39 protein-coding genes and 1 pseudogene (2 of these 40 only partly in view) are annotated in these 57671 nt (G+C 43.8%); 18 read left to right on the forward strand and 22 right to left on the reverse strand.

Annotation, left to right across the window (positions count from 1 at the left end):
• The 13 genes from KKZ03_RS08215 to KKZ03_RS08275 all read right to left on the reverse strand — a co-directional run.
• Positions 1-576, reverse strand: the 5' portion of a protein-coding gene (locus KKZ03_RS08215) for a glycosyltransferase (RefSeq protein ID WP_243221020.1). It extends 396 nt beyond the left edge of the window; only the first 576 of its 972 coding nucleotides appear in the window; the start codon lies at positions 574-576; its stop codon lies off the left edge, out of view.
• A gap of 360 nt (positions 577-936) precedes the next feature.
• Positions 937-1869 (reverse strand): glycosyltransferase, encoded by a 933-nt coding sequence (locus KKZ03_RS08220; RefSeq protein WP_243221021.1) that lies wholly within the window; start codon positions 1867-1869, stop codon positions 937-939.
• Positions 1870-2161: 292 nt separating this feature from the next.
• The gene (locus KKZ03_RS08225) at positions 2162-3217 is read right to left on the reverse strand and encodes a DUF354 domain-containing protein (protein WP_243221022.1); all 1056 of its coding nucleotides are present in this window, start codon (positions 3215-3217) and stop codon (positions 2162-2164) included.
• Between the two features lie 53 nt (positions 3218-3270).
• Positions 3271-4032, reverse strand: coding sequence for a CpsD/CapB family tyrosine-protein kinase (locus tag KKZ03_RS08230; protein ID WP_243221023.1), 762 nt, complete (start codon positions 4030-4032; stop codon positions 3271-3273).
• Positions 4032-5789, reverse strand: coding sequence for a lipopolysaccharide biosynthesis protein (locus KKZ03_RS08235; RefSeq protein ID WP_243221024.1), 1758 nt, complete (start codon positions 5787-5789; stop codon positions 4032-4034). Before KKZ03_RS08235 ends, KKZ03_RS08230 begins: the two co-directional genes overlap by 1 nt.
• A gap of 208 nt (positions 5790-5997) precedes the next feature.
• Positions 5998-7611, reverse strand: coding sequence for an oligosaccharide flippase family protein (locus KKZ03_RS08240; protein ID WP_243221025.1), 1614 nt, complete (start codon positions 7609-7611; stop codon positions 5998-6000).
• A gap of 66 nt (positions 7612-7677) precedes the next feature.
• Complete coding sequence (locus KKZ03_RS08245; protein WP_243221026.1) at positions 7678-7938, reverse strand: hypothetical protein; 261 nt, start codon at positions 7936-7938, stop codon at positions 7678-7680.
• A gap of 83 nt (positions 7939-8021) precedes the next feature.
• Positions 8022-8831, reverse strand: a complete 810-nt coding sequence (locus KKZ03_RS08250) for a glycosyltransferase family 32 protein (protein WP_243221027.1) — start codon at positions 8829-8831, stop codon at positions 8022-8024.
• 170 nt (positions 8832-9001) lie between these two features.
• Positions 9002-13228 carry a DUF2341 domain-containing protein gene (locus KKZ03_RS08255; protein ID WP_243221028.1) on the reverse strand — a complete coding sequence of 1409 codons (4227 nt, stop codon included), beginning with the start codon at positions 13226-13228 and terminating at the stop codon, positions 9002-9004.
• 293 nt (positions 13229-13521) lie between these two features.
• Entirely contained in the window at positions 13522-14634 is a 1113-nt protein-coding gene (locus tag KKZ03_RS08260; RefSeq protein WP_243221029.1) for a DegT/DnrJ/EryC1/StrS aminotransferase family protein, read from the reverse strand.
• A complete protein-coding gene (locus tag KKZ03_RS08265; protein ID WP_243221030.1) occupies positions 14631-15674 on the reverse strand; it encodes a Gfo/Idh/MocA family protein in 1044 nt (347 codons plus the stop codon). The genes KKZ03_RS08260 and KKZ03_RS08265 overlap by 4 nt, the downstream gene beginning before the upstream one ends.
• Positions 15675-15792: 118 nt before the next feature.
• On the reverse strand, positions 15793-16269 hold the full coding sequence (locus KKZ03_RS08270) for an acyltransferase (protein ID WP_243221031.1): 477 nt from the start codon (positions 16267-16269) through the stop codon (positions 15793-15795).
• 431 nt (positions 16270-16700) lie between these two features.
• A complete protein-coding gene (locus tag KKZ03_RS08275; RefSeq protein ID WP_243221032.1) occupies positions 16701-17858 on the reverse strand; it encodes a sugar transferase in 1158 nt (385 codons plus the stop codon).
• A gap of 1463 nt (positions 17859-19321) precedes the next feature.
• Between KKZ03_RS08275 and KKZ03_RS08280 the strand changes: the two genes are divergently transcribed.
• On the forward strand, positions 19322-22612 hold the full coding sequence (locus KKZ03_RS08280) for a hypothetical protein (RefSeq protein WP_243221033.1): 3291 nt from the start codon (positions 19322-19324) through the stop codon (positions 22610-22612).
• A gap of 421 nt (positions 22613-23033) precedes the next feature.
• On the forward strand, positions 23034-26771 hold the full coding sequence (locus tag KKZ03_RS08285; RefSeq protein WP_243221034.1) for a DUF2341 domain-containing protein: 3738 nt from the start codon (positions 23034-23036) through the stop codon (positions 26769-26771).
• A gap of 264 nt (positions 26772-27035) precedes the next feature.
• Here KKZ03_RS08285 and KKZ03_RS08290 read toward each other — a convergent pair whose 3' ends face one another.
• The 7 genes from KKZ03_RS08290 to KKZ03_RS08325 form a co-directional block, all read right to left on the reverse strand.
• Positions 27036-28982, reverse strand: coding sequence for a bifunctional UDP-sugar hydrolase/5'-nucleotidase (locus KKZ03_RS08290; protein WP_243221035.1), 1947 nt, complete (start codon positions 28980-28982; stop codon positions 27036-27038).
• Positions 28983-29417: 435 nt separating this feature from the next.
• The gene (locus KKZ03_RS08295; RefSeq protein ID WP_243221036.1) at positions 29418-30089 is read right to left on the reverse strand and encodes a thiopurine S-methyltransferase; all 672 of its coding nucleotides are present in this window, start codon (positions 30087-30089) and stop codon (positions 29418-29420) included.
• 115 nt (positions 30090-30204) lie between these two features.
• Positions 30205-31608 carry a cytochrome c peroxidase gene (locus KKZ03_RS08300; protein WP_243221037.1) on the reverse strand — a complete coding sequence of 468 codons (1404 nt, stop codon included), beginning with the start codon at positions 31606-31608 and terminating at the stop codon, positions 30205-30207.
• Between the two features lie 141 nt (positions 31609-31749).
• Entirely contained in the window at positions 31750-32061 is a 312-nt protein-coding gene (locus tag KKZ03_RS08305) for a phosphate-starvation-inducible protein PsiE (RefSeq protein WP_243221038.1), read from the reverse strand.
• A 174-nt stretch (positions 32062-32235) separates the two neighbouring features.
• Positions 32236-32817, reverse strand: a complete 582-nt coding sequence (cydX, locus tag KKZ03_RS08310; protein ID WP_371744872.1) for a cytochrome bd-I oxidase subunit CydX — start codon at positions 32815-32817, stop codon at positions 32236-32238.
• A 9-nt stretch (positions 32818-32826) separates the two neighbouring features.
• Complete coding sequence (gene cydB / locus KKZ03_RS08320) at positions 32827-33966, reverse strand: cytochrome d ubiquinol oxidase subunit II (protein ID WP_305852371.1); 1140 nt, start codon at positions 33964-33966, stop codon at positions 32827-32829.
• Entirely contained in the window at positions 33963-35525 is a 1563-nt protein-coding gene (locus tag KKZ03_RS08325; RefSeq protein WP_243221039.1) for a cytochrome ubiquinol oxidase subunit I, read from the reverse strand. Before KKZ03_RS08325 ends, cydB begins: the two co-directional genes overlap by 4 nt.
• Positions 35526-35891: 366 nt before the next feature.
• Between KKZ03_RS08325 and KKZ03_RS08330 the strand changes: the two genes are divergently transcribed.
• From KKZ03_RS08330 to KKZ03_RS08350, 5 genes are all read left to right on the forward strand, one after another.
• Positions 35892-37172, forward strand: a complete 1281-nt coding sequence (locus tag KKZ03_RS08330; RefSeq protein WP_243221040.1) for an NAD(P)/FAD-dependent oxidoreductase — start codon at positions 35892-35894, stop codon at positions 37170-37172.
• 1 nt (position 37173) lies between these two features.
• Positions 37174-37374: a DUF2892 domain-containing protein gene (locus KKZ03_RS08335; protein ID WP_243217455.1), complete on the forward strand. Its 201-nt coding sequence runs from the start codon at positions 37174-37176 to the stop codon at positions 37372-37374.
• Between the two features lie 179 nt (positions 37375-37553).
• Complete coding sequence (locus KKZ03_RS08340) at positions 37554-38954, forward strand: TolC family protein (RefSeq protein ID WP_243221041.1); 1401 nt, start codon at positions 37554-37556, stop codon at positions 38952-38954.
• Positions 38955-39003: 49 nt separating this feature from the next.
• Entirely contained in the window at positions 39004-40089 is a 1086-nt protein-coding gene (locus tag KKZ03_RS08345) for an efflux RND transporter periplasmic adaptor subunit (RefSeq protein ID WP_243221042.1), read from the forward strand.
• On the forward strand, positions 40089-43337 hold the full coding sequence (locus KKZ03_RS08350) for an efflux RND transporter permease subunit (RefSeq protein WP_243221043.1): 3249 nt from the start codon (positions 40089-40091) through the stop codon (positions 43335-43337). The genes KKZ03_RS08345 and KKZ03_RS08350 overlap by 1 nt, the downstream gene beginning before the upstream one ends.
• 110 nt (positions 43338-43447) lie before the next feature.
• Here KKZ03_RS08350 and KKZ03_RS08355 read toward each other — a convergent pair whose 3' ends face one another.
• Positions 43448-44023, reverse strand: coding sequence for a hypothetical protein (locus tag KKZ03_RS08355; RefSeq protein WP_243221044.1), 576 nt, complete (start codon positions 44021-44023; stop codon positions 43448-43450).
• A 683-nt stretch (positions 44024-44706) separates the two neighbouring features.
• Here KKZ03_RS08355 and KKZ03_RS08360 point away from each other — a divergent pair.
• The 4 genes from KKZ03_RS08360 (at position 44707) to KKZ03_RS08375 (ending at position 48366) form a co-directional block, all read left to right on the forward strand.
• Positions 44707-45492: a DUF4405 domain-containing protein gene (locus KKZ03_RS08360; protein WP_243221045.1), complete on the forward strand. Its 786-nt coding sequence runs from the start codon at positions 44707-44709 to the stop codon at positions 45490-45492.
• Positions 45493-45667: 175 nt separating this feature from the next.
• Positions 45668-47074, forward strand: a complete 1407-nt coding sequence (locus KKZ03_RS08365; protein WP_243221046.1) for a hypothetical protein — start codon at positions 45668-45670, stop codon at positions 47072-47074.
• 359 nt (positions 47075-47433) lie between these two features.
• Complete coding sequence (locus KKZ03_RS08370; protein ID WP_243221047.1) at positions 47434-48090, forward strand: methyltransferase; 657 nt, start codon at positions 47434-47436, stop codon at positions 48088-48090.
• 69 nt (positions 48091-48159) lie between these two features.
• Positions 48160-48366, forward strand: coding sequence for a DUF1289 domain-containing protein (locus KKZ03_RS08375; protein WP_243221048.1), 207 nt, complete (start codon positions 48160-48162; stop codon positions 48364-48366).
• A gap of 220 nt (positions 48367-48586) precedes the next feature.
• On the opposite strand, the gene KKZ03_RS08380 is transcribed toward KKZ03_RS08375, so the two are convergent.
• Complete coding sequence (locus KKZ03_RS08380) at positions 48587-49516, reverse strand: hypothetical protein (RefSeq protein ID WP_243221049.1); 930 nt, start codon at positions 49514-49516, stop codon at positions 48587-48589.
• A gap of 324 nt (positions 49517-49840) precedes the next feature.
• Here KKZ03_RS08380 and KKZ03_RS08385 point away from each other — a divergent pair, with 324 nt between their 5' ends.
• From KKZ03_RS08385 to KKZ03_RS08420, 7 genes and pseudogenes are all read left to right on the forward strand, one after another.
• Positions 49841-51883: a PAS domain S-box protein gene (locus KKZ03_RS08385; RefSeq protein ID WP_243221050.1), complete on the forward strand. Its 2043-nt coding sequence runs from the start codon at positions 49841-49843 to the stop codon at positions 51881-51883.
• 25 nt (positions 51884-51908) lie between these two features.
• Positions 51909-53434: pseudogene (locus tag KKZ03_RS08390) on the forward strand (IS3 family transposase).
• Between the two features lie 78 nt (positions 53435-53512).
• On the forward strand, positions 53513-54742 hold the full coding sequence (locus tag KKZ03_RS21890) for a diguanylate cyclase domain-containing protein (protein ID WP_305852372.1): 1230 nt from the start codon (positions 53513-53515) through the stop codon (positions 54740-54742).
• Positions 54743-54992: 250 nt separating this feature from the next.
• Entirely contained in the window at positions 54993-55688 is a 696-nt protein-coding gene (locus tag KKZ03_RS08405) for an SDR family oxidoreductase (RefSeq protein WP_243221051.1), read from the forward strand.
• A gap of 281 nt (positions 55689-55969) precedes the next feature.
• Positions 55970-57178 carry a zinc metallochaperone GTPase ZigA gene (gene zigA / locus KKZ03_RS08410; RefSeq protein WP_243221052.1) on the forward strand — a complete coding sequence of 403 codons (1209 nt, stop codon included), beginning with the start codon at positions 55970-55972 and terminating at the stop codon, positions 57176-57178.
• Positions 57165-57404 carry a hypothetical protein gene (locus KKZ03_RS08415; RefSeq protein WP_243221053.1) on the forward strand — a complete coding sequence of 80 codons (240 nt, stop codon included), beginning with the start codon at positions 57165-57167 and terminating at the stop codon, positions 57402-57404. The genes zigA and KKZ03_RS08415 overlap by 14 nt, the downstream gene beginning before the upstream one ends.
• A 1-nt stretch (position 57405) precedes the next feature.
• Positions 57406-57671: the 5' portion of a ZIP family metal transporter gene (locus KKZ03_RS08420; RefSeq protein WP_243221054.1), read on the forward strand. It continues 520 nt past the right edge of the window; the window shows 266 of its 786 coding nt (coding positions 1-266); its start codon is at positions 57406-57408; its stop codon lies beyond the right edge, outside the window.

Genomic DNA, 57671 nt, shown 5'->3' on the forward strand with positions numbered 1-57671 from the left:
ATCGAAGTCTTCATTAAGATTAAGGCTTGTATCAAATAACCCTGCCTTCGTTATGGCATCACGCCGAAATATCGTTGCCCCAACTTGCCATGGTCCATGCGTGACGACAAAATGAAATGGATCGGTAAGTAACAAATAATCCTTTCCTTTAAACTCGACTTTTACCTGATTCATTTCAAAGTAAGTGCGCTCGTTGTCATGCCATACAGATTTATGACAGTCCGTTGTTTGCATACATATTTCGGGAAACTGACCAACTTGTTCCATTTGGGTAGAAAGATACGCAGGCATCCATTTGTCATCAGAATCCAAAAAGGCCAACCAAGAGCCAGTTGAATTTTTTATACCCGTATTTCTGGCTGCGCTAACGCCGGAATTGTCTTGATATATATATCTGATTTTATCCCCATATCTTTCAAGGATTTTTTTTGAATTATCTGTAGATCCATCATCCACGACAATGATTTCATAATCAGTAAATTTTTGATTTAAAACACTATCAATAGCTTCTGTTACAAAGCATTCCCGATTGTAGGTTGGAATGATAACTGATATTAAAGGTGATTTTTCGGGCACTAATCTTCTCCATCTTAATCTCGAAAGCTTTGTGTACTGGAAAGTTAGGTTTTTTCAGTCATCGCCGAATACGGCTCTTTTAGAATCTACCAGCGTTTAGGGTAAAATTAAAAAATGCAGTAAAGCGTTATTTATTAAAAAATAAATCATTACCGGTACAAATTATGTTGATGTTTTGTTTAAAAAATTAATCTACAATTTTTAATTAGATAACTTAAATCACTGTTTTTTAATTGCCATCCGGTATGGATTAGCGCTCATGAATGGTATCGCATAATCTGGATACCACACTTTATTAACTACATCGCAATACCCATTGATTTGTACATTTTGTAACGCTAAAAGAACCTGGTAAAAAATCTATTTTACAAACGCGATTTGTAATTTAAAAAGGTGCTTCCATCGGGCTATTAAATAGTACTTTTTTGATTCCGCCTGCCACTTTGCAAGCTTCTTTTCATAGCTATTTGAATTTGATTTATTTGTATTTATTTCCTGCATAATCGATGTTCCATAATCAAGTAGTGACCGCGCTACCCTTAGTAATTGCCAACATATACCGCGTTGAGGCTCTATCAAATCCTTAGTCTTTCCCTGACCGACTGCAAGTTTTAAGAAGTAATCCCATTCCAGTCTCTCTGCTCCGATGATATGTCCGACTATTGCTTTTGGTTCATAAAAAATCAGTTTCTTTTGAATAGCAAGCCTTTCAATTACGACTGACTCTTCTGCGCAAATTAGTTGTGTACCGACGCGTCCCAACTTTGCATCAAATCCGCCAGCATCACTCAGGGCCGATCGACGAAAAGATAAGTTCAGCCCCCACAGACCAATGCCTGTATCAAGTAGTTGACGATTATCACCAAAATCAACTTCTGATAAAAGAATCTTAAAATATGGCCCTAGCCATTCCGGAGGATCATTTTCCATTATTAAATATGCCCTGCCTCCCACTACATCGGCATTAGTCTCCTGATAGCATTCATTCAGGCTCTTGAGCCAATATTTATCAACAATTACATCATCATCCAAAAAGGCTACAATTTCTCCCGTAGTATCAAAAACTCCTCGGTTACGCGCTAAACTTAAGCCTTGTTTAGACTCAAAAACATATCGACATTCACGTTTCTGCAAATATTCTTCGACGATTGATTTTGTTTCATCTTGAGAGTTGTTATCGACAATCAGAATCTCATAATCGATATAATCCAAATATTCTTGCTTGAAAAAGCTTTCCAGCATTCTCTGTAAAACAGGCGCTCTATTATATGTGCATACAATTACCGATATCACAAATGCTCTCCATTAACTATATTCCTATAAGCAGTACGTTAGTCTTTTTCGCGTCCCTTAGAGCCAGTCGGCTAGCTACATCCAAGCTTAATAGTATAGACATTAAACGATTTATAAATACCTGTTGTGATAAATTAATGTTCACTAAATACAATATTTTTATCGATTTTCCTCTATAGGGGAAAAGAAGATTTTATCTATTTAAAGTGAGGCATTTGTAACTGGATATTTCTAACTCTATTAGCTTATTGTGCCATTAAGTTGGACGGTTAACTCTTGAAAGACTTGTATATTAATAACTGGAACAACGCTCTTTCATTATTATCCCGTCAATATGCGAAATTATGCTGTTGAGGGTTTTTCCAAGCTTTAAATCCGTAGGGTTAAATTCTTTACTTCGATGCTGAAGCAGAATTTTGTTGTTAACCTCATTAATGTTTTCGATCAGCACTAATCTCCCTTCCTTTTGTAGTTGGCGATCGACCGCGCCACTTTTACCGCGAAAGATGCTGTAAACCGGAACGCCCAGCGCTGCTGCCTCACGATTCATGGTTCCTCCACCGCTTACGACAAGATCGGAATGCCAAAGCAGATTAAGACCGTTAACGGCCTGCTTGGGTATAATCACTTTGTCGTCTTTAAACCACTGAGGCCAGTTTTTTCGTATTTGCGTTTCCTGAAGCTTGTTTCTTGGCAGAAGTATTACTGTAATTGCTGATATAGCACATACCCGTTGCATGAATGCAGTGAAAAGTTCATCACTTTCCGGATTATGATAGTGTGCCTCGTTTGCCGGGGGGCGAACGGTCACGATAATGTTATCGGCGTTAAGATTTAGCAGGGCGGCGATACTTGAGTCAGGCTTGAACTCGGGCGCATAAACATCTTCCTTGATGCCCTCGTAGCTTAAAATCCTGTCTTTTGTTTTACATTGCAAGCTTTCATCAGCGAGCGCTTCCGGAATAATTTCCCAACGTGGCTGTAATAATAATGGAGTTTGTGCATGTTCATAATCCATAATCATCACGGTCGGAATTCGTAGCAAGTTGCATAACAGAATTTGCGATCGAGAACCGTGAGACAGACCTATCGCGGGTTTTTCACGAATGATAAATGGTAATAGTTGTAAGCTGCGCCAGCAAAGCCCCAGCACTTTAAAAATTGGGTTTTTACCGTAATGCTTGCCTACCTTTTTATGGGATAAGCCGTAAAGAGTCGCTAATTCGCAAACCTGAAAAGCATCACGAGCAGTAGTTACCACACTATACCCCTTGATTTCCAATTCCCGTATTATAGGTTTGAAAAAAGGGACATGCGGCGTATTATCGAGATCAATCCAAATTTTCATCGTGGTATTAGTCATATTTTAAAAAATAAAAGTATAGCTATCAAAATCAGCACTCAAGTAAGAACAGGCTCGTTTGCATATCCATACTGATAAGTTGGAATTGGCTGTCTTGACTTGTTGACAACCAAACCAAGCAGGTTTGTTTGCTCCAGAATGTACATGGAATGTTGCAGTTCATTGGTAGTGTTTTTACCATCCTCGACAACAAGTAAAGCAGCATCAATATGTGGCATAAATAACAAAGCGTCATCCGCTGCAAAAAGTGGAGGAATATCGAAAATAATTATCCGTGATTCATAACGTGATTTAATCTCCTTAATGAGATTGACCATTTTTCGTGATGAAATAAATTCTGAAGCATTATTGTTGGAGCTAGTCCCAGGTAAAATAACGAGGCGCTCAATGCCTGGATTGATTAAGATGTCTTCTAAAGATATCTCTCCTTTCAGATAATCGGCAAGCCCCAATTCCTCTTGGAGACCCAGATATTTGTGTAGACTTGGGCGTCTGAGATCAGCATCAACAAGCAGAACACTTTGATTTCCCTCCATTGCTATGGCAATCGCAAGATTTACTGAGACAAATGTTTTTCCTGCACCTAACGTTGCGCTTGTTATGGCAAAGCTGTTCCAGTTATTCTCCCGAAGCTGTCTGAGGATATTGGTTCGAAGCACACGAAATATATCTGCTCTTGGATCGTTGTAGAGGCCCATAATAACGCGATTATTTCGCAGCATTTCCGGATCAAGAATAGTCGTTTTGGTTGTTGTATAGCGGATCGATTCGAGCGGGTGTTCATCAGTAAGATTCATCATTAATTGCTCCTCAGAAAGGTTTCCGCTAACGGAATGGAGTAGATGCATATGACAACTGTAGTCAGCAGAATTAAGGTTACGCCCGTCCAGACCATGATTTTTTTCATTTTAGCTTGCTTAACGAGTCGCTCTGCCAGCTCGAATGGGGCTTCTATGTAAGGAATTACGACTAACGGCATTAGACCGGTGATTTCGCTTATTGCCCTATAGCCTCTTATACCAGGCGTTATAAACTCGACAAGAAAAGCAACGCCAAAACCTGCGATGAGACCGATAAAAATACCGCCGATGGCCACTTTTCTTCTGATCGCTTTTTCCGGGTGCGTAGGAAGGGTAGGTTGCTCGATGATGGTAAGCGTTTGTCCCTGTTGTTGCTGTTCCAGTGTTTGAACCAGTTTGGCATCCAGCCATTTTTCTTTTAGCTGGGTATATTTTTTTATGGCATTATCCCGATCCCTGATTAAATCGGTATAGCCCATCTCAACTTGAGGAGCCTCTAAGAGCATGGCTTGCATTTTTTCAACTTTCGCTTTTAAATAATCCTGCTTTTCCTTTAGTAGGTTAAGTTCTAATTGACTGCTTTTATATTGTTGCTCCACACCATAATAAGCCGGATTTGTAGTATGTATTAGCATCGACTCCAGCTCCTGTTTTGAGGGCTGCGATGTATTTTTTAATTGTTGTTGCAATTTATCGATTTGCTTTCTGCGCAGGTTTATATCCGGATGATTGTCGGCATACGTTTTTTCCAGTACTTTAAGTTCGCGTTTCGCCTCTGTTAATTGATTCACCAGATCTTCTGTGGTTGATTGACCTTCAAAGGCAGGATCTAATGCTTTTATTTCACGTTTAAGACGAAGTACAGACGGGTGTGACGGTGAATAAATACTCGAAAATTTAAGGTATTGCGCTCGCATAATTCTTAGTGCGTCATCCCTGCTTTGTGGCGCTTTGCTATCGAGACTGCCGGGTAAATTTTGTTGCGCTCTTGCCAACTCCGCTGATAAAAAAGCAATTCTTTCCTTGGTACTGCGGATTTGGTTGTCAGTGTCTCTCAGTTCGTTTTCGGCTCGGTCTATCGCTGCCAGATTCCCTTGTACTTGCTCCGGTAAACTGAAGTTGTTTTGTTGCTTGTATTGGGCAATTTTTCTGTCAATTTCCTGAAGCTCTCGGCTTAGCTTTTCTGATTCCTCCATGAGGAAATCAGTCGCTTTAACAGCACGCTGAGTTCGAGCCTTGTCATTTTGTTCAATAAATAAAGTGGTCAGCTTGCTTGCTATTTCTTGTGCCTTGATGGCTTCTATATCACTAAATGAAATATCAAAAGCAATTTCAGCCATTCCCGAATGAGTTTGAGGTGCCAAGGACGAAGTGGTTAACTTAACTTCCGTATTTTTCCTGAACAGTTCCGCCAGCTCATATTGGGCAGAATCATTTTTGATATTCGTAAAGTCCTTGTCGGTATTCTTATAAAGGCCATTCGAGTCGATAATCGACAGCACATTATCAGTGGTCATGACCCTTTGATAAATTGATTGAATCTGTTCGTCTGCAAACTGCGATACCGTCGATTCGAACAGTTTTGTTGGAATGGGCGCTTCGATTAGTATCGTTGCCGTTGAGCGATAAACCTTGGGCAAGTTATAGGCAATCATTAATGACGTTAAACTGACAACCAGCCAGGTAACTACAAGATAATATTTGCGTCGATATACAAGGTCAAGGCAATCGGCTAATGATTTAGTGTTTTGTTCCATAAGTGACGTGTTTACAACTCATTCTATTGTATATAAGTATAGTCAATTATTTCGATACTATCAGGATCTAATAAAACAATGACAAAATAGATGCTTTCCTGCTTTCCGGTCATACTAAGACAGCCAAAGGCTATGAAGGCAATTTCCTGCGAAGGATATACCCAAGTCGCCGGGCAGACTACCTGGTACGTGAAAAGAAAATTGAGTTTTAAACCATTTTCACAGAATGTTCCGTTGAGTACTTTTGCATCATAAAGACCTTTTTTACAACGCCAAATATTGGTACTGAGCTACCCATTATAATAACGCCGTTCAGAAAGTATAAGAATCCAGTTGTATTGCCAAGAGTACTTAAGAAACTCATAGAATAGCTTATAGATCCTAGTGTTATAGTTGTCCCTTTGAGGAAGTCCAGCGGAGAATCTATTCTGTTTAAGATGCATATTGAGCCCAGTGTAACAAAAGATAAAATAATCAGTTTTAAGCGTCCTGAATCAATTGATGGAGTAAGCATTTTTTCTACATAAATCATCTGACAGATTGAGTGCACAAAATAAGCCGTAAAATAGGCTAAAGCAAGACCCATGCTGCCATATTCCGGAACGAGAAGCCGGGTCACTGCAATTAATATCGAGGCCCATAACAGGTTGAACAGAATACCAACCCATTGGCGTCCTGAACCGGCCATTGCCGTTCCTATAACCGTATTAACAATGTTCAAAAATGCTGCGATCATCAGTACATCAATAATAGGCAATGCCGCATTATATTGAGTCCCAAATAGAGATACCAAAGGACCGCGAAAAGCAATGACAAAAACGGTAACCGGCAGTGCCAAAACCCAAGTTAATTCAAGGTTAATCCAAACGACTTTACGAAACTCATTAGGATCTTTTTGTCCATGTGCTTCCGCGAAGATAGGGAGCATGACCGACCCCAAGACTTGTGGAATAAAGATAATAAACTGTCGCCATTGGTTTGCTGCGTTAAATATCCCCAGTTCTGCGTATCCGTTGGGCTGGTTTATAAGCATAGAGTTTGTTAACCAGGTAACAGGAATAACAAGGAGTGCTGATAGCACCGTAGGTAGAGCATAAGTCCAGATAATACTGATTTCCGATAAGGACGACAGGTTAAAATAATCGCGTTGAATACCGTATCTGGCGCATTCCGTGCGGACTGCAAGGGAGGCAGCTATAAACCCTATTGTTGATACAACAACTGAGGCTATTATTGCTCCCATCACTCCATAAAAATAGACCAATGGTATTGCCATTACTGGGATAGCAATTCCCTGCACAAGGCTGATACGAGCGACTTTTCTGAATGCTTCAAAGCCGGCTAAAGTTCCCGTTTGAATACCTGTGATCGTCGAAACAAAAAGGAGTAATGAACCAACGCGCAACAAAGGTGCAATTTCTGGACGGTTTAATGTTTCTTGAGCAAGCCAGGGAGCATATATAGCTACACCAGCTGCTACCAAAGCTGCTGTAAGGAAAGATAGACTGGTAGTAAGACTAAGAATCCTTCCTGCCTTCGCGGGATCCTTGCTCCTGTATTCAGCCAGATACTTGGTCATGGTGCTACCCATAGCGAAACCGGCAAAAAGTCCGAACATGCTGATAGTGCTGTCTACCATTCCATAAACACCATACTGATCGCGACCCAGAAAGCGCGCGATGAAGATAGTCGATATCATGGAGAATATCCGTATTGCGATCATTCCCGCTAAAGACCAAACGGCCCCAGAGAAAAGCCGCGCATACATAGGAGAGGTTACCTTCAGAGACATTGCTTTCTTTTTTAATGTCAATATATTCATCTTGGGCCAAAGCCTAACTTAAAATAATGATGAAGTACTCTAACTTCTTTGTCGGCAGACATACCATCACCATGCGGATTGTGAGCGCCGTGCAATATCAGATAGATAATCTGGTTTGTCAGCTTCTGTTGGCGCAAAGTGAAGTATCGTGAGGAGTGAGGATGCCAAGCGTTTGTCTTTCAAAGGCCACGAAGACTGAACTTGCAATACACGTAATCCGTCCTCAACGAGGTCGACCGATATTTTTTGAAAAACATGGCCCCAAGATTGCTTGGATTTTTTTAGATTTAAATCCATATCTGGATCAATCCCAAAAATACTTGACATTTGGTTGACGATATCCTGAATCTGACTAGTAAGGCGTATATGACAACTCATAGTTGACTCTTTTCTATGCATTAACTCATTTTTCATCGGTTTAAAATTCCGTTTCGAATTTTAAATTTCAACATTTTGCATATATCGATAAATGAAAGCTGTTTGGTTATTTCATACATATCTTGGTATGAAATTTTTCCTTGGCTTTGAAACTCTGAACGGTAATAGCTGGCATGTATGCTTTTTTTGTAAGGTCTATTTTCATCTTGCAACCAAGATCCGGCAAAATGATGAGAGGTATAATTTTTTGGCAAGTCAAGGCAGAAACAGGTGGACGGGAAAACAGCAAGCTCATAGCCTTGATCATCAATGCCAATCTGCATTGAATCCAGATTCTTGTCTATTCCGTATTTTTCAATAATTAATTCGGAAACCCAATCAGTATTTGGCGGCTCGTTAATACCCCCAAATGGCCGACTTTCATAACGATTCAGAACGGCACCAGCAAGCCCATGTCCGGCAGTGCTTCCCCAAACAGCAGTAAAAGGTTTTTCTAAAATTTCGAAGCCGGTAAATGCACCGTATTTTAGAAAACTATCCAGTGGGTCTTTAACTTCCACATCGGTATCAAGATAAACACCTCCATGATTATAAAGAGCCCATGCACGGACGTAGTCTGATACAAATGCGTACTTCTTTTCTTGGTATGCCTGTTTTACAAAATTATTCATACCAATATCAAAGTTATCTTCATTCCAAACTATTATCTTCCAGTTTTTTAAATGGACTCGCCAAGAATCCATACAGCTTTTGGCAAGCGTTGGCATCTCTTTACCACCAAACCAGCAACAGTGAATTACTTGAGGAATATTGTTTTCCTCATTAGAAATAATTAATGTCATTTCACTTGCTCATCAGAATTTATCATTGTCGTTTTACTCCTTTAGTCGATCAGTTCTCAAGTAACGCTACCTTGAATAATAGAATTGGAAACATTAAAACAAGGTTTCCTTTGCCTTTAAGTTAACAGGCTTTTCGACACTATTTTTCATTTAAGATATCAATCTTAGGTTTAAGGCGTGACAGTCGTAGTAGGTTCCACACTGGCATACTTGCGCACCAGCACGTTGTTGAACTGAGCCACCGTATTTTGTTCCCCGTATAGCGCTATTGCACCCGCAATGTAACGGGAAGACGAGGTCTGAAGCATCAAAACATCATCCTTGTAAACATCAATGGCACTGCCATGTACTCTCACGCCGAGTTTGTACCAGGCGTTGATATTAACTACTCCAACCGCTGCATTGTTGAGTGTCGAGGCATTCCCGCTAACCCAGTCATAGGCATACAGGTTGTTGGTTCCATCAAGATCCTCATAAAGATTTATGGAATACAGGTTATTTTGATCAGTGCTACGTACACCAAGACCCATTACCCGTCCGCTGACTTGTTTACCATAGGCTTCCAAGACATAATCGCTACCTGTGTAGGTGGAACGTAGTGCCTGCCTGAGACTATTGCCAATAGTGCCCTGTAGCACACCACCGGTTGTGCCGTTCTGTTGGGTAGTTGTATTGGCGATAGCCCATGTGCCGGCAGTCGCAGCCCATTTACCTGTATCGAAGTTTGTAGATCCGGAATCAAAGTCGTCAAAGAACTCGAAGGTCGCCGTTCCGTTTGAAGCACTGGTAGTGACAAAATTGCCATAGTACATATATAAAGTAGTTCCTGCTGTTGGAACCGTTGGTGCCTTCACCCACACACTTGCCTTGTGATTGACAGCATCCCAAGTCTCCACCCAGAATGGAACCAGAGTAAAGCCATCACTAGTTGTGAAGCGGACATCACTGCCATCATTATTTGCTTTGGTGAAGTCAAAAGTATTATCAAGTATCACATGAACCTGAAAATTACTCAGATCAGTGCCGCTTGGGTTGACAACCGTAACTGCACTGCGGCTATTCCACGCCGGATCAAGCCAGCCTTCAACAGGCTGGGCATTGATCGTTATGGTAGCTGTTTGGGAGCTTCCACCGTAACCGCTGGAAATTGTCACCAAAGCAGGGCTTGATACCACGGATGTATTCATTGTGAAGCTGGCACTGGATGCACCGCTTGGCACTGCCACGGTTGCCGGGACATTCACCGCCAATGGGTTGCTGCTGTTTAGCGCTATCACTACTCCGCCGCTTGGAGCAACTCCGCTCAAAACCACTGTTCCTTGGGATACTCCTCCACCTACCAGATTAGCAGGGTTCAGCTGGAGTGAATTTACTGTCAATGGTGAGCCCATTACCGTTACCGTAGGTTCCACACTGGCATATTTGCGCACCAGTACATTGTTAAACTGAGCCACTGTATTCTGTTCACCGTAAAGCGCTACGGCACCCGCAGCGAAATCAGGTGATGAGGTCTGGAGCGTTAAAACACCATCTTTGTATACCTCTATGGCATTGCCATGAGCTTTTACTGCAAGCTTGTACCAGGCATTAGGATTAATAACGCCAACTGCTGATTTATTAAGTACCGAGGCACTTCCGTTTACCCAGTCATAGGCATACAAATTGTTTGCTCCATCGATATCTTCATACAGATTAATGGAGTACAGATTATTCTGATCAGCGCTTTGTACTCCAAGACCCCATAATCGTCCGCTCAGTTGCTTGCCGTAGGCCTCCAGGACATAATCAGTTCCTGTGTACGTGGAACGAAGTGCTTGCCTGACACTGCTGCCAATGCTGCCCTGCATTACAGCGCCAATCGTGCCATCCTGTTGGACAGCTGCAGCGGCAACAGTCCATGTGCCACCAGTCGCAGTCCATTTGCCGGGATCGAAGTTCGTAGATCCGGAATCAAAATTGTCAAAAAATTCAAAGGTGGCTGTTCCGTTTGAAGCACTGGCCACGACGGAATTACCGTAGTACATATATAAAGTGGTACCTGCTGTTGGGATCGTTGAGGCCTTCACCCACATACTTGCTTTGTGATTGGCAGGATCCCAAGTTTCCAGCCAGAATGGAATCAACGTAAAACCATCACCAGTCGTGAAACGCACATCACTGCCATCGGCCTTTGCCTTGGCAAAGTCAAAAGTACCATCGAGTGTTACATGAACCTGAAAATTACTCAGAGCAGTTTCGCTTGAGTTGACAATCGCGATCTCACTACGGTTAGTCCATGCAACGTCCAGCCAGTTTACGCCAAGTGGCGGTGTAACCGTCAGTACCGATGTTTGAGAGCTAGCCCCATAAGTTGCTGTAATGTTTAAAAGATTCGTGCTCAACGTCGGATTGGTATTTATCGTGAACGTTGCGCTCGTCTCACCACCCAGTACCAACACGGTTGCAGGTACGCTCGCCATTAAAGGGTCGCTGCTGCTTAGAGATACTAACGTCCCACCGACAGGAGCCGGGCTGCTCAAAATTACTATTCCTTGAGATACTCCACCGCCGACCAGACTGCCCGGGCTAAATTGGGGTGCACTTACTGTTAACGGAGTGCCTATATTTACAATGGCAATGGGTTCCACATCGGTATACTTTCGGACCAGTAAATTGTTAAACTGGGCCACCGTGTTCTGTTCTCCGTAAAGTGCTATGGCGCCTGTAGCGTATTCGGATGATGAAGTCTGGAGCGTTAAAATATCATTCTTGTAAACATTGATGGCATTGCCATGTGTTTTCACCGTAAGCTTGTGCCAAGCTTTTGGGGTTATTACTCCAACAGCTGTTTTATTAAGCACCGAGGCACTTCCATTTACCCAGTCATACAGATACAAGTTGTTTGTTCCATTGAGATCATCGTACAGATTGACGGAGTACAGGTTGTTCTGATCCTTAGCCCTGATTCCAACCCCCCACAACCGTCCGCTAACTTGTTTGCCATAAACTTCCATTACATAATCATTGCCATTATAAATGGAGTGTAGTGTCTCTCGGGCTGACAAGCCAATTGTGCCCTGCATCACGCCACCGACCGTACCATTCTGTTGGGTCGTACCGGTAGAGATAGTCCAAGAGCCTCCAGTGGGCAACCATTTAATTGGGTCAAAGCTGTTTTGTCCCGGGACTATTGTCTGTCCGGCAGTCATGTCCGCAACGCGGTGATCCAGCGTCCAGATACCAGTTGTCGTGTTTTGTTTGCAGAAGTACTCATGGAGTTCAGTGCCAAAGATGTGCTGAAACATGCAGGCACTTCCATCCACTAAAGTTGGACTACCCGGCAAAATAAAAAAACCGCTGGTGGGTGCTGTACTTCCATAAACCAGTGTTGTCCAATTCCCGTTGCTATCCTGGCTTTCCGTAGACAGGAAGTATGTTCCATCGTGGAACATCATATTGGGAGCCGCCAAAATATTAGTCGGTGCCATAATAAGGCTATTTTGTAGAACAATGGTCTCTGAAGTTGGATCGTCCAGGTTTTCTATTGTAGTTGCGCTACGTGCACGGATGTAATTACTTGATGCTACGCCATTAAACCAGTAAATATAATAATTGCCGTCGTTTGTATTGTAGAAAAGATTGGGGTTTTGATTAGTCGTATCAACCTCAGATTCTACAATAGTCTTCACATCAATAAAGTTGATGCCATCGCTGCTCTCCGCAAGAACAATATAACTTGTGGCGCAGAAGTCCTTGGTATAGAGCATGTAGAATATATCGCCGACTTTTAAGACAGAAGGCCATCTGCCGTTCAGGAATAAAGGGGAAGTTTGTTTAGTCCAGGTTTTCAGGTCATTACTTAAGGCCAGACCAACACCGCCGCAGTCAGCCTGAAGACCATAGTAACCGGAGTAGGCATAACCGCCACTATTGTTCTGCACCACGCTCATAGTATGTGGTGCTGCTGTCTCCCAAGGTTGATCCTGGACCATTACCGTGTCGGGAGCACCAAGGTTGTAATAGCCAAATGCCGGTGTGTCTACTTCAAAATCATCAAAAAACTCGAAAGTAGTTTCACCGCTTGAGGTACTTGCAGCGTTAGCATTACCATAGTACATGTAAAGATTAATACCACCGACTGGAACCATTGGTGCTTTTAACCACAAACTTGCAGTATGATTGACGGCGTCCCAAGTTTCTATCCAGAATGAAATCTCGGTAACGCCATCGTCAGTAGTGAAACGTATATCGCTGCCATCACTGTTTGTCTTGGTAAAGTCGAAGGTACTGCCCAACGTAACATGAACCTGAAAATTACTGAGTTGTGTATTTCCTGAGTTGATAACTGTAACGATATTGCGATCGCTCCATTGCGTATCAAGCCAGCCCTGATTGGACTGTACTGGCATGGATGACATTAGCAGCATTGTCAGAGCCACTTTGAAAACAAATGGTAATTTGCAAAAGTACGAAATTAGCATGATACGAAACACCTATAGTTTTTCAGAAAGTACACTTCCAGATTCGCTAGGGGGGTCCGAGAATAGAAAAACTACTGCGGAAAAGCTATTTCTGCCATACTCCGCTCATTTTTGTTAAATAGCATAACTATTCGCCTCGAATGACCAAAAAATCTGACTAAAAAAAGCTTCTCCCGGCTACGTTTCCCATTCTCGGATAACCCTCGTGAGTTTTAAATTCTGAATTAAATTTAAACAGATTCTGTTTTTCTTGAAAGTATTGAAATGGCATCACTCACTTCTTCACATTGCGCTCTGCTTAAATTGGCGTGCATAGGCAACGAAAGAACTTCATTTGCTGCCTGTTCGGAATGGGGGAAATCGCCTTTGGTATAGCCCAAGTCCGCATAGGCAGGCAAAAGATGCACGGGAATTGGATAATGGATGCCGGTCTGAATACCTTTGGCTTCTAATGTTTGCTGCCATTTGCTTCTTTGTCGAGTGCGGATCGCATAGATATGATACACGTGCCGGGCATATGACATTGCCTCTGGTGTCTGTACGTCGCTATCGGCCAAGAGTTCGTTGTAATGCGCTGCTGTTGCTCGCCGTGCTTCGGTCCATTTTTCCAGGTGACGTAGTTTGACTCTTAGCACCGCACCCTGAATACCTTCCATGCGATAGTTATAGCCTTTGAGCACATGCTGATATTTCTGCTCTGCACCCCAGTCACGCAGCATACGGATGGTGCGGGTATATTCGGCATTGTTGGTTACCACCATGCCGCCTTCTCCATAAGCACCCAGGTTTTTGCCGGGATAAAAACTAAAACAGCCCATGTCACCCAAGCTACCTACACGTTTGCCTTTATACTCTGCGCCATGAGCCTGTGCGGCATCTTCAATGACTACCAAACCATGGCGCTTGGCGATTTCCAGAATAGGATCCATGTCCGCCGGTTGACCATACAGATGCACAGGAATTATGGCTTTGGTTTTTTCGGTGATTGCCTTTTCGATTGCCTTTACATCAATAGTGAAAGTGCCCGGATCAATATCCACAAATACGGTCTTGGCACCGGTATAGTCAATTGCCGCTACGGTCGCCACAAAGGTAAAGGGGACGGTAATTACCTCGTCGTTTTGACCTACACCCGCTGCGAGCAGGGCAAGATGTAATGCACTCGTTCCGGTGTTTACGCCAATCCCGTATTGGGCCTGGCTATAGGTGGCAAATTCCTGTTCAAATAAGGCTACTTCGGTGCCCAAAGTAAACTGACAGCTTTCCAATACACCTTGAATGGCTGCATTGACTTCATCTTTAATTTCGGTGTATTGGGTTTTCAGATCGACGAACGGTATCATGCTACTTTCCTGCCTTGATGCATATGTATGCCGTTAAGTTCGACACATCGGCCACGCTCGTTCATTGAGCGGGTAGCGGCTTCGATTAATTTTATTACTCGCAAGCCTAGTGCGCCGTCGGTTAATGGCGTCTTGCCATTTTCAATACAGTCGACAAAATGTTTGCCCTCGACGCTGAGTGCCTCGCTGGCATCCAACTTGGGAGCTCTCATATCTCCGGTGCGGTAGCCAACCCGCATTTCGTAAATTTGCCGGGGGTCATCGGTAAAGCTGACACCTTTGTCGTAAATCTTAATTTTTTCACTCGGTTCAAGATCGTCATAAATGATCATTTGTTTGCTGCCGCCGATGAGTATCTGCCGTACTTTTACCGGTGCCAGCCAACTGGCATTGATATGCGCGATAATTCCCGAATCATAGAACAAGGTAAGGTAGGCCAGGTTTTCCGGTGTGCCGGGAAAGTGGTTGGTACCCACAGCAGATACTGCGATTGGCTGTTCTCCGAGTAGATAGTCAAGAATTGAGAAGTCATGTACCGCTAAATCAGAGATGACGTTAACATCCCGCTGAAACAAACCGAGATTGATTCGGGTAGAATCGTAGTAAAGAATATCACCGAGTTCACCTGCCTTTACCATATCCCCCATCCTGCATACCGCACCAGTGTAAAGGAAAGTATGGTCGACCATGAGTACTAGCTTACGCTTTTCAGCTTCATCAACCAGCATGCGTGCCTGAATCGATGTCTCGGTCATGGGTTTTTCCATCCACAAATGCTTGCCAGCCTTGAGGGCAGCCATTCCCAGTTCAAAATGGGTACTGACTGGTGTCGCCACTGCAATGGCATCGATTTCTTTATTCTCGATCAGATCCTGAAAACGCGTAGTAGTCTTAATCCCTGGATAGCGATTCTGCATTAATTCTAGTCTTTTCGGATCAAGATCAGCAACACTTTCAACTTTAATTCCCGGGGTCTCGCTGAAGTTCCTTACCAAATTAGGACCCCAGTAACCGTACCCAATAACGCCTATTTTAATCATGATAGCTTTCCTTAAATCGAATAAAAAAATTGTATTATTTATGTCGGCATGTTTGCTTGGTTTTGATAATCCAGGCAACAGCGAGAACCGATAGAACGGCTATCAAAGATATCGTTAGTTACTCTTGAGTTCGTGTATGTCCAATCACACGTGCAGGAACGCCGGCAACAATTGCATAATCGGGGACATCCTTGGTAACTACCGCGCCGGCACCGATCAGAGCATTTTTTCCGATAGTTATGCCGCACAGGATAGTTGCATTACTGCCGATTGAGGCACCTGATTTAATGCGGGTGCGAATTAATTGCCAATCAGCTTCCGTTTGTAATTCGCCGTCTTCACCGACTGCTTTTGGGTAGGTGTCATTAATAAACATGACACCATGGCCTACGAATACACACTCCTCAATTTCTACACCCTCACAGATGAAGCTGTGGCTTGAAATTTTGCATCGGGCACCAATCGAGGCACCTTTCTGTATTTCCACAAAGGTGCCAATCTTGGTATCAGCGCCAATTTTGCAACCATACAGGTTAACGAGATCGGGGTGAAATATAACGACACCTTCACCTAACTGAACATCTTGGTTTATCATTGATTACTTGCTCCGAAGGTAACGGGTCAATAGCAGGGTTAAGTTATACATGGGGTTATCCAATTATCCATAATTAACATTATTTTTAAATTTTTCATTTTAAAGTATAGATCAAACTTATTGCTTTATGGTTAACGATTCCCCATAAATCATCTGAAAATGTTATTTGTTAACAAATTCGGTATTGTCTTAAATTATAGTTTTTTAAACCAACTAAACAATTGGTATAAGTACCTACGTAAAAATACTGACAGCTGATGCTTACATATCTAACAAAAAAAATCAGTTGTCTTTGCTTTCAAGCATCGAAATATCATCGGTAGATAAAAAATAGTTAACGACTAGCAACTAACTGACTGTAAAAATTGCCAGGTTGTCGGATTTAAACTCAGCATTGACTGTAGTTAGAATTAAACCATACGGTGTATGGATTACACCCCACCTCTGCACTTTAAAACAGTCTCAATCGTTCTGAATAATATATTTATATCCAATAGAAGAGACCAGTTCTGAATATACCGAATATCGAGCCTCACCGAATCATCCCATTCGGTCTTGCTTCGACCTTCTACTTGCCAAAGCCCTGTAATACCTGGTTTCATCTCAAGTATTCGCTGGAGATGCCACGCTTGGTATTTCTCGACTTCGTAAGGAAGAGGTGGCCTCGGTCCAACCAGGCTCATATCCCCCTTTAATACATTAAAAAACTGCGGCAATTCATCAATACTGGTTTTTCGAATGAATCTTCCAACCTTGGTTATTCTGGGATCCGATTTAATTTTATAGAATGGTTTTTCCGTATCCCCCTGATTGACTTTAGTGTGGCTACCTTTAATAAAATTGTGGATGTATTCACGGTGTATTTTGTCATCCAAATTCACCTGCATGGAGCGAAATTTGTAAAAGTTGAAAGGAGTGCCTTGTCTGCCCAATCGGATTTGCCTGAAAATCATGGGGCCCGGTGATGTTGCTTTAACAGCCAATGCTGTTACTAACATAACCGGCAGGAAAATAATGATACCGATAATCGAACCTATGATGTCGACGCCTCTTTTTAATAGTAATTTAAACCATGAACTGCTTTTTGAATTCTTTAACTTAAAAGGGAAAGCATCTGGCCGAATAGAGCCAATTTTTTCAAGGCTTTCAAAAATATGATCAGGATAACTTGAGGTAGTCGCAGAAAATTGTGGCTTTTTATTGCCATTAACTAATTTTTCACAGAGTTCTTTCGCGCCTTTTTCGTCAGTATGAGGAAGAAGGACTCCTATAGTTCGATTATTGACAAAGCCGCTAATGTCGGTATCTCGAATCTTTTTTCGAATGATATCCAAGATGTTTTTCATATTAACGGCTTCGCTTTCGGTCTCTTTTTCAAGGGTCAGTAAGATAATTGATAGCGTGGACTTGGACCGTTGCGCCCTAAGCTTCTCAAGACGTAACTGGTCAATAAAATATGAATCGAAAAATAGCTCATCGGAAGCAATCCGATATTGGCTCGAATTATTCGGCAGAGCGGACGATGGTTCAAATTCTTCCAGGAAAGAGCCGGTATTTTTTATTTTCATTTCAATGCTATGTGGTTTCATATAATCCAAATCCTGCAAGTTCCAAGAACTTGTTTATGATTTTTTAGTTACCTGTTTGTTTAAAGCATTTTTTTAACATAAACAGGCCGATATTATTTACCTGCTTTTCTAATTACCTGATTACCCGAGTGCTTCAGTCTGCAATAAAACGTCGTTATACCTGCAGGGAAGCCGAAATTCAGAATTATGCGTGATAACTTTAGCGTAATTTTAAAGTTTAGACAGGCTTCCGCATTTAAACCAACATGACTGAGATTTCTTGATGATCAGGTCTACTTACTCACTTCTGTTTTTTATCATTTTAGATTTTGTGTGCTTGATTTACGCCCCGCTATTTTATGGGTTTGTTTTTTGAATAATATTGAAAAATGATATTTGTTTTTAGGTGCATGGGCATTTTTTTAATCAGGACAAACTATGTTAAATAATCCAACAGCTGGTTGTTTGTATGAAAGTCTACAATTGATCAAATTTTTGCCCGTTTACGATGGCCAACTATAAAAAGACTGACGATGTAACCTTCCAAATCGGTGATGCAGGTTTTGGTAAACACTATCGAATATGGTAATTCGTTTGTATTAAAAATATATGGCTAGTCGTTCTGATTTGCGATTTTTTGAAAAATTATAACTTCAGCCCTATCTCTTTGGAGAATACGTAGTAAGACTATCTATAGATATGTAGCTTTCGAGATAGCAAGAGAAAAGTCGCAATTCGTGTCTGTTAATGAGTATAGTAGATTAAAAAAATAATTAGCAGGTTCTAAAAAAATCAGGCAACAATTTTTTTTAAATCCTCATATTTTGATTTGCCGCAAAAAACTCATTAATAAAATCACCCTGAATTGTAAAAGTTAATTTACGTCAGTAATATATTTTTCTGATTTTAAAAAATAACAGGCCATAAGAATATTTATGTAGCGAAGTGAAGCATAAAAAAACTGACACTTTTTTGGTAAACACAGCGAGATAGTTAGCTTGTTGAAATGTGAATAGGCGTTGGATATGTAAAACGACTAACTTGTTCTGTTAGATCATATTAGGTATTTATACGTATTGTGATTAAGTTCAAAATATTATAATTTGTGCTTAAAGTGGCTAAGCAGGGTATTAACTTTTTATCAGATCGCTGTTTATAGTATTGCCGGTTAGACGCGATTTATGCAACTTTGGCTCATGCTTTTTGTAAATCTACCATAGAACATAGTTAGTTAGCAGAAAATTTACATTATAATTTTTTTACGCAAATGTCCTTTAGGATAAATGCCTCGTCATTATAATTAGATAGGATATTTTTTTATGTACAGTTTATCTCGACAATGTGGCTGTATGAGTTCGATGCGCATTGCGTGCCGTCTACTAATAAATTTATTTGTAATTACCTTGATGGCCTTTCTTGCAGTTGACTCCGTATCGGCATTATCGAACGTCGTTACGTATCATTATGATATCAGTCGCTCCGGTTTGAATGCGAACGAAGTTACTCTCACTCCAGCTAATGTCAATTCGGGACAGTTTGGTAAGCTTTTTTCCCATACTGTTGATGGACCGGTGTATCCCCAACCGCTATACGTTGAAAATCTGATAATTCCAGATCAGGGAATCCACAATGTCGTCTTTGTGGCGACAGATAACGACACGGTGTATGCCTTCGATGCCGATTCAAACGCTGATTCAAATGCGAGCCCGCTTTGGAGTGTCAGCCTCATCGATACCGCCCATGGTGCAGCTCCGGGAGCCACGGCTGTGGCGGGTACTGATATTGATTGCCTGGATACTTTTGCCAGTGGAGTCACCGGCACACCGGTGATTGACACCACTACAGGTACGATGTATCTCGACGCGACTTCCAAGGAGAATGGGGCAATCGTGCATCGCCTGCACGCCCTCGACATTACTACAGGCGCAGAAAAGGCACCTGGGCCGATTCTTGTAAAGCCGACTGTTGGCTCAACTAATTTTGATCCAGCCAAGGAACATCAAAAGGCTGGCCTTCTACTGGTGAATGGTACTTTGTTTGTGGCCTTCGGCTCGCATTGTGATGCCAATCCGTTTCATGGTTGGTTAGTCGCTTATGATGTTGCAACATTTACCCAAAAAGCAGCCTTTAACTCCACACCGAACAGTAGCGTAGGGGGCGGGATATGGATGAGTGGAGGGGGTATTGCTGCGGATGCCAATTCGAGCATTTACTTTGGCACGGGAAATGGTACCTACTTCGACGTGACATCACCTACATCATTTGGCAACTCGGTGATGAAATTAGGGCAGCCAATCAACGGGTCGCTTCCTGTACTTGACTGGTTTACACCCTATAATCAAAGCCAACTAGATACTCAAAATCTTGATCAGGGCGGTGGAGGCATCTTGTTGTTGCCTGACCAGCCTGCAGGATCGCCCAAACAGCATTTACTGCTTACAGGCGGTAAAGATGGGACCATTTACCTGCTCGATAGGGATAATATGGGACACTATAATGTCAACAATAATAATGCAGCCTGGCAGAGTATTCCCAATGCAACACCTGGCTTATGGTCGACACCGGCATGGTGGAACAACAATGTCTATTTGGCCGGCAGCGGTGATGCCGGAGAAGCCAGCGATTATTTGAGGGCTTATCGTTTTAATCCTTCCACAGGGTTACTCTCTGATGTTCCTACGTCTCATACTTCGGCGCTATTCTCGTTCCCCGGACCGACACCCTCTGTATCATCGAACGGGACAAATAACGCCATCGTATGGGCCTTGCAAACCGACCAATTCGGCCTTGAGGGCGTTAATAACGGCCCGGCTGTTCTTCATGCTTATGATGCGACAAATCTGGCGATCGAGCTGTATAACTCAGCACAGAATTTATCGCGCGACAATCCAGGGCTTGCCGTAAAAATGGCGGTTCCGACCGTGATCAACGGTAAAGTTTATGTGGGTACGCAGACACAACTGAGCGTTTTTGGCGAACTGCCCTTGTTTGCGAGTGTAAGTGTGAATCCGGCCAGTGTGGTGGGCGGCGCTTCCTCAACGGGAACGATAACGCTTTCGACAGGTGCGCCAGCGGGCGGTATGATTGTGACGCTTGGCAGTAACTCTCCAATCGCAAGCGTTCCAGCCAGCGTTGCCATTGCTGCCGGGGCAACCAGCACCACTTTTCCCATAACTACGCTTGCCGTTATGAGTGCCACTACGGTAACTATTTCAGCGACTGACGGCATCACGCCACAAAGTGCGAACCTGAGGGTGAATCCTGTTTCGGCGGGAGGTGCTGTTAGCTTTGTCCAAGCTGCCGGGAACTTCGGCGAGTCAGTGCCCTACACGGTAAATATAACACCAACTCCGGGAGATTTTCTTGCCGTGTTTGTCTGGCAGATTGAAGCGTCAACGACTCCCTCAGTCATGACTGACGATGTCGGAAGCGTCTACACAAAAGATTGCGACTTTACTTTCGAACAGGGCAACGGCGTCAGGCGTCTAACTGTTTATCATTTGGCAAATGCACCCAGTGGAATTACGGGGGTCAACATCACTCCGAACAAGCCATCGCGTACAATCGTTGCCGAGTACTCGGGAATGCCAACCAGCGGAGCAATGCTTGATGGATGCGGTACGGTAAACAATCAGACTGTTGCAAGTACAGTCTGGTCTTCCTTGTCCATCCCCACCACAGCTAACGATTTAGTCTTTGGGCTGACTGAAACCGGATACTCGGGTAATGCCGGCTTTGCTCCGACCGGGGCCTGGACGGGCCGATTTACGCAACACGACCCGGTCGACATTGACGATAGCTATTTTGGGGATCAGATCAATGTGGCACCAGGGAGTTACACGGCAACCGGTACTTCCACGGTTTCAGTTCCAAAATCCTCTGTTGTAGTCGCGTTTAAAACTACCGCAAGCCCTGTGGCCTTGGCCTTGGCGTCGGTGACCCTGAGTCCGGCGAGTGTACCAGGTGGTAGTTTATCGACGGGAACTGTGGCACTGAACGCGGTAGCACCTTCCGGCGGTGCGATCGTCGCGTTATCAAGTTCAAATTCTTCGGTCACGGTACCATCGAGCGTGACTGTTGCCGCTAATGCAACAAGTGCGACGTTTCCCGTGGCTACAAGTGGAGTCAGTGCGGTGACTCCGGTCACGATAACGGGCACTTACAACGGAACGCAAACCGGGACACTGACGGTGAATCCACTTCCAGCAGCCGCATTATCCTCGGTGAGCATCAGTCCCACGGCGGTGATCGGAGGTGTTTCTTCGACCGGGACTGTAGCATTGACCGGTGCGGCCCCCATCGGTGGCATCGTGGTGACTTTGTCGGACAATAGCGCAGTTGTCTCTGAGCCTGCCACTGTCACGGTGCCGGCGGGAGCTAGCAGTACAACTTTCATCATAGCAACGACGCCGGTGGCAAGCAACACCACGGCGACACTTTCTGCAGCGCTGAACAGTATAACTAAAACGGCAACGTTGACGGTCAATCGGCCTGCACTTGCTTCGGTATCGGTCAATCCTGCCACCGTAAAGGGTGGAACTTCCTCGACTGGAACCGTAACCCTGACTGGTGCGGCACCCGCAGCAGGAACCGCTGTGGTTTTGTCGGACAACAACACAGCTACCTCTGAACCTGCCAGTGTCACCGTTCCGAGGGGAGCGACTAACGCGATGTTCACCATAACTACGATCAATGTGACCAGATCGAGAAATGTGACAATTTCAGGCAAGCTTAACGGTACGACAAAGACAGCGACACTGAGCATCACACGATAGCTGATTTTCAAGAGAAAGACAGTGAATCGTTATTTTGAGCTTAAAAATAAAGTTGTAGCAATACATTAGTAAGAATGGAAAGAGCGTCACCCATTTTTCGCAAAATCTGAAATGGTTATATTTAATTTCAGAAACAGGAAATAGGCGATGCAAGAAATATAAGTACTTCGAACACGGGTTTATGAAAAGCAGCACGCAGAGCTCGAAGCTCCAATAGCATTAGCTGTGTAACAGCAGGGAAGCATTGCTTTGCCCATAAAGCCTGGTACTTCAATACCTGGGGGCCAGTTTGCTTATACCAATTTACAAAGTGCTTTAACATTGATTTAAATCACACCTATTTATTGGTAGGGATTTGGACGGCGTTAATTAGTCTGTTGTTTTTGCTTTTTTATCTATAGCCATTTGAAGGAAAAATAAAATGAATTTAATATTCTGTTATCGTTATATTCGCTATTCATGTCTTTTTTTGCTCCTACCTGTTTTGCTGCTTTGGCTTGGCTTGCATGCTTCGGCTTTCTCTACGACAGTAATCGATACGGGAAAAACAGGTTCGTACCCGGTAGCATCGCCAATTAATTCTCGATCATTGGCTTCCGAAAATGCATTGGTTTCCGGAAATTGGCTTGACCCTGCATGGATTGACCGCAGTGTAGTTACAATTAATAGCTCAAGCGCTATTGAGTTGAGTAATTTTCAGGTGCAGGTAAAACTGGATAGCACTTTTGACTTTAGCAAGGTAAAGAGTGATGGCAGTGATATACGTTTTACTCTTGGCGATGGTGTTACCCAGATTCCATTCTGGATCGAGACTTGGGATGTCGGCAATCGGAAGGCAAGTTTGTGGATCAAAGTGCCAACGGTTCCGATAACAGGGACGACTTTATATATGTACTATGGAAATCTAGCGGCTACAGGGGCTTCCAGTGGAGCTAATACCTTTGAGTTTTTTGACGATTTTAATTCCGGATCTACACTGCTTGGTTATTATAACCTTGGAGCGCCCACTACGGTTTTAGTGCAGGATCAACCTTGGGAGAATGGTGCATTAGATGCGCCACATACAATGAGCGTTATCGAGAACAATAACGGCGGCTATGTCTATTGGGGATATTATGGTCTTCAGAAAGGTTGTTCCGGGATTGGGCTGGCTTTTAGCAATGATTTGGTTAGCTGGACAAAGTATGACCAAAATCCATTGATTAACACCGGTAGATGGCCTACGGTCTTAAAAGTCGGGAGCATCTTTTATATGCTTTATACTAAAGATTATTGTACTTCCACCCCTTATATCGTGCTTGCGACCAGCACAGATGGTATTAACTTCGCGGATCAGAAGATTATCGTGCAGCCGCAACCCGGCTTTAAGAACCAAAATCCCAACCTCTACTTTAACCCGAATGACGGTAATTATTACATTTATTGGTTTAACTACGGGGGGGCACCGACTGACACTATCAGGACAAGAAGTGCGAGCACCATTGAAGGACTCGATAACCCCGCTTCAGAAACTATTGTGCTGCAATCCAATGATGTTTTGGCAGCTCCCAATATGATGTTTCGTGATGGCACATACTTTCTTTCGACGGAAAGCCTGGATGCCAATTCGGCCTGGATTACAAACATTTACTCCAGCACTAATCCTACCAGCGGTTTTTCTCTTTTACCAAACAATCCAATCCTGGCACAGGGATCAGCCTGTCTGTTTCAGCACATCTTCGGAACCGAACTCCATGAGTATTACTGTAAACAAGACGGAGGAACCGGCATCTGGACTTTGGAACATCGGCTTGCCGACCTGACTTTGGGTAGAGTACAGTTTCAAGATGGTATAGACCCTGGTAAATGGGCAGTGACTGGCGGTTCGTGGGCAGTTATCAACGATACCCAACAGGATGGCACTGTCGGTGGTGTATTACGGGGTACGATTGGTAGCAGTATGAGGCAGGTTTTACTGTCTAAATATAGCGGCAGTGATTATGTGGTTGAGGTGTATGGCAAGCAACTTAACGGTCCGGTTTGGGGTATTGGAACACGGGCTTTGGATCAGAATAATCTTTACTCTATTAATTTGTACGAGAATCTTGATGATACCAACAACCTCTATGTCTATGATTGGGTAAACGGGGGCGCATCAACGCTCAATAATATAGCGGTCGGAGCGGTAAATGCTAATGCATGGTACAAGCTTTCGGTACAAATGCATGGCAACGCCATTGATGTTTATAAGGACGACAGTTTGACGCTTCAGGCGTCATCTTCTTTGTATACGGCAGGAACCATAGCGCTTTATGGGGAAAAAAATACAGTCGCCGAGTTTAATAATGTTCTGGTACGTAAATATGCGGCAGTCGAGCCATCAACCACTGTAGTATCGGAAATGCCATTGACACTGGGTTCATTACAACTGAATCCGAATAGTGTATTAGGGGGAGACTTATCTCAGGGGACTGTGGTTTTGCAACGTCCTGCCCCGATTGGGGGAGTAATTGTCACGCTATCAAGTTCTGATCCTTCGGTCACGATACCCTCCAGCGTAACTGTTGCCGCCAATGCAACAAGCGCGACTTTCTCCGTAACTACAAGTGCAGTGAGTGTGGTGACTCCGGTCACGATAACGGGTACTTACAACGGAACTCAAAATGCGACGCTTACCGTTAATCCTGCTCCTGTTGCCTTTGTTAAAGCTGCCGGCAACTTCGGTGAGTCAGTTCCCTACACCGTTGGTATCGCACCAACTCCAGGGAATTTTCTTGCTGTATTTGTCTGGCAGATTGAAGGAGCAGCGACGCCGGCAGTCATGACAGATAATCTTGGAAGTATCTACACAAAGGATTGCGACTTAACTTTCAACCAGGGTAACGGTTTGCGACGCCTTACTGTGTTCCATCTATTAAATGCGCCTGGCGGAATTACAAAGGTCAATATCACTCCGAACAGGCCATCACGAACAATCGTTGCCGAGTATTCAGGAATGCCGGTTAGCGGGGCGATGTTTGATGTTTGCGGAATGGTAAACAACCAGACGACTGCGAGTAATACTTGGTCTTCTTTGGCCACCACTACCACAGCGGTCGATTTGGTTTTTGGACTGACCGACACGGGATTCTCCGGCAATGCCGGCTTTGGTGCGAGTGGAGCCTGGATAGGGCGTCTGGCACAACACGATACAATCGACGCAGATGATAGTTATTTAGTCGATCACATCAATGCAGCACCAGGGAGTTACACGGCAACCGGTACTTCAACTATCTCGCTGGCAACATCATCTGTCGTAGTCGCGTTTAAAACTATCTCAAGCCCTGCGGCCTTGGCATCGGTAACACTCAATCCGGCGAGCGTTCCAGGTGGAAGTTCTTCAACGGGAACGGTAGCGCTGAATGCGGCAGCGCCTTCCGGCGGAGCGATGATTGCGTTATTAAGTTCGGATCCTTCGGTTACGGTACCATCAAACGTGACTGTTGGTGCCAACGCGACGACCGCTACTTTTGGGGTGACGACGACCACTGTAAGTGCGGTGACTCCAGTTACAATAACGGGCACTTACAACGGAACGCAAACCGGGACACTGACTGTGAATCCACTTCCAGCGGTCGCATTATCCTCTGTAAGCGTGAATCCTTCGGCGGTGACAGGAGGTATTTCCACGACAGGGACTGTGACGTTGACCGGTACGGCCCCGATTGGTGGCATTGTGGTGACTTTGTCGAATAATAATTCCATTGTCTCGGAACCTGCTTCCGTCACCGTGCCGGCAGGAGCTTCCAGCGCAACTTTTACCATAGCAACGACACCGGTGGCAAGTAACACTACGGTGACACTTTCTGCTGCGTTGAACAGTATAACGAAGACCTCTACGATGGTAGTCAATCGGCCGGCGCTTGCTTCGGTGTCGGTTAATCCTGCCAGCGTGAAGGGTGGAACTTCCTCGACTGGAACCGTAACCCTGACAGGTGCAGCACCCGCAGCAGGAACCGTTGTGGCTTTGTCGGACAACAACACCGCTGCGTCTGTACCTGCCAGTGTTACTGTGCCAATGGGAGCAACTGGCGCGACGTTTACCATCACTACCACTAGGGTGAACAGTTCGAGAAATGTGACGATTTCAGGCAAACTTAACGGCACGACAAAGACAGCCACGCTGGGCATCACCAGGTAGCTGATTATCAGTGGACCAGGAAGTGAGTTTTGTATTTTCTGAGCTGAAAAATAAAAGCCTGGCAAGGCAGTTGAGGAACTGAAAGAACGTTGCCATTTTTCGTGAAACCCGAAAAGTTTTCTACCCGATTCGGGAGCGAAAAATTGGCTGCGTTCTTTTCAGTTAACGTTGTTCTGGTGACTCCTCGATAAATAATTGTTCTGCCGAATAGATACCATCTCTTTAAAGAATGGTTTCTGTTCGGCTTTTTTGTGAGGGATTGATTTAGTTGGGTATCACGCCTTTTAGCGGTTGAATCTCTGGATTACCAAAACCGGGGCTTGCCAGTGGATAGAGTAGATTGATACGGTGTCCTTGAGGGTTCGCCATCATTCCAGGTTGGGTTTTTAAATAACGCACGACAATTTCGCTAACATCCAGCGGGTTACCTTTTTCGTCTTTTACAACATCAATAGCACTGCCGGGTGTTGCGCAAGCTCCGCAGTTGTTAATGGTCTCGGGATCATCTGCGTACCAGTAACCTGCGACGGAATACGGCACTGATGGGGCATGCGGGGCAACATATTTGCCCTCATCTTTTGGATTAATCGATTTCCCGCCGATCTTGATATTCGAGCCACTTGAGCCATAAGGTGCATAGACATCCAAATCAAAAGTCACGTTACTATAGCCAAACATCCAACCGCCGGTCCAAAGGCCGGGAACGGTAGAGAATGAGCCGCGGGTAGAATTTTCAATCTGTCTTTTAAGCTGGCCACCATAGATAGGATAAACCTTGGCAATGCGGGCACCTATAGGCAAGTAATGGTAAATATCCGACATGGTTATCGGGCCGGGTGCAACATGGGTGCCGTAGCGAAAACCGCGAATGGTCGCAAAATCGGAACCGGCAGCCCAGCGCATGGCATCAACAATCAAATCGTGAGAGCTGCCCTCAATGACGCCCGGATTATCCGTTTTGCTATCGGTAAAATTTGAACGGTGTAAAGCGTTAGCGGTATAGCCTACAACCGTATCGACAGGACGCAGCAGGGTGCTGGTATTACCGCCAATGGTTGCAGTCTGGCCGGCAACAAAAGTATTACTTACAAAAGGAGTCCGTACTTCGGCAACCTTGCTTGCAACTGCTGCATCTTCCTTAATTTTGTCGGTGATGATGTGCGGCGTCCATTTCCAGGTCAATTTACCGTCACCTGGAAGTTTATGGCCTTTTTTAACCTTGAGACGAATCTCACCCAGCATAGTGCCGTCCTGGCCTTCTTCTACCAATACGGTACCGGTTTTAAGTACCACAGGCTCTATGGTGCGTTCGTGCATATCGGCATTCAAAATAAAATCAACGCCAGGATAGCGGGTAGCAAGATCAATCGTTCTGGATAATTCAAGTTCCGATATCATGACAATGATGTCAACCTGCATGATATTACGTAATTCGTTGATGTAGTAAGGCATTTCGTTTTCACCGTCGGTGTACACGAAGCCTTTGGTAACAACCGGTCCGACTGCGCGAATGGCGCGTGCTGTTGTCATACCCAGAACGCCGACTTTTATGCCATTGATTGTTTTGATAATATAAGGCGGTAATGGACGCTGACCTGCCAACTGTGGATAAGGCGTAGTAGTATCAGTCGATGGAAAGTCGATATAGCCCGGTGCTCCGAGCGTTTTGTGGTCGACACCCAGTGCCGGGCGATCTGATCTTCCTGGTTCATCAGAAACCTGATCGGGACAAAGTGGTTTGGATATGCCTGCACAGACATAATAAAGATTGGCAGCGACTGTTTGGGTATTAAATAATGGCGGTTTACCGGGCGTGCCTACGAATGTTTGCAGAAATCGTTCCGGCCCGTAAAGATAGTCCCAGTTGCCCGGCTCATTAAAATCAGGTTTTAGCAGATTCATAACATCAATCAAGGCTTGGCCACGGGTGAACATCGCTTCGGCAGAGCCTTGCAGGGTATCGCCTGTATTGAAATAGAGCGTCTGGCCGGGATTGGCTTTGCGGATATGGTTGATAACTGTTGCCATACGCGCAAGACCGCCTTCCATCCTGCCTGTGCTGTCGCTACGCACATTGGGTCTGGGCACAAGATGGCCGTGGATATCGCCGGAATGAATGAGGGTGAGCTCACCTTTTCCTGCAAAAGCCGTTCCGGAAAGTATCAACCCGGTAAGTACGATTAATTTTTTTAACAAACCATTTCTAGTCATTATGCACCCCTGACTTATTAACAATAGCCAAGCACTTTGTTTTATCAGTGTAGCGGCAGGCCAGGTCAGTGGCATTAAGTTTCTTAAGGTTCAGTATTTCGTTCATAACGGCATTTCCAAGTGTATTTATTATGTGAAAGTCAGGTTGTTGTAACTATCTCACGGCTACACAATACTCTTAGCTAAAACCATGCCAATAAACATTGGATTTTATAATTCATTGTTTTTGTTATTAAAAATATATTAATTTGATCCTGATGTTTCATGTATTGTTTCAGTGAAACAGTAATGAAAAATTTGATACGTTAATGAAACAAACGATAGCCTGTTTCATTAACAATCCTGTCTGGATTTTTGTAATTCGGTGATACAACCTGAGGAGATCTGTCTTGCCGTACTTGTTGGCTTAAGAAGCTTTGGACTTAAGGTTTGAATTTATTCAGCGTTTCTTTGGCGTGGCTTTAATAGGTAGATTTTCTCCTGCAAACGTTTGAGTCCCTGGGTTTGAAGTTGGGGATATTCATCCAGTACATCTTGTTTGCAGAGTAGTATGATTTCATGGTTGTCCTGATAAAGGTCGCGAATCTCGTTTTCACTGACAGAAAAAGGCGGACCATTCATTTCTTTTTGTTCGTAGTCAAATGTCACCAGTAAAGTTTTCACGTTATCCGGCAAAATGCTTTTCAAATGTTGAACGTATTGTTGACGAAGTTCGACAGGCAAGGCGACCAGTGAAGCACGATCAAAAACACAGGCTATGTCCTGAACCTGATCGCTATTAATATTGAAAAAATCACCTTGAAGAATGACTAAACCATCGGCTTCCCAACAGTAAAAGTTATCCTGCTGAACGATTTCAGGATTTAAACTGTTTTCAGTAAAAAAATCGCGTACGGCGAGCGGGCTTATTTCGACGCCAAGAACCCTGTGTCCTTGTCCGCATAGCCATAACATATCACTCGTTTTTCCGCACAATGGAACCAACACACGACAATTTGGGGTAGCGTTTAAATGCTGCCAATACGATTTAAGATGACTATTGATTTCCTGTTGGTGAAAACCAATTTTATTTTTTTCCCAAATTTCAAGCCAGAATTCAGTATTCATAAGTATAGTTTGTTGTAGGTTTGTAAAATGGCACAATCCAGCTACACGGATAAGGCCAAACCAGTTCAGTTTGATCGAGCTTTATCCGTGCTGTATTAGCTTGATGTCGTGGGATTTATTTGGCATCTTTTGCAGTTAACTGCGCGAGTGGTTTATTGTTATATTCCCCGGTCAGTGTTTTGAGGAAAGCAACTATTTTTCCAATTTCATCGCTGGTAAAATTCTTGTCGACTTGAACCTTACCCATAATCCGAACGGCATCGGCGAGGTTATCAACCGAACCATCGTGAAAATAAGGGTGAGTCAGTTCTATATTACGCAATAGGGGTACTTTGAAAAAATAGCGGTCTTTTTCCTGCTTGGTTACGTTGAAACGACCATTATCAACGTCTGTTAATTTACCTCCGCGCAGTTTGAAATAATCTTGTTTGACACCCATTTTTTCGTAAGATAATCCACCGAGTACCGGGCCGAAGTGGCAGGAGGCGCAATTCGCTTTAAACAAGTTGTATCCAGCCTTTTCATCCTTTGTTAGAACGTCTTGTTTACCGCGCAGATACTCATCGAAACGGGCATTGGGCGTTATCAGTGATTGTTCAAAAACAGCAATCGCATCGGTCACTGTCGTTTTAGTCAGACCTAGTGCCGGGTACAGTTTGCCAAAAGTATTTTGATAGTCACTGGCTTGCTTAAGTTTTTCGACAACGTTATCCCATTGCGCTCCCATTTCCATAGGATTGGCGACAGGACCTGCGGCTTGTTCCTGAAGGTCTTTGGCACGGCCATCCCAGAATTGAGCGATGTTGTACATTGCATTATAGACGGTCGGAGAATTGATTGGCCCCTGCTGCCCGCGAATGCCGGTGGACACTTTGGCCTGATCGGTGCCGCCCCGAGTTAAATCGTGGCAGGAAGCGCAATTTAAAGTATCGTCTCCCGACAGCAGGCGATCGTGGAATAGTTTGTCACCTAGAGCGACTTTGTCCGGATTGAGGTCAACCTTTAATGGAATCGGTTGTATGGGTTCGCCTTTTAGCGTTTTTGCAGAGTCAAGACTCCAGGGCGATTCTGCCCGCTCTTCGGAAATCCAGGTCAGGATGTTTGCTTTCTCATCATCGTTTAAATTGTCCGTCCAGTGCATTAGCAGAAATTGTGCGGGCGGCATGCTGCCGTTGTTAATAACCTTTTCCAATCTGGCTAGCATTAGCGGGGTAAAAGCTTCTGCACCGCTGTAAAGCTCTTTAGATAAAATCAGTCTAGCCCCTGCTTCTTCTATATCTTTTGCCATGAGTTGTTTGGCTATTGGCAGTTCTGAATAGAACGGCAGTCGGGTCATGCCGGGTGAGTGACAATCCACACATTTATTCTGCAAAATTTGAGTAACTTTGATGAAGTTATCGGATTTTCCGGAAACAGGCAAAATGGGCTTATTTTTACCCGTCAAACCAACCAGGTTGGAAACGGGAAAAAATAAAACTACGGCCAGAAGTAATAGTAAAAATAAGGGTAATTTTTTCATGTGTGCTTAAGATGTTTATTGGTTGGGAAAATGCGGCTTGCTCAAGAGCCATTACTATAGATTCGGTAACTCATGAAATACAAATGATTGTCTTAAAAAGCGACTGTTTATTGACAATACATTTACCTGTACTCGCCGGGCTTATTTTTTGTCTTTAAGGTCGTTGTCTTCAGGGCAGCCATAATTTTTGGCGGTGTAAGACAAGATTAAAATGGCAATACTGAGCAGGGCAATGGCAACCGTGATGCTCAGTAGTAAATAAAGATGAAAACTATCAGCCACTTTTTGTACGTCAATAACCAAATGGCGTGATAATGCGGTAATGGCGATATAAATCAGAAACTGTACCGGTAGTCGACGGGTTTTAAAATAGGTACCGACCATCGCACCTAATTCAAGGTAAATAAATAATAACAGTATTTCTTCAAGGCTGGCATGTCCTGATTTCATCATCGCGATATAGTCATAAACAGCAGATCAGACTATCGTGGCACCTATGCCAAATAATGCGAGATAGTGAAAGCTATCGACCAGGATGTCGCCAATTTTATGAATAATAACCGTCTTATTGTGCATGGGTTACCTTACGCTTTAATCTGACTGGTTTTGTAAGATTGTCGGTAGCGGTTATGCCAGTTTTTGCAGACTACTTTTTGCGGTTGCAATGTTGATTAATTTGTTGACTTCATGGGCGGTATTATCTGATGCATTCGACAATGCAGAAAATTCAGCAACGCCGGTAGTTACTACAACAGCAAGATCTTTATGCGCTTTGATATGTTCGATGATTTCATTTTTTACTTGTGCAGCAATTTCCTCGGCTTTTTTCAAGGGCGAACCCGGCATGGCAATAAGAAAATCCTGATTATCCATTCTCGCTGCAATATCAACACCCAGTCTGATATTTTCTTTAAAGCAGTCGACGACGCTACGTAACAGAGCCTCCATTTCATAAGCCGGTAAAGGGTTACCGGATTTAAAATCTTTTAAGCTGATAAAAAGAATGGAAAAAGGAAAGCCGTTACGTTTGGAGTTATCCACTTTTTCCTGTAGGCGGCCCAACATGGTTTCTTTGGTGATTAATTGTGTTATCGGATCTAAATCAATATGTTCTTTATCCCAGGTTTCTTGGGCTTCCAGTCTAAGTACGTTGATAATGCCTAATGAGCAGGCCAGTAATAATCCAAGTATCCAGGTAAAATACCACATAATAATCTCCTAATAAGCGGTATGGTCGTTCTGATGAATGTGTTCTACCGTTATTTTGCCGCGCAACACACGGAACACCCAGGTGGTGTAAGTAATAACAATAGGCAAAAGAATAACTGTCACCCAGAACATGATTTTCAAGGTGCCAAAGCTGGAACTGGCATCCCATACGGTTAAAGAGCTGTTGATGGCAGAACTTGACGGTATCAGAAAAGGAAACATGGACACGCCGGCGGTTAAAATAACCGCAGCCAAGGTTAATGAGCTGGTTATAAATGCCAAACCCGGACGTCTGATTGTTGATAGCGCCATCGTTAATGCTCCGGCACAAAATGCCAGTCCTGGAACCGCCCACAATACCGGATAATGCGCATAGTTGGCTAGCCATAAGCCCGTTTCTTTATTGACTATTTTTGCCAGCGGGTTAGACGGTGCATTAGGCAAAACTTCACTGCTGATCTGGTAACCATCAATATTGGCAATCCAGATGCCCGCCAAAGCAAAAATGGCCAGTGTTATTATGGCAAAAATAGTGACAACTTTTTTACAACGGCGATTAATATCGCCGGTGGTCTTGATTTGCAAAAATACTGCCCCGTGCATAACTATCATGGACAAGCTAACAAGCCCTGCCGCCAAGGCAAACGGATTTAATAAATCCCAGAATGAACCAGTGTAAAAAATACGCATATCGTTGTCAAAATAAAACGGTACACCTTTTAATAAATTGCCAAAGGCCACGCCAAAAATTAACGCAGGGACAAAGCCGCCGACAAACAAGGCGATATCCCAGTTGTTACGCCATTTTTGACTGGGTAATTTACTCCGGTAATCAAAGCCTATCGGACGCATAAACAACGCAAACAAGGTTAACAGCAAGGCAAAATAAAATCCTGAAAATGCCACTGAATAGGCCACAGGCCAAGCGGCAAACAACGAAGCGCCGGCAGTGATAAACCAAACCTGATTACCTTCCCAGGTAGCGCCGATGGAGTTAATAATCACGCGGCGTTCGGTATCATTTTTACCTAAAAAAGGTAACAAGATGGCGACGCCCAAGTCAAAACCGCCGGTAATGGCAAAGCCGATCAATAAGACACCTAAAAATCCCCACCAGATCAAGCGCATGGTTTCATAATCAAACATCATGGTGTGACTCCTGAAGCAATTTCAAAATGGTAACGGCCTTTATGCAGGCTGCTGGGGCCTAACTTGATAAATTTAAGCATCAAGAACATTTCGATGACCAAAAATACCGTATATAAACCGATATAACCAGCCAGACTGAGATATAAATCCAGTTCGGTTAAGGAGGATGCACTTAAAAAAGTCGGTAAAATTTCTGCAATCGACCAGGGTTGTCGGCCAAACTCGGCGACAAACCAACCCATTTCGCAAGCAATCCACGGTAAAGGCATCATTAAAAGACTGGCGCGTAATAACCAGGTTTGCCGGCATTTTCGAATGGAACTGGCAATAACGGCCATAACAAATATCGCCAGCATAATAAAGCCGCAAACGACCATGATCCGAAAAGTCCAGAATAATGGTACGACTCTGGGCAGCGAATATTGCGCCGCCGACTCTATTTGTGCCTCAGTGGCATCGACAATTTTGTCCGTATAACGTTTGAGTAACAAGCCATAGCCTAAGTCTTGTTTATAACGGTCAAATTCTGCCAGGGTAATTGCATTCCGGTTACCGGATCTTAATGTTTGCAACGCGGCATAAGCTTTAATGCCCTCACGTACCCGTAAACGATTTTTTTCCAGAATTTCCGATAATCCGGTGATGGGTTCATCAATAGAACGTGTACCGATCAAGCCAAGCACCCAAGGAATTTTTACCGCATAACGTGTTTCCATGGTTTCCTGATCAGGAATACCGATTACGGTAAATGCTGCCGGCGGTAGTTCGGTGTGCCATTCGGCTTCAATCGCAGCGAGTTTGGCTTTTTGTACCTCGCCATCGGTATAGCCACTTTCATCACCTAAAATAATGACTGACAATACGGCGGCCAGACCAAAACCTGCCGCAATGGTATAAGAGCGTTGTGCAAAAGCGGCATCACGACCTTTTAACATGTAATAAGCACTGATGCCGAGTACAAAAGCAGAGGCAGTTGTGTAACCTGCAGCAACGGTATGAACAAATTTAACCTGGGCAGACGGATTAAATAACAGCGAGCCAAAGCTGGAAAGTTCCATGCGCATGGTTTCATAATTAAAGTCGGCGCCGACCGGATTTTGCATCCAGCCATTAGCGACCAGAATCCATAATGCGGATAAATTGGAGCCTAAAGCCACCAGCCAGGTCACTGTCAAATGTTGGCCTTTACCGAGTTTATCCCAGCCAAAGAAAAACAGGCCGACAAAAGTCGATTCCAGAAAAAATGCCATCAAGCCTTCAATGGCCAGCGGCGCACCAAAAACATCACCGACATAATGTGAAAAATAAGACCAGTTCATGCCGAATTGAAATTCCATAGTCAAACCGGTCGTCACACCCAGCGCAAAATTTATCCCGAATAATTTCCCCCAAAACTGGGTCATATCCTTGTAAATTTCTTTGCCGGTCATGACATAGGTTGATTCCATAATCGCCAGTAAAAACGATAAGCCCAAGGTCAAAGGAACAAACAAAAAATGGTATAAAGAGGTTACTGCAAATTGCCAGCGAGATAAATCAACGACGGCTTCTGAAATCATAAACTTCCCCTGTGAGTTGCCGTTCTGTAAGCCAGAACCTGAGATAAACAACAGTAAATACAAAGTAAATCAACACGTTTTGTGTGTAAATTAAATGTCTTGTTAAAAGCATACTTTTTGTCCGGGTTTACCCTGACTAATTAGTATTGTATGCTAGGGTTAATTTATGTTATTGTCTAGCAATATTAACAAATACTAATATATATTTTTGCTTTCCCGGTGCCTTTATCTGATCAAGTGCAGGTTAATGATTTTTTCGTTGTTCAGGGTATGTGCCGATTCACTTTAATGGGGATGTCAATTGGCAGCACGTCAATTGAAAAAATGTAACGCACGTAATAATAACTATTAATAAGGAGAATAATCATGGCTCGTATTGTAATTTTAGGTGCCGGTATTGGTGGCGTACCAATGGCTTATGAAATGAAGGAAACCGTAGGAAAAAAACACGATGTTATTGTAATTTCCGACTCACCTACTTTTCATTTTGTACCTTCAAATCCTTGGGTTCCACCACGATGGCGAACACCTGAAGACTTAAAGATTGAGTTGGCGCCGGTGATGAAAAAGAAAGGTATTGAATTTATTCAAAAAGCGGCAGCAAAAGTTGATCCGGTTAATAATCAGGTTCAGTTGGTTGATGGTTCAGCCGTTGCCTACGATTTTTTGATTATAGCGACAGGGCCGCGACTGGCCTTTGATGAAATTCCGGGCTTGGGGCCGGACGGCTTTACTTCATCCGTCTGTCATGTCGATCATGCCGCTGTGGCTGCAGAAGATTGGGACAGATTTATGGAAAATCCCGGCCCCATTGTTATCGGTGCAGTACAGGGCGCTTCCTGCTATGGTCCTGCGTATGAATACTTAATGATTCTTGAAACGGAGTTACGTAATAAAAAAGTACGCGATAAAGTACCGATGACTTTTGTTACTTCAGAACCTTATATCGGCCATTTAGGTTTAGGGGGTGTTGGCGATACTAAAGGTTTGATGGAAAGTGCCTTGCGTGAGAAGTCCATTAAATGGATAACGAATGCCAAGGTCGATAAAGTTGAATCCGGCATGATGTTTGTAACTGAAGTTGATGAAGACGGCAACGACAAGAAAAAACATGAGCTGCCTTTTAAGCATTCAATGATGTTGCCCGCCTTTACCGGCGTTGATGCGGTGCGTCATGTCGGTGTTGAAGGATTGGTCAATCCGCGCGGCTTTGTGTTGGTGGATGAGCACCAGCGTAACGCAACATTTAAAAATATCTATTCTGTTGGTGTTTGTATTGCCATTCCGCCCATAGAAAAAACACCCGTACCGGTGGGGGTGCCAAAAACCGGTTATATGATTGAATCAATGGTGACTACCACCGCACATAATATTGCCGATGAACTGGCCGGTAAAGAACCAACACATATAGCGACTTGGAATGCTTTGTGTCTGGCTGATTTTGGTGATTCCGGAGTGGCTTTTCTGGCTATGCCCCAAATTCCTCCGCGTAACACAACCTGGTCGGCAGAAGGCAGATGGGTGCATCTGGCTAAAATCGGTTTCGAGAAGTACTTCATGCGTAAAATACGCAAAGGTATTAGTGAGCCTTATTATGAAAAGTTAATGCTCAAATTAATGGGCGTAGTACGCATAAAAGGTGAGTAAGATGAGTATTGATCGAATCGTGTTTGCCGTTGCCGGCAGTTTTATCCTGATCAGTTTGTTGCTGGCGCATTATCATTCTGATTTGTGGCTATGGTTTACGGCTTTTGTTGGCGCTAATTTGTTGCAATCAGCCTTTACGGGGTTTTGTCCGATGGCAATGCTACTTAAAAAGTTGGGTGTTAAACCGGGTTGTGCTTTTTGATTACAGTGTTGGCAGACAGTCTTAAATAAAGTACTGTAAATTTTCACCACGAAGGCACGAAGAGCACGAAGAGCACGAAGAGCACGAAGAAAAATATAACTCTTCGTGGTGAAAAATGTTGGAAGACTTCCGTCTATTTCTTAACAGGTATTGTTAGACGTGACACTTACGTGAAGATTATGCTTAAAATAATAAAAAAGAGCTTGGCATTAAGTCTGTTACCGGTACTGTTGCTATCAGGCTTGTCGTCAGTCGTAGCTGATCCTGTTACTAAAAGTGCTGTCGATAAAGCAGTGCCGGAAAAATTAACCAGCCAATCTTATACGCTGGATCAGGCTATTGACTATGCAATCGCCAACAATCCTGACTTGCAAATCGCCATTGAACGCATCAATCAGGCTCAAGCTCAATTAGGTGTGGCGCTGTCTGCTTTTTATCCGCAAGTAACGGCCAGAGTGGGTTATGAAACGTCCAACAATCCGGCTCAGGTCTTTGCAATGATTGTCTCGCAAAGGGATTTTGAGCCCAATAACATCAATAATATTAATAATCCGGGCTACCGACAAAATTTTCGTCCTGAAATCATAGGAAAGCTGTCACTGTTTCGTGGTGGTCAGGATTATCAAAACAGTAAAGCTGCGGAGCTAGGCATAGACGCGGCCGAGTTTGAGCGCTCAACCGTTCATAATGCCTTGATTGAAGCGGTAACGGCTTCTTATTATGCTTATTTGGCCGCTATAGAAGCGCAAAAAGTCGCCCAGGATTCTATTTCCGCAATCACCAGTGAGTTAAATCAAACAAAACGACAGTACGAAGCCGGAACCGTACTTAAATCAGATGTATTGTCACTGGAAGTAAAATTGGCTGAAGTAGAGGATGCCAAAATCAGGGCGACCAACGGTATTGAATTATCCAACGCCGGTATCGCCAACTTGCTGGGTCTGTCCAGTTATCAAACCTTTACGGTGGCACCGTCAGCTTCGCTGTTAACCAAGCCCAAGTTGACTGGATCGTTTAATAATTTGCTTGAACTTGCCATGACTCAGCGTCCTGAAGTAAAAGCTGCCGCCAAACAGGTAGAAATTAGTTTACGCAAGTTGAAAAGTGAGCAGGGTGCTTATTTACCCAAGGCTGATGCTTATGTCAGTTACGGGCAAAATAGCCAGTCGCCCGGATTTTCCGGTAACAAAGATAATGTTACCGCTGGCGTTACTGTCGAAATGGATTTATTTTCAGGGTTTAGTACCCAACAACGGGTTAGTGCGGCAGAGCGAAAAGCCGCCGAAGTTCGGGAAATAGAAAGAAAAACCAGGCTGGGTATTGAGCAGGAAGTAAAAATTGCCTATTTAAAATTGGAGGAAGGTTTGGCGCGTTTGCGTGTTACCGAAGTCTCGGTGCTCGCCGCCGACGAGGCCTTACGGCTGGTAAATGAAGAAAGACGCGCTGAAGTGGTTACGGTCACCCGTTATATCGAATCGGAAGTTGCCAGAAATAAAGCGCAATCGAGTACTATCGCAGCGCATTACGATGCCCTGAGTGCAGAAGCGGCATTAAAAAAAGCGGTCGGCGACTGGAAATAACAGCGATTTTTCGTAGCCCCAATGATTTATCCAAAATACAGGAGTTCTCATGTCACAACCTGAACGCAAAAACCGTAACAAAATTATCGCTATTGCCATCGCCGTTTTAGTCTTGATTTTGTTGCTGCTTTACATGCAAGGGACTTTTGTCAGTAAAGTATCGCCCGGCTTAAGCCCACTGGTCAACGATGCAAATACGCCCAAAAGCGAAACTGCTGTGGTTGAAAAAAAACAGGTTGACGATATTCTTAACTGGCCTGGCACGGTAAGATCAAGAATCGTGGCTAATATTGCTCCCAAAATGACAGCTCGCATTATCGATATTAAGGTTCATGCCAGCGATAAAGTCAAAAAAGGCGAGGTAATTGCCATTCTGGATGAGCGTGAACTCAGAGCTCAGGAAAATATCGCCCTTGCCGCGCTTGCCGGTGCAACTGCGCAAGCCGGTCGTGCCAAAGCAGACGAACAACGTACCAAAAGCTTGTACGTTAAGGAGGCGGCAACCCGCGAAAATTTTGATGCCGTCGTCGCCCGTGCAAAAGAGGCGCAAGCGGCGGTCAGTCAGGCAACCAGTACGGTGAGTGAAATCAGAACCCATTTGGCGGATACGCTATTACTGGCACCATTTGACGGTACTGTCGTCAAGCGCCTTAAAGAGCCCGGTGACATGGGCTTGCCCGGTGTGCCGGTGGTCACTTTGCAGATACCACAAGGCTTAAGGCTTGAGGCCGACGTACCCGGCACTTGTGCCGGACGTTATCGCACGGGCATGGAGGTTAGGGTGCGCATTGATACCCTGGGCCAAACGGTTACGGCTCAAGTCGATGAGATCAGTCCTGATGTCGACTCGCAAACCCGCACTCAATTGATTAAAATTGCCTTGCCGGCAATGGCAGGTTTGCAAGCCGGATCTTTTGGTTGGCTGGAACAAGCTTGCGGCCAACATGAAGCCTTATTGATTCCTGCCAGTGCAGTGCAGCATATCGGTCAACTGGAAGTGGTTACGGTCTGGTCAGAAGGCCGGCAGCTTATGCGCCATATCAGAACAGCTAAAACTTTTGGCAACAGGATTGAAGTTATTTCCGGTTTACACGCCGGTGAAATCGTCATCGTTAATCCACAGCAGGTACCATAATGGACGAGCTGCAAAATCAAAAACCGAAACGTGGCTTGACGACCAAGATTGTCGAAATTTTTACCACCTCACAGTTATCCATTTTATTTCTGATTATTTCGCTGTTGGCTGGAGCTGCAGCACTGGTTCTTACACCACGTGAAGAAGATCCACAGATTGTCGTGCCGGTTATGGATGTGCTGATTGAATATCCGGGGGCTTCCAGCGAAGAAGTTGAAAAGCTGGTGTCGACACCGCTGGAGGTTTTGCTCAAACAAATTGAAGGCGTGGAATACGTCTATTCCATCTCCAAGCCCGGTGCGGCGATGGTGACCGTGCGTTATTTTGTCGGCCAGGATTTTGAAGACAGTCTGGTTAAAACCTGGGACCGGCTTATGTCCAACCAGAACCTTATTCCGCCCGGGGTTACGCACTGGAAAGTAAGTCCTGTAGAAATTGATAACGTGCCTATCGTATTACTGACACTTTCTGCACAGAATAATAATTATGATTCTATGGCGTTACGCCGCATTGCCGATGAGCTGATTATTTCTCTGAGAAGTGTGGGCGATGTGGGTAAAAGTTGGGTGGTTGGCGGCGAACAACGGCAAGTATCCATTTATGCCAACCCGGCCAGTCTGGCGGCGCATGGCGTAACGCTGATTGAAGTGACTCAGGCGCTGGCCAATGCCAATGTTAATTTACAAGCGGGTAGCTTTGAAAGTAATAACCGTGAAATTCTACTGGAAGCCGGCCCGCATTTTAGTTCATCACCAGAAGTCGGCGCGACCGTTATAAAAAGTGTTGCCGGACGTCCTGTTTATCTGCGGGATGTGGCGCGTATTGAAGATGGCCCGGCAGATGTCGACCATTACACGCGTATCGGCTTTGGCCCTGCGGTCGATGAAATGCCTACGATTGGCAAAGCTACCGGTAATCCGCCGCAAGTCGGGCAAGAACGGCCAATGGTCACTATTGCCGTTGCCAAACGTAAAGGCAGTAATGCCGTTCATGTCGCCGAAGCCGTTATTGCCAACGCAGAAAAGATGCGCGGTACGCTGATCCCCGAAGATGTTTTGTTAACCGTTACCCGTGATTATGGCGAAACCGCTAACGATAAAGTGAACGAACTGGTTAAACATTTAAGCTTTGCCATCGTCATTATCGTGGTGTTACTGGCTTTTTCGTTGGGGCTGAAAGAGTCATTTATTGTGTCCATTGCCGTACCGATGACCTTGGCGCTGACTTTGTTACTGGATTATATTTCCGGTTACACCATTAATCGCGTTACTCTGTTTGCCTTGATTCTATCGTTGGGCTTATTGGTGGATGATCCGATAGTGGATGTTGAAAATATCCACAGGCACTATAAATTACGCAAAGAATCACCGCTGGAAGCGCTATTGACGGCGGTCGATGAAGTCAGGCCGCCGACTATTCTGGCGACTTTTACGGTGATTGTGTCATTTCTGCCAATGTTTTATATCACAGGCATGATGGGCCCCTATATGGCACCCATGGCTTTTAACGTGCCGATCGCCATGATTGTCTCGTTAATTGTGGCTTTTACCGTAACTCCCTGGGCCAGTTTCAAATTGCTGCAAAGCGAATATCACAAGCATAGCGACGAATTACCGGAAGTACTCGAAAAAACCTTTATCTATCAGGCCTATCGCGCGGCACTCGGTCCGCTGTTGGCGACCCCGGGGCGTGCCAAATTATTTTTACTGATTGTGCTGATAGCCTTTTTAGGCTCAACCATGCTGGCTATTACTCGTGCCGTGCCGCTTAAACTATTGCCTTTTGATAATAAAAACGAATTGCAAATCATGATTGATATGCCGCGTGGCTCAACCCTGGAAAAAACCGATGAAGTTGTGCGTGCCTTGGGTAGCTATTTGGCGACAGTCAATGAAGTGACTGATTATCAAACCTATACCGGCCTGGCTGCACCGATGGATTTTAACGGCATGGTTCGCCATTATTATCTACGCAGTGGTGGTTATGTGGGTGAAGTCAGAATCAATTTATTACCTAAAGATAAACGGGAACAGCAGTCGCATGAAATCGCTTTACGTATTCGCTCTGACATAGAAAAAATCGGTAAGCAATACGGCGCCAACCTTAAAATTGTCGAAATTCCACCCGGGCCACCGGTACTTTCCGGTTTGGTTGCTGAAATCTATGGCCCGCCTGAAGCGACTATTGACGGTTTGATAGCGGTATCCAAGCGCGTTAGAGCCGATATGGAAAAAACCGAAGGCGTAGTTGATGTGGATGATTTTTCCGAAGCGCCGCATGATAAAGTGCATTTTCAGTTAAATCGGGAAAAAGCGGCCTTGTCGGGTGTCAGCGTTGCGCAAGTTGCCGAAACATTGCGTATCGCTTTGGCAGGTCAAACCTTGGGTATCGTACATGCGGACAGGGAGCGCCAGCCGCTGGAAATTAACCTGCAATTACCCCGTGCACTACGTTCGTCTATTGCCGATTTATTGGCATTACGGGTAAAAACAGATCAAGGTGAGTTAATACCCTTAAGTGAGCTAGGCACTGCCACTATGGAAAATGAAGATCAGCCTATTTATCATAAGAATCTGCAACGGGTCAGTTACGTCATTGCCGAAATGGCAGGACGCAGTCCGGTAGAAGCGGTTTTTGATCTTAATGATACGTTTGCCGAACATCCCTTGCTGCAAGGTTATCGCGCCGAACTAGCGGGGGAGGGCGAATGGAAAATTACCGTTGATGTCTTTCGTGACCTTGGACTTGCTTTTGCAGCCGCGTTAGTGATGATTTATGTTTTATTGGTCGGGCAAACCGGATCATTGACCGTGCCGCTGGTTATGATGATCGCTATTCCCTTAACGGTGATTGGCATCATGCCGGGATTTTGGTTGCTTAACCAGTTTATGGCGACGCCTGTTGCAGGTTACCCCAATCCGATCTATTTTACCGCCACCGCCATGATAGGCATGATTGCCCTGGCGGGTATTGTTGTGCGCAACTCCATTATCCTGATTGATTTTATCGAACGCATCCGCGCCCGTGCCGATGTAACGCTTGCCGATGCCCTGATTGAAGCGGGTGCAATTCGCTTGCGGCCGATCTTTCTGACTGCGGGAGCGGCCATGTTCGGTGCCTTTGTCATTATCCTTGATCCGATATTTTCAGGACTGGCCTGGAGCTTTATTTTCGGTATTTTTGCTTCGACTTTGTTTTCATTGCTGGTAATTCCGGTGGTTTATTTTTTGATTAATAAGGAAAACTGAGCCGATTTTTAGCAATGCAGGTTGGGTTGCCTTTTTTCGCAACCCAATAAAATAGATGCAGCGTAGATTGGTTTGAAACAGTATTAATTCAATCTACGCTGCTTTATTGCTTAAGCCTTTTTACGTAAAGCGGCTAAACCCAACAGGCCGGATACAAACAGCCAGATTGCGCCGGGAACTGGTACAGCAGCGACAGATGATTCGGTTACAGAAACACGGGCGAAGGTTGCTAGACCAGGGGTGTTGTTGCCAAATTGTTCAAGCATTATGTGGACGGCGGTTACGCCTAAGCTTGCCGAATCAAAGGCGATACTGTAAGTGTGAAATAGGCCGTCATTGACCAAGTTGACTGGTGTTAGAGCTAAGCTTGAGCTACCTGCTATCCAAGTATGATCTCCTGCGAAAGCGGTACTGATACCAAAATAACCGCCGGCATCATTACCGGCAACACCACTATAATCAAAATTGAAATAACCTTTGTTAAAGGTCGCGGTGGTAAAAATGTCACCTTGTGAATTGCCCGATGTAAAGCTCAATTTGTTATTGCTGACGGAAGCGTAAGAGCCGCCGGATTTGAGGGTCCATGCACTTAAATTGTCAAAGTTGTCGCTAAAATAAGTAACGTTAGCCATGGCTTGCGAGCAAAAACCAACCGCGAATAATATAGCTAAAAAGAGTTTTTTCATTATGTTCAGTCCTAAAGGTGAATATCTATGATAAGTTGTGATAAATAAATTAAGTAACATTTGTATACGATCTACTTAAGGTCAGTCACGAAGCTGACCTTCTGTAGTTCAATTTAAGTGTAGTCTAAGACTTACTGTATGGTACGAATTGACTTACAATTAAATGTAACAGATCGATGTGGGCAGCCTAGTCTGGCAACAGCTTTTTTGTTGCCCGACATTACGGCATTAGCTTAAGAACTGGTGGTGTAAGCTGAAGCGGACAAGTTCATTAAGTTAAGCAAAGTGAATATAAAAAAATGAAACGAGCGGCGAAGCTATTGCGAAAAAGTTTTTTAATTTAACGAGCTATAAAGGCCATGGTTTCGGAAATTTACCCGTCCCTGCAGATACGTTAGACCGGTTAGCAAGATAAACATAAACTTATGCTGCAGTTTTGCTACGCTGGACATTTACTGCAGAATGGGTTTTATTAAGTGGATGAAAGCCTTTGGTTGGCTTGTTGGGCTGTTATCGTCGTTGACTACATCTTCAAATGCTTGAGGAAACTTCCAGGCAATTTTTAATCAATACAAAACAGTCCGAAGTAGAGTTTTTAATAAAATGAATAAGTTTTTTCTTGTTGCCGAGCTCTTAATTGGGAACGGTTAATTTACGTAAAAAAGCTAAAATACATATTAATTATGAATCGTACATTTGCTAACATCATCATCGACATAATTGCGGCATTTCTACTTTTAGGTATGATTGCGACAGGATACATACTGCGTTTTCCATTGCCACCAGGTAGCAACAAAATGTTGAGCTTATGGGGCTATACCCGCCATCAATGGGGTGATGGCCATTTTTGGATCAGTCTGGGGCTTTTGATAGTCCTTATTAGTCATTTGGTTTTGCATTGGAACTGGATAGTTACCGTAATCGGTAAGCGCTGTCATTTGTTACAAACTGCGCACCCTTCACTAATTCGCAGTGGGATATTAACAGGCGGTATAGTTGTTTTCCTTATAGCGCTTTTTGCCTGGGCTGCTGAAAATAGCGTTAAAGAAATAGCCGGTCCAATGCGAGGAAAACACTTGGGGCATAATGGGAATACTGATCCGGTTAACGAATCTTTAGCCGCTTCGCCGATATCAAATAGTGTTGATCAACAAGCGATCGGGTTCTGGAAAGATGTCTACCCAATATTCGAGAATAATTGCCTGTCTTGCCATGGCCCACAAAAACAGTTGGCCAATTTTCGTGTTGATCGCCAGGAAGATTTCTTCACAAGTAATGGGCGAGCACCTTTAATTTTACCGGGACAGAGCGCTGTAAGCCCGTTGATTGCTATTGTATCGGGAACAAGAAAGGACATGCCGATGGCGAATGTGCATAAGCTTTCTGATCAAGATGTTTTGAAACTGAAAGCCTGGATAGATTCGGGAGCAGAGTGGACGGTAAAAGCTGATGTTAATATATTGCATTGATTAATTTTCACTATTTATAATAACGTATCTCATAGATACCAGAATCCGGTTACCCGATCTTCGGTTGTACTACCAGTGTAATTAAGCTATAGCTATACCCAAGAAATATTGGTTTGCCAAACAGGTGGTAATCCATTATTGTTTATAAGTAATGTCCTCAGGAACCGATATCTTTATGCGCACCAAGCTTCAAACTCATTATCCGGCTACCTGTCAATGGCTGGCTAAAGTCGCTTTACTAATCGTCCTAACCTTAAGTGCCAATGGTTGTAGTTTACTCAAAAGCACTCTGGAATTACCTGAAAAGGGCATACGCTCGCTATTTTCGCTCCATAACGATAACGCTGCACCGGATCCCGTTGAACTTCAATCGCTGTTGCTTCGTTTTGCGGACGATTATATTGATGCACTCAGTATCGCTTTTAGCAAATTGCAGGAAGCCGATGGACAGCCCTCCCAACGGCGCAATATGCTGATGCGTCGCATCGCCACCACCAATGATGTGTTGGGCACCGCCACTGGTGCGAACGCCTACGCTAATCTTCTGGATATGGTCATCCTCGTCACCTTGAATCGGATGAATATTGAGGACTATTGGATGCCCAAGCGCTTCGGTAACTCGGCCAAACCTTTGCTACTTGCATCGCAGGAAACCGAGAAGGAGATTTGGCGTATTGCTGCATTGACACTAAAACCTCTACAGATTAAGGAACTCCGCGCTGCCATAAAAGCTTGGCACGAGCAATATCCTGATGGGCGTTCGCCCAGTGATGTCGGTTCACTCGGTTTTGCGGCCGAAGTTGGTCAGATGAACCGTAGCGCTCAGCAAGGGATGACCAGTAGTGTTTTTAACCTGCTAGACATCGACCCATTAGCGGGGCTTGATCCCGCTACTCTCGAACTGGCTAATACCCGTTTGTTTGCTGAACGTGGCTTATTCTTGGGGCGACATATGCCGACCCTGATTCGCTGGGAAACTGAATTGTTGGTCATCCAGACCGTCGAAACGCCGCAGATGGAACAACTATTAGCCAATACAACACAACTGTCCGAATCAGCAGATCGTTTCAGTCAGACGGCAGAGCGCCTACCCGAACTCATTAGCGCAGAGCGCGAACAAATCGTTCAAGCCTTGAATGCGCAGCAGCCAGGCCTTACCAGTCTTGCGGCACAAACCGAGAAAGCACTGGACGCAGGACAACAGATGTCCACTGCGTCCACCGCTACCTTAAAGTCTTTTCAAGACGTACTGCGGCAAATTGATGCCAGTCCATCAAACCCGAACACTGAGCCTTTCCACATCAACGATTACACCGCAGCAGCTGCACAGATCAACGTTGCAGCACAAGATTTGGTGAAATTGTTACAAGCTTTTGACCAGATACTGGCTCCCGGCAAGTTTGACGAACTATCAACCCGATTGGATGCACTGACCCAAAAAACACAAATCAGTGGTAAAGAATTGGTGGACTATACGATTAAGCAAACTTTATTTTTTGGTTTGATACTGATTGGTTTGGCTTGCGTGATGGTATTGATTTCTTCCGTGGTTTTTTGGCAGTTGAAGAAGAAATTTGCCTGAGCCAGGATACTTGGCTCAAGCAATCTGGCAAGGGCTATATTTTTTGTATCTGTTACTTGTATCTCGGACAGCCTGCCTACGTCAGATGACGCTTATAAAAAAGCAAAGAATGGTTAAAGAAAGTGAAGTGATGTATATTGCACGACACAATGCTGTAGCGCTGTATTTCAGTATTTAGTAATTTTAAAAAACCACTCGTTTAACCTTACTTATCCCTTCGGTAGTGAAAGAAAATTTACCCTTATTTGCAGAAAAATATCGTGGCCTAATAAGTCTATGGCTATTTACGTAAGTGCCTTTAGGTTTTAGTCATTAACTGCACACAGCCACCTGTTTTTAATAGAGAACGTCAAATTATTATGAATGATCAAGTTATGAGTATTGCAAAAAGAGAGCTGGAGTTATCTTATTATTTGGATAGGCAGCCTTACAGTGCGGAGTTGGATGGTATCTCCCTGACAATTGCAAAAAATGTATTTCCCTCCTGTTTTGGTATCACCAGTTCATTTTTTGGTAATTTTATACTCCAGCAAAAACCGGCAGCTACGGCACTGGATATGGGCTGTGGGAGTGGCTATTTTGCTTTCTTATTAAAAAAAATTGGCTGTGAAATCGTATTGGGAGTCGATTTTAATAGCGATGCCGTAAAATGTGCGACTGAAAACTCCGGCCTTAATCCGTCATTAGCACCGATTGCTTTTATATATAGCGATTTGTTTGATGACGTGCCCGTAACGAAATTTGATATTATCGTATTTAATTTTAATTACTATCCTTCCAACGGCGATTTTGGTTTAAATGACGATGGAGGACGGCAAATATTGCAACGGTTTTTCAGTCAGGTAAGTGCTTTTTGTGATTCTGAAACAAGAATTTACATTCCCTATTCGGAGTTTGTAGGGCTTGATCATGATCCTAAAATGATTTGCCAGGACTTCGGTTTTACGTATGAAATAATGACGACTACAGTCAATGAGACTGGTGAACATTGCATCTATAAGATAATGAAACAATAAGGCTTTACAAGGCAGTAAATACTGCCGGGCAATGCAAACTATAGTCATAATCAACCAAGAGAACAACGCATGAAATTTAATCCCTGTATTGATAAATGTACGTCCGGAGGTAGTCATTGCCAAGGTTGTGGTCGTTCATTTGAAGAAATTGCCGGTACTAAAAAATTGGTGATGTCGATTGTCAGTTTTATACAAAGCCAAGACTATGAGAATAGTGAAGAATTTATCAACAAGATTAGCAAAAGCGTAATTAAAAAATTACAAAAACCGGAGTAAAGTTACCAAGCTAAAGGAGTCGATATAGAAACATGAATTAACTAAGTACGTACGTCGTGCTGTGCGGGCCTCAGTTTTCAAGACTCACACCGCAAGCCCTACAGAAAGTATGTCACTTAATCAACTTTGTTTTCTATCGCTTAGATTTTCCTTGCTTAAAATTTTAACCAATAAAATCAGATACGAGCGACTTAAAAATTGAATAAATTATCAGGTTATTTCATTTCTGCCTGAGATTTTTTAGTATTTCTTCCAAAGGAACGAGGTTCATGGTCATTCTGAATAAAACGTCATTATTCTGTAACAGGCCATAACAATGATAAGTTCTTAGCATAATATTGGTCTGGTTTAAGGTGTTCTCACGTGATTCAGGGAGTTGCCTGACCAGAATATGCAGCTTGTCATTATTTTTAAGTTGGTTTACATAACGCCGGTCTACTGAAATTTCATGGGATGTGTAAACCATAGGGTTAAGTTTGAAATCATGGTTTTCCATTTGCGCTTTTTCCAGTAGAGCCCCTGAGGTAAGGCTGCAAGGGAATATTTCCGGGTAGTGTGCGACATTGGCTAGTTCATCAAAATAATCGGATTGCTCTGCTAATGACCCGGACAAAAAGTTTTTAGCAGAACCATTATTCATAAATTTTCGTTTAAGAAAATAGTCGGTACCCGAAATGATTGTACGATCAGGTATTTCGTTAAGATCAGGTAGCTGGTTAAATTTCGTATCGGCCAAGAACAGCGGAAATTGTGTTTCTTTTTTAAATCCCAGTAATACGGTTTTGTCATCAGATTTCATGGCAATACGGTTGCCCAGCGTCAGGCCGGGAATCGTTTTAATCAGGGTTTTTTTAATATCCAGATAAACAGGCATTCGTGGCCTGACCGCGTTAACAAAGGTAATTTGGTAATTACTGAAATGCAGATTATTTTCGGCAATGATCCGGTTTTCATGATGCGCTTGCCGGTATAGACGCATTTGATATTCAATAAGTGTGTTCAGTTGATAGCCCAGAACAATAGGACCTTTAAACGGATTATGAGTAACCTGTAACCATTTATGCTTGTCATGAAACAAATTAAAGTCATCAGTGGCGTTACGGGCCACTTCGATATGAATTTGGTCAAAGGTGAATGACTGATTTTTCATGTTTCTTTCATTGGGAATGGTGTTATTAATAGTCAGGTGTTCAGGGTCACCGATTAGCCTGCTGTTGTCAATAAATCGGCTAAATCTCTCAACTATTAATAGTTGTATTGCTCCATTGCTGTCGCTGTCAGAATAAAATGGCTATTTTGATTTGTAATAAACAGTACTTAAGAGCGCATTAAATAGCTCGTTGTTGACGGTATGTTGAAAAATGTTGAAGAGTAGTGTATTTAATTAGGTCATGTTCTGTTACGTTTAATAGATTTAGTAAAAATACTGTGTGATGTTATGATGCGTATACCAATTTAATAATAAAAAAATTGAATGCCTAAGTCTGAGTCCACTAAGAATAGCGATCTGCTTTCTCCATTTTTACCAGAAGAGCGGGTATTGCAAACTACGGATATATTGCAATATTGCTTCGAGAAAATGCCTGACGGTGTCGCTTACTGCAAGATGTTTTACCAAAACGGTAAGCCAACAGATTTCATTTATCTCTATACCAATCCTTCGTTTCATAAGCACACCGGCCTCGGTGCAGTAGTTGGTAAACGTGTCAGCGAGGTCATTCCAGGGCTTTTCGAGTCCAATCCGGAACTCTTCAACATTTACGGTACTGTTGCCAATGGCGGCGCTGCAGAAAGCTTCGAAATTTTTCTCAATGATTTACAACTATGGTTTTTAGTACAAGTTTTTAGTCCAAAATCTGAGCATTTTGTCGCCACATTTAAAGTTATCCATCAACGCAAAGCTGCCGAGCAGTCATTAGTCGCAAGTGAAAAACTTTACAAAGCTTTACTGGAAGATCAAACGGAAACCATTTGTCGCTTCAAAGCCGATGGCACTATCCTTTATGTAAACGATGCTTTTTGCAAAGTGTTTGACCAATCAAGAAAATCCTTGATTGGTCAAACATGGTATCCAAGAGTATTTTCCGAAGACCTTCCTTTAATCAATGAAAAACTGAAATCTCTTTCCCCTGACAATCCTGTTGTAGTCATTGAAAACCGTATTATTACCGCAGGTGGTTTTTTGCGTTGGGGTCAGTTTATCAATCATGCTTTTTTTGATGACAATGGTGTATTGTTGGAAATGCAAGTCGTCGGACATGACATTACCGAAAATAAGCAAGCTCAGGCGGCTAATCTTGAGCTGAACACCCGGCTTACGCAAATTTCCTCCCGCCTTCCTGGTGTTATTTACCAATATAAATTACGTCCCGATGGAAGTTCTTGTTTTCCTTATGCCAGTACTACCATTCAAGAAATTTACGGAGTTACACCGGAAGAAGTAAAAGAAGATGCGACCAGCGCTTTTGCCTGTCTTCATCCTGAGGATTATGACGGCGTTGTTGAGTCAATCAGACAATCGGCAGTAACGCTTGAGCCTTGGCAGTATGAGTACCGTGTACTATTTCCTGGTGAAACAGTTCGTTGGTTATATGGTAATGCTGTTCCCGATAGAGAGTCTGACGGGTCGATTCTCTGGCATGGTTTTATTACCGACGTTACCGACAGCAAGCGAATAGAAATAGCTTTACTGGCGGAAAGTCAGAAAAACGCTGCATTATTGCGTCATGCCAGTGATGGTATAACCATTATGGATAGTGAGGGTAAGCTGCTTGAAGCCAGCGATGCCTTTTGTAACATGCTGGGCTATAGCCATGAAGAAATGATGGGTATGCACGTTTCACAGTGGGATGCCGGTACTTGTGAAAGTGAGCCCATGAACATAGTAAGAGCTCAATTTGAAAAGCCTGTTCGCTCTCAGTTTGAAACGCGTCATCGCCGTAAGGATGGCACGATCTACGATGCGGAAATCAGCGGTTATCCGATTGATCTTAATGGGCAACCGGTATTATTTAATTCCACACGCGACATCACTGAGCGCAAGTTTATCCAGCAAGCCCTACAAAGGGAAAGCGAGAAAAATTCATTATTCCTGCGAAGTGCAAGTGATGGTTTTCATATTCTGGACATTCATGGCAATATTATTGAAGTAAGCAATACTTTTTGTCACATGTTGGGCTATGGACGTGAAGAATTGATCGGTATGAACGTTTATCAGTGGGATGCAACATTCACAAAAAATGAAGTCGCGGAAAGACTAAAACAACAAATCATAAGCTCTGCACGTTCGCAATTCGAGACACGTCATCGGCGTAAAGACGGCAGCATTTTCGATGTTGAAATCAGTGGTTTTACACTTGAGCTGAATCATGTTCCTTTAGTTTTCTACTCATCACGCGACATTACACAACGTAAGTTTTTGGAAGCAGCGCTCGCAACATCGACAAAAGAAATTGAGGATCTCTATAACTATGCTCCCTGCCCCCTGCGTCAGAATAGTTGTCGCCTCAACTTTTAAGAAAAAATAAAATTTGAGAGTAGAAATGAAAAAATATAAAAGGTATTCAGTAGGCTTCAGAGAGCAGGCCCTGGTAAAAGTATACAATCGTAGTAATGACCAATCAGTTCAGTCCGTCGCAAACGAATTGAATATCCATTTAACAACCTTGAAGGCTTGGATGAAACAGAAGGAACAGGACGTCAAACTTGCACCGCTAAAATCAAAGCGTCCCGAAGATTGGAGCTCTGAAGAACGCTTTACTGCTTTACAAAAAACCTATAATTTGATCGGTGAAGACTTAAATGCCTGGTGTCGTGAACGCGGCGTTTTTATTCATCAGTTGGAACAATGGAAAGCTGATTTCTGCCGCCAGGATGACTTAGTAGACAAGCGTGAAGAAGCGCGGGTCCTGCGTATATTGAAAGAAGAAGTCCAAAGCCTTGAGCGCAATTTATTGCGTAAAGACAAAGCCTTAGCAGAAGCCGCAGCGCTGTTGGTACTGCAAAAAAAGTTCCGGGCGCTCTTGGGGGGAGAGGTCGAATGACTGGCCACGAAGAGCGCGAACAAGTGATTGCTTTACTTAATGAATCAGTAACTGCGGGAGCACGTCAAGCTAAAGCCTGTGAAGTATTAGGACTTAGTGAGCGTACCTTACAACGCTGGCAGACAGGTGAGACGATTCACTGCGATCAACGCCCCTTGCGTGACTATCAACCGCCACACAAACTAACAGCAATCGAGCGTGCCGAGGTGCTGATCGTCGCTAATTCAGATGAATTTGGTCATCTGCCACCGAGTCAGATCGTGCCACGACTGGCCGACCAAGGTAGCTATCTGGCGTCTGAGTCGACCTTCTATCGCATCCTGCGCGAGGAAAAACAGCTTACCCATCGGCGTAGCGAACGTCCGGCTCAAACACGAACAAAGCCACGCGCGGCATGTGCTACAGCACCTAATCAACTGTACAGTTGGGACATTACTTATCTGCCATCACTGATCCGTGGACAGTTTTTCTATCTGTATCTATTTGTTGATATTTTCAGCCGAAAGATCGTCGGTTGGCAGGTGTATGAAGAAGAAAACAGCGCCTTGGCTGGCGAATTGTTACGTGATCTCTGTCATCGTGAAGGGATACAGGCAGAACAGCTTATCCTGCATTCTGACAACGGCAGTCCGATGAAGGGATCGACTATGCTGGCGACCTTGCAACAACTGGGTGTCATGCCTTCGTTTAGTCGGCCATCGGTTAGCAACGATAATCCGTACTCAGAATCGTTGTTTAAGACCTTGAAATATCGTCCTAACTATCCGCTAAAGCCGTTCGCCGATGTTACGGAAGCGCGTCAGTGGGTCACAAGCTTAGTGGAATGGTACAACCATGAGCATCGTCACAGCGCTATTCGGTTTATTACTCCAGCGCAACGCCATGAAGGCTTGGACGACAAGCTTCTGGATAACCGTAAAGTCGTCTACGAAGCAGCACGTGCTAAACATCCGCAACGCTGGACTGGAAGTTCCCGTAATTGGGAAAAAATCCAGACAGCCCACCTTAACCCAGACAAGGTCTAAACAAAAAAATGCTACCAAGGAAGTGATTATTTAGAAAACAAACCAGAGTAAGATTTAACCGTCGAGGCGACAACTACATTGACAATTACCGCCTGTGGCTATCACTCGCTTGATAGCGATGGCGTTTTCATTCGCATCAATGATACCGAGTTGCAATGGCTTGGATACGAGCGTGATGAGGTGATCGGTAAAATGAAATTTACCGATTTTATTAACGATGCCGGTAAAGCGCAGTTTTCGGATATGTACCCTCGTTTTATAGAAGAGGGACATATTGAAGATTTGGAATTTGATTTGATCTGTAAAAACGGAGATAACCGTCAAATCAGTCTAAGGGCACGCTCTATCAGGGATACTGAAGGGCGTTTTGTAATGAGTCTTACTGTTCTATACGATATTACCCAGCTTAAGAAAATTCAAAGTGAACTAAGTCTGTTAACTATTGAGCAACAAGTGATGCTGGATAGTGAATTAGTTGGCATTATAAAGTTAAGAAATAAACATATAGTCTGGATAAATACGGCAATGGAACGTATTTTTGGATATGACGCCGATGAATTGGATGGGTTACCGAGCAGTATTTTATTCCTGGATGATTGCTCCTTCGAAACATTTGAAGCGACTGCGGATGCCATTTTTAATACACAGAGTACTTACCGAACTCAATTGGAAATGCGAGCGAAGAGCGGAGAAAATATCTGGGTTGACATTAGTGGCGTGCAATTAGCCGATAATAGTGATGAATCAATGTGGATGATGTTAGATATTACGCTGATGAAGCAACATCAACATGAAGTTGAGCGAATGGCTTATCACGATATTTTGACCGGCTTGCCGAATCGATTGCTGGTTGCTGATCGACTGCAACAAGCGTTGGTTCAAGCAGAAAGGGCAAATCAGTCCGTCGCGGTTTGCTATCTGGATCTTGATGGCTTTAAGGCTGTTAACGATCGATTCGGTCATGCTGCCGGAGATAAGTTGCTAATTGAAATTGCTGGACGAATACAAGAATCAGTTCGAGCAAATGATACTGTCGGTCGTTTTGGTGGCGATGAGTTTGTATTGTTACTGACTAATATTAAAAATATCGATGAATATCAGTTTGTATTACAAAGAGTCATTGATGCGATCAACATACCTATTTTAATAGATGATGCTACTGAAGTCTCCGTAGGAGCCAGTATTGGTGTTACGCTATTTCCTTATGACCGCGATGATCCTGATAAACTGCTGCGGCACGCAGATCAAGCGATGTACCAAGCCAAAAAATCAGGGCGTAATCGTGTTTGTCTCTACGAAATAGTATAGTCAGGACATTACGTCGATCGCCCATTATCGGGTCTGTATCAGTCGTTGATTACTGCAAGGGAAGCAAAATAACTGTTAGATGATCTGCCAAAATATTTGCCCAAGTTGTTAATTTATCGACTTTAGGCTGATGTTATTCTCGTTCGAGATCTTCTGTATTTCGGCATTAACTTAAAATTTTTGCGATGTAAGCGTATTTAGGGTAAAACCGTAAGGGGTACTTTTGCCCTGGATAATTTTTGGAGAAAAAATGGCTACCGTATTAATTACCGGTGCAAATCGCGGCTTGGGATTTGAGTTTTGCAAACAATATGCCTCTGAAGGTTGGCGAGTATTAGCCTGTTGCAGAATGCCGGAAGCGGCATCCGAATTATTGAATCTTGCCGAACAATCTCCGCATGTTTCCATATTTGCTTTGGACGTGGGAAATTTTGAGCAAATTGAACAATTGGCTGCACAGCTTGAAGGTACTGCTATTGATGTGTTGGTTAATAATGCCGGGGTTTATGGCGATAGTAATGAACGGGGCTTTGGAAAGCTGGATTATGAAGCTTGGACTAAAACACTGGTCATCAACATACAGGCTCCAGTAAAAATGGCAGAAGCGTTTTTACCACATCTGCAACGAGGCGATAAAAAATTGCTGGTTGCGATCAGTAGTTTAATGGGCAGTATTGGCGATAATAGCAGTGGCGGTAGTGTTATTTACCGTTCCAGTAAAGCGGGGCTTAATGCGGTAATGAAAACCTTGGCGATTGGTCTTAAGGAGCAAGAAGTTGGTGTATTGATATTTCATCCGGGTTGGGTAAGAACCGATATGGGCGGCGAAAAGGCACCGCTTGAAGCCGTTGAGAGCGTTGCCGGAATGCGCCAAACCATCGCAGAATTTTTACCTGAACAGAGCGGTAGCTTTGTAAAATACGACGGCACTGCGCTACCTTGGTAAGGAATGTATCCGGCAAGCAGGCCATATATTGGTTGTTTGCCGAATAGACGTTCATAGCAGGCTAGTATACAGCTGTTTATGATTCGACCAGCTCACCAAGAATGTCTTAACCCCAGACGGTCACTGTTTTAAGTTGCTGGCCGTTAAAAAAATTTCCTAAAACACAGTCGTTAACGCTTTATCTTTAGTCCTGAAAAGTAAGAAAGCAGTTGTTATTTGTTATGTTATATTATAACATCTCAGTCAATGTAATAACCTTTTCTAACTGCTCACACTACTCAATGACTTCAAAATTATTACCAGTAACTGTTCTTTCCGGTTTTTTAGGCGCCGGAAAAACCACCCTGCTTAATCACATTCTCTCTAATCGCGAGGGCTTGAAAATAGCCGTTATCGTTAACGATATGAGCGAAATTAACATTGATGCCGCACTGGTAAAAAATGAAGTGACTCTTAATCGTGCTGAAGAAAAACTGGTGGAAATGAGCAATGGCTGTATCTGTTGCACATTACGCGAGGATTTGTTGGTGGAAGTCGGTAAATTGGCTAAAGCGGGGCGTTTCGATTATTTGTTGATTGAATCAACCGGTATTGCAGAGCCCATGCCGATCGCTGAAACGTTTACTTTTCGGGATGACGATGGTGTCAGTTTATCAGATATTGCCAGACTCGATACCATGGTGACAGTGGTTGATGCCGTTAATTTCATGCGTGATTATCTGGAAGCGCAATCACTAAAAGACATTAATGCCGAGTTGGGCATTGATGATGAACGCAATATCGCTGATTTACTGGCTGAGCAGGTTGAGTTTAGTAACGTTATTTTAATTTCAAAAGCCGATTTGGTCTGTAGTGATGAGCTTGATAATTTAGTCGCCATTCTTAAATCCCTGAACCGGGATGCCGAGATCATTCCTATGGTTATGGGTAACGCCCCACTGCATAAAATATTGAATACGGGTCGTTTTGATTTTGAACAAGCAGAGCAGGCATCGGGTTGGCTGCAAGAAATGCGTGGCAGCCATAAGCCTGAGACTGAAGAATACGGCATAGCCAGTTTTATTTATGCCGCCCGCCGGCCATTTCATCCAGAGCGTTTTTATGATTATTTATATCGTAGTGATTGGGATAACGGCACCTTACTACGCTCCAAAGGCTTTTTTTGGCTGGCCTCTCGGCCGGAGTGGGTAGGTAATTGGTCACAAGCTGGCGGCACCATGCAACATGGCTGTGCCGGTCGCTGGTGGGCATCGGTGCCGGAGGCCGAATGGCCCGAAGAGATGGTTGCTGACATTCAAGCCAGTTGGCAAATGCCTTTTGGCGACTGTCGGCAGGAACTGGTTTTTATTGGCCAAAATATCGATGCCGAGCAAACACGTAGGGAACTGGATCAATGTTTATTGAGTGATACAGAATTATCTGTTGGTCAAGAAGAATGGAAAACCTACCGGGATAGTTTTCCGGAATGGCTTGCTGATGAGCAATCCTGATTACATTATTCATATCACAGGCGCAGTCTTGCTGATGGTTTTGGGTTTGTTATGGCAGCGGATTGACAGCAAATATTTACAACGGATGGTATCCAATTTATTTGTTTTAGTATTGGGTATGTTATTAGTCGATGTGTTCGTGCATCTGTTACCTAATACGCTTGCTGACTTTATTTACAGGACACACAAGCATGCTGTTCCAGGAAATTTTCGGAGTGGCCAATAACATGAATCTTTCCTTTGAAGTAGTTGCGGGCGCTATTGGCGCAAGTTGTTTGGTTAGTCTTACCTCGATGAGTGGATTGTTTGCCTTATGGATTGAACCGGAGCGTCTTAAGCGCATTATTCCTTATCTGGTTGCCTTGGCGGTAGGTGTCTTGTTGGGTGATGCTTTTATTCATCTGATTCCTGATGCCGTTCAGCGTCAGGGTTCAATTTCTACAGTCTGTTTGACGGCATTGCTGGGTATGTTTTTATTCTTTGTACTGGAAAA

The sequence above is a fragment of the Methylobacter sp. S3L5C genome (genome assembly GCF_022788635.1).
In the GTDB taxonomy this organism is placed as follows: domain Bacteria; phylum Pseudomonadota; class Gammaproteobacteria; order Methylococcales; family Methylomonadaceae; genus Methylobacter_C.

Excerpts from the sequence above, each read along its gene's own strand:
- KKZ03_RS08225 (WP_243221022.1), bottom strand. The coding sequence starts at position 3,217 with ATGAAAATTTGGATTGATCTCGATAATACGCCGCATGTCCCTTTTTTC.
- KKZ03_RS08230 (WP_243221023.1), bottom strand. The coding sequence starts at position 4,032 with ATGATGAATCTTACTGATGAACACCCGCTCGAATCGATCCGCTATACA.
- KKZ03_RS08235 (WP_243221024.1), bottom strand. The coding sequence starts at position 5,789 with ATGGAACAAAACACTAAATCATTAGCCGATTGCCTTGACCTTGTATAT.
- KKZ03_RS08240 (WP_243221025.1), bottom strand. The coding sequence starts at position 7,611 with ATGAATATATTGACATTAAAAAAGAAAGCAATGTCTCTGAAGGTAACC.
- KKZ03_RS08245 (WP_243221026.1), bottom strand. The coding sequence starts at position 7,938 with ATGTCAAGTATTTTTGGGATTGATCCAGATATGGATTTAAATCTAAAA.
- KKZ03_RS08250 (WP_243221027.1), bottom strand. The coding sequence starts at position 8,831 with ATGACATTAATTATTTCTAATGAGGAAAACAATATTCCTCAAGTAATT.
- KKZ03_RS08255 (WP_243221028.1), bottom strand. The coding sequence starts at position 13,228 with ATGTCATCCATGCCAGTACAGTCCAATCAGGGCTGGCTTGATACGCAA.
- KKZ03_RS08260 (WP_243221029.1), bottom strand. The coding sequence starts at position 14,634 with ATGATACCGTTCGTCGATCTGAAAACCCAATACACCGAAATTAAAGAT.
- KKZ03_RS08265 (WP_243221030.1), bottom strand. The coding sequence starts at position 15,674 with ATGATTAAAATAGGCGTTATTGGGTACGGTTACTGGGGTCCTAATTTG.
- KKZ03_RS08270 (WP_243221031.1), bottom strand. The coding sequence starts at position 16,269 with ATGATAAACCAAGATGTTCAGTTAGGTGAAGGTGTCGTTATATTTCAC.
- KKZ03_RS08275 (WP_243221032.1), bottom strand. The coding sequence starts at position 17,858 with ATGAAACCACATAGCATTGAAATGAAAATAAAAAATACCGGCTCTTTC.
- KKZ03_RS08285 (WP_243221034.1), top strand. The coding sequence starts at position 23,034 with ATGAATTTAATATTCTGTTATCGTTATATTCGCTATTCATGTCTTTTT.
- KKZ03_RS08290 (WP_243221035.1), bottom strand. The coding sequence starts at position 28,982 with ATGACTAGAAATGGTTTGTTAAAAAAATTAATCGTACTTACCGGGTTG.
- KKZ03_RS08295 (WP_243221036.1), bottom strand. The coding sequence starts at position 30,089 with ATGAATACTGAATTCTGGCTTGAAATTTGGGAAAAAAATAAAATTGGT.
- KKZ03_RS08300 (WP_243221037.1), bottom strand. The coding sequence starts at position 31,608 with ATGAAAAAATTACCCTTATTTTTACTATTACTTCTGGCCGTAGTTTTA.
- KKZ03_RS08305 (WP_243221038.1), bottom strand. The coding sequence starts at position 32,061 with ATGATGAAATCAGGACATGCCAGCCTTGAAGAAATACTGTTATTATTT.
- cydX (WP_371744872.1), bottom strand. The coding sequence starts at position 32,817 with ATGTGGTATTTTACCTGGATACTTGGATTATTACTGGCCTGCTCATTA.
- cydB (WP_305852371.1), bottom strand. The coding sequence starts at position 33,966 with ATGATGTTTGATTATGAAACCATGCGCTTGATCTGGTGGGGATTTTTA.
- KKZ03_RS08325 (WP_243221039.1), bottom strand. The coding sequence starts at position 35,525 with ATGATTTCAGAAGCCGTCGTTGATTTATCTCGCTGGCAATTTGCAGTA.
- KKZ03_RS08330 (WP_243221040.1), top strand. The coding sequence starts at position 35,892 with ATGGCTCGTATTGTAATTTTAGGTGCCGGTATTGGTGGCGTACCAATG.
- KKZ03_RS08335 (WP_243217455.1), top strand. The coding sequence starts at position 37,174 with ATGAGTATTGATCGAATCGTGTTTGCCGTTGCCGGCAGTTTTATCCTG.
- KKZ03_RS08340 (WP_243221041.1), top strand. The coding sequence starts at position 37,554 with ATGCTTAAAATAATAAAAAAGAGCTTGGCATTAAGTCTGTTACCGGTA.
- KKZ03_RS08345 (WP_243221042.1), top strand. The coding sequence starts at position 39,004 with ATGTCACAACCTGAACGCAAAAACCGTAACAAAATTATCGCTATTGCC.
- KKZ03_RS08350 (WP_243221043.1), top strand. The coding sequence starts at position 40,089 with ATGGACGAGCTGCAAAATCAAAAACCGAAACGTGGCTTGACGACCAAG.
- KKZ03_RS08355 (WP_243221044.1), bottom strand. The coding sequence starts at position 44,023 with ATGAAAAAACTCTTTTTAGCTATATTATTCGCGGTTGGTTTTTGCTCG.
- KKZ03_RS08360 (WP_243221045.1), top strand. The coding sequence starts at position 44,707 with ATGAATCGTACATTTGCTAACATCATCATCGACATAATTGCGGCATTT.
- KKZ03_RS08365 (WP_243221046.1), top strand. The coding sequence starts at position 45,668 with ATGCGCACCAAGCTTCAAACTCATTATCCGGCTACCTGTCAATGGCTG.
- KKZ03_RS08370 (WP_243221047.1), top strand. The coding sequence starts at position 47,434 with ATGAATGATCAAGTTATGAGTATTGCAAAAAGAGAGCTGGAGTTATCT.
- KKZ03_RS08375 (WP_243221048.1), top strand. The coding sequence starts at position 48,160 with ATGAAATTTAATCCCTGTATTGATAAATGTACGTCCGGAGGTAGTCAT.
- KKZ03_RS08380 (WP_243221049.1), bottom strand. The coding sequence starts at position 49,516 with ATGAAAAATCAGTCATTCACCTTTGACCAAATTCATATCGAAGTGGCC.
- KKZ03_RS08385 (WP_243221050.1), top strand. The coding sequence starts at position 49,841 with ATGCCTAAGTCTGAGTCCACTAAGAATAGCGATCTGCTTTCTCCATTT.
- KKZ03_RS08405 (WP_243221051.1), top strand. The coding sequence starts at position 54,993 with ATGGCTACCGTATTAATTACCGGTGCAAATCGCGGCTTGGGATTTGAG.
- zigA (WP_243221052.1), top strand. The coding sequence starts at position 55,970 with ATGACTTCAAAATTATTACCAGTAACTGTTCTTTCCGGTTTTTTAGGC.
- KKZ03_RS08415 (WP_243221053.1), top strand. The coding sequence starts at position 57,165 with ATGAGCAATCCTGATTACATTATTCATATCACAGGCGCAGTCTTGCTG.